The sequence below is a fragment of the Gemmatimonas sp. genome (genome assembly GCF_021298855.1).
GTDB lineage: Bacteria > Gemmatimonadota > Gemmatimonadetes > Gemmatimonadales > Gemmatimonadaceae > Gemmatimonas.
Window position 1 is genome coordinate 1 of record NZ_JAJTHI010000014.1, and the last position, 53,480, is coordinate 53,480.

The following is a 53,480-nucleotide window of genomic DNA, read 5'->3' on the forward strand; positions in this document are numbered from 1 at the left end:
CCCCCGACCCCGACACGCCTCCCGCGCCGCCGTACCGCCCGCGCCGAGACCCCGACCCGGACCCAAACGCGACCCGGGCCGCGCCACGACCCCGACCGCTCGTGAGACCCCGACCGCAGTGGCAGTACCCCGACTGCCGTGGCAGTACCAAAACCGCAGTGGCAGTACCCCGACCCCAACCACCCCCGACCGCCGTTCAATCCCGGAGGCCAACCCCGTTCGCGACCCGGGCGAAAAGCAGAAAGGCCCCGCGAGCAATCGCGAGGCCTTTCCGGTCAGCCGCAGAAGGCTGGTGTTACTTGAGGTCCTTGAAGCCGAGACGGCCGTTGCGCTCGTCTGCCGAGCGGCAGCCCGTCGGCGCGTTCTTGCCGTCGAGCAGCTGCCAGATCTCGACGCGGCGGTTGTCCGCCTGCGCCGCACGGTCGCCGCGGGCAATGCGGCCCCGGTTCGCCGGCGGCGGCTCGCTCTCGTCGGCTCCCGCCGTCGTCACGAGGCACTGCTCGCCGAAGCTCGACCACACGATGCGGTCCTTCAGCATCGCCGCATCCTTGCCGGCCAGACGCAGCAGCTGCTTCATCACCGCTTCGGCGCGCTTCTTCGCCAGCGCGCTGTTGTACGCTTCCGAGCCGTAGCGGTCCGTGTGCCCCTCGATCGAGATGCGCAGCGACGGGAGACGCTTCATGGCCTCGATCACGACCTTGAGCGTGTCGTTGCCCGCCTTGAGGACCGTCGCGCGATCAAAGTCGAACAGCGCGCGGTCGAGCGCCACGCTCACCGCCTTCGGCGCCACGCACTCCACCGACGCCGTCTCGCTCTTCGAGCTGCCGTAGGCGCTCTTCGACGCCGTGATCGTGGTGCTGCCACCGGCGTTGCACGTCACCGTGCCGTTGTTCACCGAGGCGATCGACGCGTTGGCCGAGCTCCAGGTGATCGCGCCGAGGTCCACGTTGTCGGCGTCGACCGCCTTGGCCGTGAAGCCGAGCGTCTTGCTGACATCCGTCGAACCGCTCTTCGGCGTCAGCGTGAGCGTCCACGCCGGCGGTGGCACCGTGACGGTGGCCGACGCCGAGCGCTGCAGCTTCTTCTGCGTGCCCGTGCAGGTGATCGTCGCCGTGCCGTACTTGACCGCCGTCACCTTGCCGGTGTTGTCCACCGTGGCCACCGACGCGTCGCTCGACGTGCAGGCAAGATCCTTCACGTTGCGCAGCTGGATCATCTTGCCCTTCGCATCCGCCGCGCTGAGCGCGAACTGACGGTCGGCGCCGCGGTTCACCGTGGCGCTGGCCGGGTCGATCTTGAGCGCCCAGTCGAACTTCTCGACCGTCGCGCAGCCGCCGCGCAGGGCGTAGGTCACGCCGGCCCGGATGCCGAGGTTGCGCGACGTGCCGGTGAGCTCCTGCTCATTCGGCGACGGGTTGCGGTCCATGATGCCGTCGATGCGCGCGCCCCACTTGCCGCTCGAGCACAACTTCAGGCCGGCGAGCGCCGAGAAACCGTCCTCGAACTCGTTGGCCGTGGAGCGGCCGTCGTAGATCGAGTTGACGTAACCGGCACCCAGCACCAGCGCCGCCTTCTTGGACGAGGTCAGAGGCAGCGTGAACGTGCCGAGAATACGGGCCGGACGATAGGTGATGTCCTCGAACGGGGTGCGGGTGGCCTTGGTCGAGCCGATTTGCACGTCGCCCTGCACCCCGAACCACTTGTAGACGGAAGCAGTGAACATGCCGCCGACCGCCGCGACGTTGTCCATCTTGATCTTGTCGTCGAGTCTCGTGAACTGACCGAATGCCCCGATCTCGATCCGTTCACCAAGGCCCTGAGCGTGGGCCGTCGGCACCGCCGCGACCGCCGCGAGCAGCGAAAGTCCGACCAGCTTGTTCTTCATGGCGTCCTCTGGGTTAAGCCTGAGTAGCGGGCCGTCGTGGCCCGTGCTCGCCCGACGGCACTTCACCGTGGGAGAGCACTCCAATAGTAAGTGATGTAGCACACCGGCGATACGTCACGCCAGCTTGACGTTCGGACTTCTTGACCGTCACAGATAAGCCTGTTTCCGTCTCGCGGAAATCCCCCGTGGCCATGACCGTTGGCCCCTCAGGTCGCGAGCAGCGCCGCCAGCCGCTCGCGAATGCGCGCCGCCGTGGGCACGACCGCGTCGAGCAGATCCGGATGGTACGGCACCGGGATGTCGCGCGGGGCCAGCCGTTCGACCGGCGCGTCCAGGTACCAGAAGGCCTCCTGGGCCAGCGTCCCCGCGATTTCCGCTCCGAACCCGGCCGTGAGGCTGTCCTCGTGCACGATCAGGCAGCGCCCGGTCTTCCGGACGCTCGCCAGCACCGCCTCGCGATCCCAGGGCGAAATGGTGCGCAAGTCGAGCAGCTCCACCGCCCCCGGCTGCGCCAGCTGCGCCACCGCGTCCACGCACCGGTGCACCATGGCTCCCCACGTCACCAGCGTGATCTGGTCGCCTTCCTGCACCACGCGCGCTCGGCCCAGCGGCAGCACGTAGTCGTCACCGGGATACCGTGCGCTGCCATCGCCCGTCATGAGCAGCGACCGGTGCTCGAAGAAGATGCTGGGGTTGGGGCTGCGCATCGCCGCGCGCAGCAGCCCCACGGCGTCGGCCGCGTTGGAGGGCATGATCACCTGCCACCCATACGCGTGTGCGAATCGCACTTCGTCGCTCAGCGAATGCCACGGGTCGCCCACGTCCTTGCCGAAGCCACCAGGCATGCGCACCACGATCGGGGCGGCAAATCGATTGGCCGTGCGCCAGCGCATCGTGCCGCAGTTGTTCAGCTGCTCCGCCGCCGGATCGGCGTACTTGCGGAACTGGATCTCGGCCACGGGCACCAGGCCGCCAATGGCCATGGCCACCGCGCGGCCAATGATCCCCTCTTCGCTCAGGCTCGTATCGAAGACGCGGGTGGCACCGAACTGCTTCTGCAGCCCCTCGGTCACGAGGTGCACGCCACCCTTGCGCCCCACGTCCTCACCAAACACGACCACCTTGGGGTTGGTGGCGAGCTCGTGCCGCAGCGTACGTCGGATGGCTTCGGCGAAACGCAGCAACTCGCCCCCCTCCTGCGGCACATCCGTGCCGCCCAGCGCGGCGCGTTCGGCGCGCGACAGACCACCCATGGCCTCGGTGGGCGCGTGCTCGTCGGCAAAGACATGCTGCGCCACCGTGCGGGGATCCGGGTTCCCGCGGGCACGCGCCGCCTCGAGCGCCACCTGCACGTCACGCGCGACGTCCCCCTCCAGCGCGGCCCACTCACCGGCGCTCATGACCGCCGGCACGAGATACTCGCGCAGCCGGGGGAGCGGATCGCGCGCCAGATCCGCCGCGATCTCCTCGTCCGTGCGATACCCCTTCTGGTTGTCCGGCCCCGAGTGGCTCGACAGCCGCGGCACCGTCAGGCGCACCAGCGCGGGGCCGCCGCCGCCGCGCACATGCGCCACTGCGTCGGCCAGCTTCTCCGACGCATCGTGCGGGTCGCAGCCATCGCCATTCAGCACGCGCAGGTTGGTGAACGACGCCAGATTGCGCGCGATGTCGCCCCCCGGGGTCTGCATGTCACCGCGCACACTGATGCCGAGATCGTTGTCCTCGATGTAGAACAGCATGGGCAACGACAGCGTCGTGGCCATGGTGAGCGCGGCCCAGAAGCCGTTGGTGGCCACCGATCCGTCGCCGCCCAGCGCCACGCTCAGGCAGTTCGCGTAGCTCGCGTCGGCCAGGGTATCGCGATGGTACACGATGTTCTGCGCCCACCCGGCCGCCGGCGTGTACTGCGACCCCACATCACCAGCCATGGGAAGCACCGTGCACCCGGAGGGATTGGGCAGGTTGCACACCACGCCAATGTCGCGGCCGTCGCTGAAGCCCCCCGCACGTCCGAGCGGACTCCCCAACGCATCTTCGATGCTGAGCCCCAGCGAGAGCAGGAGGGGGCGCGACCGGTAATAGGCGCCCGCGCCATCGTGCGCGCCGGTGAGCAGCGATCCCAGAATGCTCTGCGCCATGTCGTGGCCGCGCGCCGAGAACTGGTAGAGCACCAGATGCTCGCGCGGAACGGTCGCCCGCTGCTTGTTGGTCTGCTCCTCGACATCGTCGAGCGCGCGCGACACCAGCGTGTGATAGGCAATGCGGCGCCAGTCGAACCCGGCGCGGGGAGTCACGGCGGGCGGGGCGCTCTCACGGGGCACCGCTCGCACGGCAGTCTTGGCAGGCATAGAGCGGTAATCTGCCAGCGCGCGCCCCCGGATGGGAGTTTACCCGGTGACCGACCCCAGGTCGGGGACCACCGCGCCAAGGCCCATGAGCGTCAGACGGGCCACCGCGGTGATGGCCGGAATCCCCACGCCGATGGCGATGAGCAGCAGGTTCACGGCGAGCCAGAGCGCCGTGTAGCGCTGCACCAGCTCCCGGTCCCGACGCGTGAGCAGGAGCGCAACCGACGCCGCGTTCAGCACCAGCAGGGCGCCCAGCGCCCAGGCGAACACGGTCCAACCCAGACTGCCCAACCAGTGCGCCAGCGACGTGAGCATGTGCGGTTCTCCAGTGGAGGTGGGACCACCAGCCGATTGTTCGGTGGGAACCGCGATGGCTCGATAGGGGGCCGTCGGCGCTCCCCGGACCCCCATGCTACTTTTGTCCTATGACCTCCCCCGCTTCCACGCTCCTTGTTGCCCGGGCGAACGGCGTCCTCACGCTCACGCTCAACCGCCCCGACGTTCTCAACAGCTTTACCCGCAGCATGGCGGCCGCCCTGCAGGCGGCGCTCGCCGAGGCCGCCGCCGATGACGCGGTACGGGCCGTGGTCATTACCGGCGCGGGGCGCGGCTTCTGTGCCGGCCAGGACCTCGCCGAGGCGCTGCCGCGCGATGGCGGCCCGATCCCGGATATCGGGGAGATCGTCGCCGAATGCTACAACCCCATCATTCGCGCCATTCGCACGCTGGAGAAGCCGGTGTTGTGCGCGGTCAACGGCATCGCCGCGGGCGCCGGCGCCAACCTGGCCTTCGCCTGCGATCTCACGATTGCCGCCGACAGCGCGAGCTTCGTGGAGAGCTTCGCCAAGCTGGGGCTCATTCCCGACACCAGCGGCACCTTCTTCGTGCCGCGCCTGGTGGGGATGCAGCGCGCCACGGGCATGTTCTTCCTCGCCGAAAAGATGCCGGCGGCGAAGGCGAAGGACTGGGGGCTCATCTGGGACGTGGTCCCTGCGGCCGAGCTCATGGCCACGGTCACGCAGCTCGCCGAGCAGCTCGCCGCGCAGGCCACGCGCGGCTTCGGACTGACCAAGCGCGCACTCAATGCGAGCTTGGCCAACGGTCTGGACGCCCAGCTCGAGGTGGAAGCGCAGGCCATGCACGAGGCCGGCCGCACCGCCGACTACGCGGAAGGGGTGCGCGCGTTTCTCGAGAAGCGGGCCCCCGTCTATCAGGGGAAGTGATGGCGGCGGCAACGATTGGTGTCGTTGGCGCCGGCGCCATGGGGGCCGGCATTGCGCAGGTGGCGGCCGTGCACGGACACCCGGTGCTGCTCGCCGATGCCCTGCCGGCGGCGATGGCCCGCGCGCGCACGGGGCACCAGAAGGCCATGGCCCGCGAGGTGGACAAGGGGCGGCTCTCGCGTGAGGCGGCCGACGCCGTCCTCGCGCGCCTCACGTACGTGGAAGGCGTGAGCGCCGAGCTGCTGGCCGCGTTCGCGCCCTGTGACCTGGTGATCGAAGCCATCGTCGAGAAGCTGGACGCCAAGCAGGCGCTGCTGCGCACGCTCGAGGGGATCGTGGCCCCGGCCGCCGTCCTGGCCTCCAATACGTCGTCGCTGTCCATTGCCGCGCTGGCCGGCGCGTGTACGCACAAGACCCGCGTGGTTGGCGTGCACTTCTTCAATCCGGCGCCGGTGATGCCGCTGGTGGAGATCATCCCCGCCATCAGCACCGCACCCGACGTGACGGCTCGCGCCACGGCGTACGCCGCCGGCTGGAAGAAAGTCACGGTGCTGGCGTCGGATACCCCCGGCTTCATCGTGAACCGCGTGGCACGCCCCTTCTACGGCGAATCGCTGCGGCTGCTCGAGGAAGGCGTGGCCGACTGCGCCACCATCGACTGGGCCCTGCGCACGGTGGGCGGTTTCCGCATGGGTCCCTTCGAGCTCATGGACTTCATCGGGCACGACGTGAACTTCGCGGTCACACGCTCGGTGTTTGACGGCATGTTCCATGACCCGCGCTACCGCCCGAGCCTGCGCCAGCAGCGGCTGCTCGAAGCGGGATGGCTGGGTCGCAAGTCGGGGCGCGGCTTCTACGACTATGCCGAAGGCGCCATCACGCCGGCGCCCGTGGAAGACCCCGTGCTGGCGCAGGGAATCGCCGATCGGGTGCTCGCCATGCTCGTCAACGAAGCCGTGGAGGCCGTCCACCTCGGCATCTGTACCGTGGCCGACGTGGAACTCGCCATGACTACGGGCGTGAACTATCCGCGCGGCCTGCTGGCCTGGGGCGACGAGATCGGGGCCGCCACCGTGCTGGCCCGGTTGCAGGCGCTCCAGTACGAAACGGGTGACGATCGCTATCGCCCCAGCGTGCGGCTGCGCCGTGCCGTGCAGGCCGGCGTGCCGCTGGGCGATCCGCGGCGGTACCCGTGACAGCGCGTTCGGTTCACTACGCCACCCGCCCGCACGTGCCGGGTGCCCATTTCGGATGATCCCCATGAGCAGACAACAGGCCTACCTCATCGACGGCGTGCGCACGCCCATTGGCAACCTCGGTGGAGCGCTGGCCCCGGTGCGGGCCGATGATCTGGCGGCCCACGCCATCTCGGCGCTCCTCGATCGCGTGCGTGCGCACGCGCCGCAGTTCGACGTGGCGGGAATCGCCGATGTCATCCTGGGGTGCGCCAATCAGGCCGGTGACGACAACCGCAACGTGGCGCGCATGGCGGCACTGCTGGCCGGTGTGCCGGTCACGGTGCCCGGCGAGACGGTCAATCGCCTGTGCGCATCGGGGCTGTCGGCGGTGGCGGGCGCGGCACGTGCCATTCGCGCCGGCGAGGGCGATCTGTACGTCGCCGGCGGCGTGGAAAGCATGACCCGCGCGCCGTACGTGCTGAGCAAGGGCGCCACGCCATTCGCGCGCGACGTGCAGCTCTTCGACACCAGCCTCGGGTGGCGGTTCGTGAACGCGCGCATGAAGAGCCTGCACGGCACCGACAGCATGGGCGAGACGGCGGAGAACGTGGCCGCCCAGTATGCGGTGAGCCGCGCCGATCAGGACGCGTTTGCCGTACGCTCGCAGCAGAAGGCGGCCGCGGCCCGCACCGCGGGCCGCCTGGCCCTCGAGATCGCGCCGGTGAGCATTCCCCAGAAGAAGGGCGATGCGCTGCTCGTGTCGCACGACGAGTTCCTGCGCCCCGACACGACGCTGGAAACGCTCGGCAAGCTCAAGCCGGCCTTCCGGCACGACGGGCAGGGCAGCGTGACGGCCGGCAATGCCAGTGGGCTCAACGACGGGGCGGCGGCGCTGCTGCTGGCCGGTGAGGCGGCGCTGTCGCGCTTCGGCCTCGCGCCCCTCGCGCGCGTGGTGGCGAGTGCCGCGGCCGGCGTGGAGCCGCGCATCATGGGCATGGGCCCCGTACCCGCTACCCGGTTGGTGCTGGAGCGCGCCGGGCTCGCGCTCGACCAGATGGACGTGATCGAACTCAACGAAGCGTTCGCCGCGCAGGGGCTCGCCTGTCTGCGCGAACTCGGCGTGGCCGATGACGATCCCCGCGTGAACCCAAACGGCGGGGCCATTGCACTCGGGCATCCCCTGGGCATGAGCGGCGCGCGTCTCGCGCTCACGGCCGCGTACCAGCTGCGCGAAACCGGCGGCCGCTATGCGCTGTGCACCATGTGCATCGGCGTGGGGCAGGGGTTTGCCGTCGTGCTCGAACGCGTCTGAGAACCCCGGCATGATCTACGCGTTCGAGGACTTCATTCCCGTGGTGCACGAGAGCGCGTTCGTCCACCCGCAGGCTGCCGTGACCGGCAACGTCATCATCGGGCGCGACGTGTACCTGGGCCCCGGGGCCGCCATTCGTGGCGACTGGGGCGGCATCGTCATCGAGGACGGCTGCAATGTGCAGGAGAACTGCACCATTCACATGTTCCCCGGTGTCGTGGTGACCCTCGAAACCGGTGCGCACATCGGTCACGGCGCCATCGTGCACGGCGCCCGCATCGGGGCGAACAGCCTCATTGGCATGAACGCCGTGATCATGGACAACGCCGTTGTGGGACAGGGGTGCATTGTGGGCGCCCTCTGCTTCGTTCCCACCGACATGGTGATTCCCGACCGCAAGGTCGTGGTGGGGAACCCGGCGAAGATCGTGAAGGACGTGAGCGACGACATGCTCGCGTGGAAGAGTGACGGCACCGCGCTGTACCAGCAGTTGCCGAGTGCCATGCGCGCCAGCTGGCGCGCCGTAGATCCGCTGCGCGAGGTACCGGCCGACCGGCCGGTGCAGTCCGCGATGCTCAGGAACTGGAAGGACACGCAGCGTCAGGCGCCGGCGATGTCCGAGACCACCCGTACGGAGACTCGATGATGTTCATCCTGCAGAATTTTGCGCTCGGTGAGTGGGTGGAGGGGACCGGCCCCAAGACCGATCTCATTCACGCCGTGACCGGTGAGAAGATCGGTGAGGCGTCGAGCCATGGCCTCGACTTCAAGGCCATGCTGCAGTACGCGCGCCGGGTCGGCGGGCCGGCGCTGCGCGCCTACACCTTCCACCAGCGGGCGCTGATGCTGAAGCGCATCGCCATCGCGCTCATGGAACGCAAGGAAGAGTTCTATCCGCTCTCCTCCATGACGGGGGCCACGCGCACCGATTCGTGGGTGGACATCGAGGGCGGAATCGGCACCTTCTTTGCTTACGCCAGTCGCGGCCGCCGGGAGTTCACCAACGAGCGCTTCCACGTGGAAGGGCCCACCGAGCCGCTCTCCAAGCACGGCACGTTCGTGGGCCGGCACATTCTCGTGCCCATGGAAGGGGCGGCGGTGCACATCAACGCCTTCAACTTCCCCGTCTGGGGCATGCTGGAGAAGCTGGCCCCCGCGCTGCTGGCCGGGGTGCCGTGCCTCGTGAAGCCCAGCACCACCGGCAGTCATCTCACGCACGCGGTCTTCAAGGCCATCCTCGACACCGGCGAGTTGCCCAAGGGGGCGCTGCAACTCATTTGCGGTGAGGCGCGCACGCTGCTCGAGCACGTGGAGGAGCAGGATATCGTGGCCTTCACCGGCTCGGCGGCCACCGGACAGAAGCTCAAGAGCGCGCCCGGCATTCTGCAGCATTCGGTGCGCTTCAACATGGAAGCCGATTCGCTCAACTGTTCCATTCTCGGCCCCGACGCCGTACCCGGCACCGAGGAGTTCGACCTCTTCATCAAGGAGGTCACGCGCGAAATGACGTCGAAGGCCGGGCAGAAGTGCACCGCCATTCGTCGCACGATCGTCCCCGCCGGACTCGAGGAGGCGGTGATCGCCGCGCTGGCCAAGCGCCTTGGTAGCACGACCATTGGCGACCCCACCGCCGAGGGGGTGCGCATGGGGCCGCTCGCGTCGCGCGCACAGGTGAAGAGTGTGGCCTCGAGCGCCGAGGCCATTCGCGCGGCGGCGGAGCGCGTGTACGGGGGTGGCGATTTCGCCGTGGTCGGTGCCGACCGTGAGAAGGGGTCGTTCTTCGCACCGGAGCTGCTGTACTGCGCCGATCCGCTCAACCGGCTCGAGCCGCACGACATCGAAGCGTTCGGCCCCGTGAATACGGTCATGCCGTACCGCGACCTTGGCGAGGCGGTGCAGTTGGCGCGCATGGGACGCGGTTCGCTGGTGGGGTCGCTCATCACGCATGATCCGAAGGTGGCGCAGGAGGTCATCCTCGGTGCCGCCTGCTTCCATGGGCGCATGTTGGTGCTCGATCGCACCAGTGCCAAGGAGAGCACCGGGCACGGGTCACCGCTCCCCAATCTGGTGCACGGGGGCCCCGGCCGTGCCGGTGGCGGCGAGGAGATGGGTGGCGCGCGCGGCGTGACGCACTACCTGCAGCGCGTGGCGCTGCAGGGGAGTCCCAGCATGATCACCGCCATTACCCGCGAGTGGACGAAGGGCGCCGAAGAGAAGCAGGATGCGGTGCATCCCTTCCGGAAGACCTTCGATGAGCTCGAGGTCGGCGACACGCTCATCACGAAGACGCGCACGATCACGCTGGAGGATGTGGAAGCGTTTGCGAAGCTCAGCGGCGATACGTTCTACGCGCACATGAACGACGAGGACGCGCGCAGCAACGGCGTCTTCGAGGGGCGCGTGGCGCACGGCTATTTCATCGTGTCGGCCGCGGCCGGCCTGTTCGTGGACCCCGACCTGGGGCCGGTGCTCGCCAACTACGGCCTCGAGAAGCTGCGCTTCACGAAGCCCGTGTATCCTGGTGACACCATTCACGTGCGCCTCACGGTGAAGCAGAAGACCGCCAAGGACACCCCCGAGGGCACCATTCCGCAAGGTGTCGTGGAGTGGGATGTGGAGGTCATCAACCAGCACGGGGAGCCGGTGGCGGTCTACTCCATCCTCACGCTCGTGCGGCGCCGCGACGGCGCGACGATGTCGCCGCAGGCCGCCTGACGGCCGGCGCTCCGGTGGCTGCCGCTCCATCCACCACCGCCACACGGCGCATCGATCGGTCCCTCGTCGAGGGGCCGATTGGTCCGGCCGTGTGGAAAGTGGCGTGGCCCACCGTGCTGCAGAACGTGATCAGCGGGGTGCAGGGGATGATCGACCACGCGCTGGTGGGGCACTTCGTCGGCTTCGCCGGCAACGCCGCCATTGGCGTGGGCTTCCAGATCTTTCTGGTGGTCATGGTGTTCGTGTCGTCGCTGTTCAGCGGCATGGGCGTGCTGGTGGCCCGATTTGCCGGTGCCGGTGACGAGGCCGGGGTCAACCGCGCAGCGTCGCAGGCGTTTCTGCTGGCGCTCGTGCTGTCGCTGGGCGTGCTCGCCCCGCTGGGCTATCTGCTGGCGCCCACGCTGCTTGGCCTCGTGAAGGCGGCGCCCGACGTGCAACGCGAGGCGCTGCCGTACCTGCGCATCATGTTCGTCTTCGGTTTCGGCATGATGATGTTCTTCATGCTGGGCGGTGCGCTGCGCAGTGCCGGTGACGCCAAGACGCCACTGCGTCTCGGCGTGGCGCTCACGGTGGGCAACATCGTCTTCAACGTGCTGCTCATTCGGGGGTACGGCCCCTTCCCCGAAATGGGGACCGCCGGCGCCGCCGCCGGCATCATGATTTCGAGTGCCCTCGTCGCCGTCTACGCCGTGGCCAAGCTCTTCAGCGGCGCCTGGATCATCGACTTCCGTGGCATGTCCTGGAAGCCCGACTGGGAGATCATTCGCGCACTCTTCCGGTTCGGCCTGCCCACGGGAGTGCAGGGCATTGCCATGAACATTGCCGGGGTGCTGCTGCTGCGCTTCATCGGCAGCACGGCGCAGAGCGCCGAGGCGCAGGCCGCGTATGCCGTGGGCTATACGGAGCTCTTCTCACTGGTCACCTGGACGTCCGTGGGGCTCATGGGGGCGGCCGCCACCGTGGCCGGCCAGAATCTCGGAGCGGGCCATCCGGAGCGCAGTCGCGATGCCGTACGGGTGGCGGCGCGATTCGGGCTGGCCATGGCGATCGTCGTGGGGCTGCTCTTCGTCACCATCCCCGATCTCCTGCTCGGGCTCTTCGGCATGACGGAACCCGAGGTGCTGCGCATCGGGCGCGAACTGCTGCGCGTCCTGAGTGTGTCGGGGCTCTTCATCACGGTGGCGCTCACCTTTACGGGTGGCTTGCAGGGCACCGGGGATACGCGCAGCCCACTGTACATCACGCTCGTGTCGCAGTTCGCGCTGCCCATTGGCTTCCTGTCCGTCATGGAGGCCACGCGACCGTTGGAGACGTGGCACATCTGGCTGGCCATTCTCATGGGACATGCGACCCGCTGTCTGCTCAGCGTCTGGCGCTTCGAGCAGGGCAAGTGGCGCAGCATCGAACTCGGCGTGCGTTCCCGATAAGGCAACGGCCCACCGCGACCGGGCGGATGGCGATCGTGGACGTCCTGCCGACGTCTACTTTCGCCGCGGCTCGCGCCCCGAGGTCGTCCAGATCACGATCACGCCGCACCCCGAGTTCTGGCCGGCGAACTCCCCCGGGACGTCGCTGACGCCCGTGTACACCTCGAGCCCCACGATGTCGCGAATGGGGATGGTGGGGCCGAAGGCGTTGTCCACGCGCTCGTCCACCACGTATTCCGGCGCGCACCCCATGGGCGCGCGCACCATCTGGGCGCGGCACGTGCCGCCGGCACAGTTGAAGCGCAGCCCGCGCATGCCGCGCATCGCGTCCTGCAGCGTGTAGTACTGCCCCGCCTCGAGCTCGGCCCGCGTGCGATACTGTCCCCGCCCGGTGGCGCGGCGGCGTTCGAAGTCGGCGTAGCGACGCCCCGCCGACGCGTCAGCGGTCACCCCCACACCGGGCAGCGCCTGCACGCGGGCCGTATCGGCCACGCTGCGCGCCGCGCTGTCGGCGAGCACCGCCGCACGCGCCACTTCGGTGGGTTCGAGCTCCAGGTCGCGTTCCATGCGTTCGCGTGCGGCAAACGCCAACGACAGCGACCCCCGCGCATGCCCCGGCGCGCTCACCAGAAAGCGATGGATGCCGACGGCGAGCCCGCGCACCTCGAAACGCCCGAGCGAGTCGGTGCGCGTGGCCTGGCCGGTCGTGACTACCGTGACCGTCGCCGCCGTCAGGGGGCGGCCGGACACCGCATCGAGTACCCGCCCCGCGAACGTCGCGGTCGTTTGGGCCGCCAGCGGGGGACTCCCCACGCACAGCAGCAGCGCCAGTGCCACCGCCAGCGCCCCAGCGGTGCGAGGCATTCGTCGCTGCCCACGTTCGGTGTCAAAATGGATGAGTTCGCCGATCAACATGAGCATCGCTCAGGACCTTGGTTGTAAAACACGAGTGAAACACTCGGGACGAAACGCAGGAAAATGCGTTTCGACCCTTGGCAACATCGTGACACTCGCAGCAAAATGGGACAAGCGGTACTACCGGTCGTTGTGCCGCATTACCACGGGACAATCCGCCGTCCCAACGAAATAGGAGCGTACATGTTTCATCGTGTGCGACGGTATATCGCCGCCGCTTTCCTCATTCTCATACCCGGGACAACGGCAACGGCGCAACAGCCCGCCACCGTCTCGGGGCGCGTCACTGCCGCCGGCGCCCCACTGGGCGGGGCCCAAGTCGGCATCGTCGAACTCGGCGTCGGCAGCGTGACCGATGCGCAGGGGCGCTTCACCTTTACGGTGGACCCGGCGCGCGCTGGAGGGAAGCAGGTCACCGTGCTGGCGCGCACCATTGGCTATCGGCCGGTCAAGCATCTCGTCACGCTCACCGCGGGACGCATCGAGCAGAACTTCGACCTCGAAAAGGATGTGCTCAACCTCGAGGCCGTGGTCACGACGGGCGTCTCCGACGCCACGTCGCAGAAGAAGACCACCTTCGCCGTGGCCGCAGTGACCAACGCCCAGATCAAGGAGGCCCCCGCCTCCTCGCCGCTCGGCACGCTGAACGGCCGCGTGGCTGGCGCGAGCGTGACGGCAGTGAACGGCGAGCCCGGCTCGGCTCCCCGCATTCGCCTTCGTGGCCCCACGTCGCTCACCGGGTCGCAGGATCCGCTCATCATCGTGGACGGCACCATCAGCCGCATTTCCCTCGCCGACATCAATGCCCAGGACATTGAACGCATCGAGGTCATCAAGGGGGCGGCGGCCAGCTCGCTGTACGGCTCCGACGCGGCGAACGGCGTGGTGCAGATCTTCACCAAGCGCGGCGCGACGCTGGCCACCGGTCAGACCCAGATCACCGTGCGCAACGAGTTCGGGTCCAACGACCTCCGCAAGACGATCCCCAACAACTTCTCGCATCCCTACAAGGTCGATGCCCAGGGGAACTTCCAGCGCGACGCCAACGGCAACCGCATCCAGGAAGACGACCGCATCTCGGACAACTCCTACCCGGTCATCTACGATCAGCTGGGCGAGGTGTTCCGCAGTGGCCAGTTCATGACCAACTACATCTCGGTCGGCCAGCGCAACGCCAACTCGAACTTCAATGCGTCGTTCGAGAACTCGAGGGACCAGGGCATCGCCAACCTGCTCAGCGGATACAACCGCCAGAACTTCCGTCTCAACCTGGATATGGAGCTGCACCCCAAGCTCGACTTCCAGACGGGTGCGTTCTACGGACAGTCGAAGGCCGACCAGGCCGAGGATAGCTCGGGCGACGCCTTCTTCGGGCTGCGCTTCCTCGAGCCCAACATCGACCTGCTGGCCAAGAATCCCAACGGCACGCCGTATCTGGCCGCCATCCGCCAGTCGCCGGCCTCGGGTAACGTGAGCAATCCGCTCTACAACTGGTCAAACATCCAGAACAGCAACGACCGGGCCCGCTTCACCGGCCTGCTCAAGGTGCGCTATCGCCCCACCACGTGGCTCACCGCCGAGGCCAACACCAACTTCGACCGCGGTTCGCGCAACTTCCGCTCGTTCGTCCCGCTGGGCTACATCGGCTCCACGGGTACCGTGAGCAAGGGGTCCATCTCCAATCAGGAGATCGTCACCCGTGCCTACAACCTGGGCAGCACGCTCACGGCGGTGAAGAACTTCTCGTGGTTCACCAACACCACCAAGCTGGCGTGGGTCTACGAGGACCAGGAGAATACCCAGACGACGGTGCGCGCGACCGCGCTCACCGTGCCGCGCGTGACGGAATTCACGGCGGCCTCGCGCGACCCGGACAATCCGGTCATTCCCGGATCGTTCTCGCAGCCCATCCGCAACCAGAACTTCTTCGCCATCACCACCTTCGACATCAAGGACAAGTACATCATCGACGGGCTGATCCGTCGTGACCAGTCGTCCCTGTTCGGCGAAGACCAGCGCTCCCGCACCTTCAAGCGCCTCTCCGGCGCCTGGCGCGTGTCGGAGGATATCACCCTCCCGGGGGTGAACGAGTTCAAGCTGCGCGCCTCGTACGGCGAGGCCGGCCTGCGTCCGGTGTTCGACGCCCAGTACGAGCAGTTCGCCATTCAGGGCGGCAGCCCGGTGAAGATCACGCTCGGCAACCCCAACCTGCGCCCGGCCTTCTCGCGCGAAATCGAGGGGGGCTTCGACCTCACCTTCGCCAAGAACTTCCAGCTGCAGTACAGCTACTCCAGCAAGATCACCGACGACCAGATCCTGAACGTGCCCGTGTCGTCGGCCACTGGCTTCCGGAACCAATGGCTCAACGCCGGTTCCCTGGAAGGCAAGACGCACGAGGTGCTGCTGAGCGCCGTGCTCGCGTCCAAGAAGGATTTCCTGTGGAGCGTGAACATCGCCGGCGACCGCACGCGTCAGAAGGTGCGCAGCCTCGCGGTGCCGCCGTTCCTCGTGGGCCCCGTGGCGAACACCACGATCTTCCGGCTTGCGGCCGGCCAGCCGTTCGGCATCATCTACGGCAGTTCGTGGGTGCAGACGTCCGATCAGCTCGCCTCCATGATCGCCGCACGGCGCCTGAGTGGCACCGCGGCCGATTACGTGCAGAACGAGGAAGGCTACTTCGTGTCGCGCGCCGACTGGCGCACCATTCGCGAGCGCCCCATCAAGTTCCTCGACGCCGACGGCAATGCCCTGCGCCAGATCGGTGACGTGAACCCCGACTTCAACCTGAACTTCAACACCCAGCTCAACTGGAAGAAGTTCTCCGTCACCGCCGTGGTGAACTGGGTACAGGGCGGACAGATCTACAACTACACGCGTCAGTGGCCGTTCTTCGACCAGCGCGACCCGGCCTTCGACCAGCGCGGCAAGCCCGAGGTGGAGAAGAAGCCCACCACGTACTACGCCACGTTCTACAACAACTTCGATCCCAACACCTACTTCGTGGAGGACGGCACCTACGTGCGCCTGCGCGAGCTCGCCGTGAACTACGAGATCCCGCGCGCCTTCACCAGGCGCCTGGGCATGGGCACCGACCGGTCGGCCCGCTTCGGCATCGTGGGACGCAACCTGCTCACGAGCACCAAGTACAGCGGCTACGATCCCGACGTGTCCGGTGGTGGTGCCAATCCCTTCGCCTACCGCGTGGACTACTTCACATATCCCATCTTCAGGACGTTCACGTTCATGCTGGAGCTCGGTCTGTGAGCCCCCTCAATCCGAAGTTCGCCTTCTCGACCCGCCACGCGGTCGGCATCGCCCTGGGGGCGCTCCTGCTCACGGCGTGCAACTCGCTCGATGTCGAGAACCCCAACGCGCCGGACGCCAACCGGGCATTGGCCGATCCGGCGGCCATCGAGGCCGTCGCCGGCGGTACCCTGCGCTCCTGGTTCAATACGTGGGACGGCATGGAGGGCGGTGGGCCACTCGTCACCATGTCGCAGACCTACTCGGCGTCGTGGAACAACTTCAACATGAACTTCTACAGCTCGATCGACGCGGACGGCACGCGCAACACGCGCGCGTACCAGAACGATCTCGCGTCGGCCGGCCGTACCACCATGATCGCGTACTGGGAGGGATACTATTCCACCCTCTCGTCGGCGGTGGACGTCCTCACGGCCATCCGCAAGAACAACCTGGTCATCAGCAACGCCGGGAACACCCGACGAGCCGAGACCATCGCCCAGTTCATGCACGGGGCAGCGCTCATGGGGATCGCGCTCAACTACGACAAGGGCTACGTGATCGACGAAACGAGCGATCTGGCCACTCTCGCGTACAAGAGCCGCAAGGAAGTGCGTGACGCTGCCGTCGCGTCACTCGAACGGGCGGCCACACTCGCCGCGGCCAACCAGTTCACCACGCCCTCGGGCTGGACCAACGGGACAGCGTACACGAACGTGCAGATCGCCCAGCTGGCCCGCACCATGGCGGCCATGACGCTGGCCTACTATCCGCGAACGCCGGCCGAGAACGACCAGGTGGACTGGGCCAAGGTGTCGCAGCTGGCGTCGCAGGGGATCTCGTCGACCGGGAGCGGCTTCGACTTCATCTTCACCGGCGACGGCTGCAACTCGTGGTGTCACGAAATCCTCTACTGGTTCAATGCCTTCGACGGCGGGCGCGTGAGCACCCGTGTGGGGGCGCTGCTCGATCCGGCCACGCAGCGGCATCCGTACCCCAACGGCGGCAACCCACGGCCCAATTCGCCCGATCGGCGCCTGGGTGACGGCTCCTTCGGTCCTGACGACGACGATTTCGCCGGCTACTTCGGGACCAATCCCAAGACGGCACGTGCGGGAACCGACTTCGTGTACTCGCGCGAAGAGATCTTCCGTCCCGATCGCGGCATGTACCACCAGTCGAACATCGGTCACATCCGCTACGACCGCAGCGGCGAGCAGTCGCCGAACGCGATCTACGGCGGCTTCGGTGTAGCGCCGGTGATCTCGCGGCACCAGAACGATCTGCTCTGGGCCGAGGCGGAACTGCGCCGGTCGGGGGGCAACCTGGCCACCGCCGCATCGCTCATCAACAAGACGCGGGTGGACCGTGGCGGTCTCGCGCCTGCCACGGCCGGGGAAGGGGCGCCGTCACTCATCGCCAAGCTCATCTACGAACAGGAAGTGGAATTGCTTGGCCTGGGGCCCGTGTCGTACTACCAGCGGCGCCGGGTGCCCAACGGCCTGCTGCCGGGAACGCCGCGCGAAATGCCGGTGCCGGCAAAGGAGTTGGGTGTGAAGGGGGATCCCTTCTACACCTTCGGCGGCAGCAACCCGGCCAGCAGCAACACGCCGTAAGCCGGTTGCTGATGCTAGGTCGTGGCCAGGGAGCGCGGTGCTCTCTGGCCACGCGCCGTTTTCCGGCGGCCATGTTCGCCGCGACGTCGCACTCACCCACCGCGGGCCCCACACGTGGCAGTATGATTGAGGCATGTTGAGAGGCATGTTGAGAGGCACGATCAGGGGCGTGTTGGCCCGCCGGTTTCCGCTCCTCGTTCCGCCACTGTTGGCCGCCTGCGGCGCCAACGACCGGTCGGCCGGCCACGAGGGCGTCAGTGCGCTGCAGGTGAAAGAGGCCCCGTTGCCATTGGTGCTCTCACCCCCTGATGGCGCTGGTGCGCAGCGTGGCCGTGCTGCGGGTGCGCCGGCCGTACAGCTGGCCATCGTGCCCCGATCCACCAACGACACGGATGCCGACGCGCGGCTGTGCGCCGTAATGGCCGGTGCATCGCAGTGGTCGGTCGCGCTTCCGTTCCCGTGGCCCGTGGACAGCGTGGCCCCCCGCCTGCTGCGACGTGTCGTGCGACGTGGCGATGTCGAGGGCCTGCGGTTCGTGGTGCCCGGTGTTCGCGCCCAGTATGTCTTCGAAGGGTTCACACGCGACGGATCGCGGCGCGTGAGCCTGCGTTGGCCGGTCTCCAGTGACCCCGCGTCACCTGTGCCGGTTGGCGCACCCGACAGTGTGATCGAGGCCGCGTTGCGACCCCACCCGGCGCTGCTCGATTCCACGGTGGGCGCCCTGCGTTTCGCGCCGTCCGTCGAAAGTGGTTGGCCCACGAAGCCCACGGATACGGCGCCGCTGGTATCCCAGGCGGTCACCGATGATCCGCCACTCCCCGTGCACCGCATGGAACTGCGTCACGCCTGCCCGCAGGCGACGTACCTGCTTCCCATGCTGGCGCGGGCCGATCACACCGTGCGCGTTCCCGTCGATTCGGGCGACCGCCTTACGGCACACGCCACCGTGCCGAACGGAACGCTGCGCCTGCAGTTCGATGAGGCACCGCCCGCCGGCGTGCCAGTGCCGGCTCAGAGCACGGCGCGCACCGACATCGAGGCGACGTCCACCGGGGTCCTCACCCTGCGCGTGCAACTGCAGGTACTCCCCAAGGTGCAGGCGGCGCGTCAGACCGTATATCTCAGCGTGCAACGCTCACGTCCTGCGTCGCGTCCGTGACCTCCTCGCCACGTCCTGTCATGCGTCCTTTCCCCGTTGGCTTCGGAAGCGCCCGCCGAATGCAAGCCTCCCCTCGTCATGCGTGGTGGTGCACCTGCACTCTGGTGGCGCTGTCCACCGGGCTGCTGGCGTCGCTGCCACATACGGCCATCGCGCAAACTGTGCCCACACCCATGGCGGGCCAGAGCATCGAGCCCTGGTTGGCCCCCCCCTCACCGCTCACGCTGGCCTCTGCGAAGCGTACCGACCGGCTCGCGTTCATGGTGTACGAGCGGGGGCAGCGCAACGTGTACACGGCCGCGGCGCCCGACTTCACGCCGCGCGCGCTCACGCGTTTCCTCGACGACGACGGCATCGATCTCACCGATGTGAAGATCTCCGACGACGGGCGCGTGGTGGTGTTCGTGCGTGGCACGGCGCCCAACCGCTGGGGGTGGGTCGCCAACCCCAACCACGATCCGGCTGGTGGTGATCGGGCCATCTGGGCCGTCCTGACCGCCGGTGGCCCGGCATGGCGGGTAGCCACGGGCGCGTCCCCCGAGCTCTCACCGGACGGACGCTGGGTGCTGTTCACACGCGACGGACAGATTCATCGCGCCCGGGTGTCGCGCGCGCGGCCGCTGGCGCCCTCGGACACGGGTGGCGCGCCACTCATTCGCCTGTGGGGGCGCAACGGGTCGCCGCGCTGGTCGCCCGACGGCAAGCGCATTGCCTTCGTGAGTGAACGCGAACACCACAGCTTCGTAACGGTATACGATGTCGCCTCGCGCACCGTGCAGTATGTGGCGCCGGGGGTGGACTGCGATGGCGCGCCGGTCTGGTCACCCGACGGGCGGTACCTCGCCTTCTCGCGCACACCGGGTACCCCCTTCGGCCTGCAGCGTCGCACGCCACCGGGCAATGCCAATCCCGCCGTGGGGTGCGGCACCGGCTTCGGCGCGCCGGCGTCCACGCCGGTCACCGAGGGGCAGGCGAATCTCGTGCGAGCACCCGGGTTCTTCACGTCCATGCTGCCGGGGGGATATCGTCTCGCGCTCATGGTCGCCGACGTGGGCGGGGCCAGGAACATCACGTCTCCCCTCGTGATGGCGCAGATTCCCGCGCGCGAAGTCTGGCACAACGCGGTGGGCGATTCGGTGTTCACGTCGCTGGCCAACATGACCTGGGCCGGCAACGCCATTGCCTTTCCGGTGAACGTGCCCAAAGACGAGTGGGAGCGCTGGTACGCGGTGCCCGCCACGGGGGGCACGCCGGTACGCCTCACCACCACCGACGGGCTCATTGAAGACGCCACGAGCGTGGCCTGGTCGCGTGACGGCGGGCGCACCATGTACTACACCACCAATGCGGGGGACATCGAGCGCCGCCACATCTGGGCCGTTCCCAGCGATGGGGCATCGCCGCCGGTGCGCATCAGCAGCGGCGACGGCGTGGAAACCCACCCGCAACCGCTGGCGAGCGGCAGGCAGGTGGCGGTGCTGTACTTCGGCGCGCGTACGCCGGCCTCGGTGGCGCTGGTCCCCGCGAGTGGCGGGGCACCGCGCATCATCTACCCCACGCTGCCGCGCGACTTCCCCACCAGCGCCCACGTGACGCCGGAGATCGTGAAGACCCGCGCCGAGGATGGCCTCGAAATCAGCAACCAGCTCTTCCTGCCGCGCGACCTCAAGCCGGGGGAAAAGCGGCCGGCCATCGTGTTCGTGCACGGTGGTCCGCGCCGGCAGATGCTGCCGGCGTACCATTACATGCAGTTCTATCACTGGTCCTACGCGGCCAACCAGTGGCTGGCCGATCAGGGGTACGTGGTGCTGTCCATCAACTACCGGCGCGGCGTGGGCTACGGCAAGAGCTTCCGCGATGCCCCCAACGCGCGTGACCGTGGCAACAGCGAGTACCTCGACGTGGTGGCGGGCGCCAAGTACCTGCAGCAGCGGCCCGATGTGGACGCGGCGCGCGTGGGCATCTGGGGGCTGTCGTACGGCGGGCTGCTGGCCGCGCAGGCGCTGGCGCGCCACAGCGACATCTTCGTGGCCGGTGTGGACATGGCCGGCGTGCACCACTACGACTACGCGCTCGACAGCACCAGCTCCGGCTTCCGCTCGGCGGCCATCGGCGCCATCGACACGTGGAAGAGTCCGGTGTTCCTCGTGCACGGCGACGATGACCGCAACGTGGACTTCGCGCAAACCGTGGGGCTGGTGCAGCTCCTCCGTGCGCGCAACGTGTACCACGAACTCATGGTCGTGCCCGACGATCTGCACGAAAGCATGCTGCACGCCAACTGGATCGACACCTTCGACCGCATGGGCGTGTTCCTCAAGCGGTTCGTGTGGAATCGCGAGACGCCACCGGCGCTGCGCTGACGGCGGGGAGCAGCTCGTCGGAGACGCGGAGATACGGAGCAGGGCACATCCGCTTTGCAGCGCGCTGCCACTCCGTGCCTCCGTACCTCCGTGCCTCCCACGATCAGTTCCTCTCGCCTAGCGCACCGCCCCCGCCGCGCCCGCCCGTCGCGGGTCGGCGCCGGCGGTCACGGTGCCGCGCCCCAGGCGAATGGCGGCGCCGTAGCCCTCGCGCAGCTCGCCGCGCGCCGACACGAAGGTGAGGTCGTAGCCCAGAGTGCGCAGGCGGTTCACCACCTGCGGCGCGAAGCCGTCTTCGAGTTGCAGGTTGAACGGCGGCGACGCGGCCGCCCCGCTGCCTGGAGGGGCGCCGCCTCCGCCGGGCAGGAAGCGTGGCAGCTCGAGGGCCGCCTGCGGACCAAGCCCGAAGTCCAGCGCGCCAATGAGTGACTGGTACACGGCGCTGGTGATCCACGCGTTGCCGGCCGCGCCCACGGCAAACACGGGGCGCGAACCCTCGAAGGCAATGGTTGGTGCGAGCGTGCTGCCGTGACGCGCGAAGGGCAGGCGTGATCCGTACTGGGTGGGGTCGGTGCCGTAACTCGTGAGCTTGTCATTGCTCAGGAAGCCCAGCCCCGGGGTCACGTAGAAGTTGCCGCCCCACGTCCCCAGCGTCTGCGTCACCGCCACGGCGTTCCCGTCGGCATCGGCCACCGTGTACGCAGTAGTGCCCGCGGCATGGCACACGGTCATTTCGCGCGCGTGCTCGTCGCCGCAGGGGCTGGCGTCATCGTGGGCGGCGGCGTCGGCGTACGCCGCATCGCCGGCGCCTTTCTCCCCTGCCGGCGGCGGCGCGGTCGGCCGATTGCGCAGGCACTCGAGGGTATCGCCGCGCACCAGGCGCGGGGTGAGCGCCCGATCGGCGTTGTAACACTGCCACCGCACCTTGGCCGTGTCCTTGTCCACGATGCTGGCCACGTCCACCGGCCACATGGCCGGATCGGCAATGCGATTGCGTGATGACGGCGTGAGGAACCACGCGGAAAGCATCGCGTGCAGCGTGGCGGCATCGTCGGTGTACACCCGCGGCGACGGGAACTGCTCCAGCAGGTTGAGTCGCGCCACGAGGTCGGCCCCGCCGCTCACCGGCGGCGCCCCCGAGCACAACCGATAGCGACGGTACGTGCCGCACACCGGTTCGCGCTCGTTGGCGAAGTAGCGCGCCAGATCGCTCACCTTCATGGCGTTCCCCTTCGCGCGCAGATCCCCGGCGTACCTGGTGGCCACCTCGCCCTTGTAAAAGCCGTCTGCCCCCTTGGCGGCAATCTGTTCCAGCACCCACGCCAGATCGGGGTTGCGAATGGTGTCGCCGCGCTGCAGCGGCTCACCGTTGCGGAAGAACAGCGCTCGGCTGCCCTCGTACTTGGCGAAGTGTTCGCGCTCGGTGGCCAGCGTGGTGGCCAGACCGTCACTCACCGCATAGCCGGTGCGGGCCGCGCGAATGGCCGGCTCCAGCAGCGCCGCCCACGGTACCTTGCGGCTGCCGTAGCGTTGCCACGCGAGATGCATCCCCGCCACCGTGCCCGGCACATTCACCAGCACCGGCCCGTCGCTCGGATACCGCCCGTTCACCAGCAACGACGTATTCGACAGCCCCCCCTCTTCGGGCACGCGACTCATGAACTCGATGAGGGTGGGCTGCTTGCCCTTGAGCGCAATCACCATTTCGCCGTAGCCCCCAATGCCGCTGGCGTCGGGCTCCACCACGCCCAGCGCAAAGCTCACGGCCACGGCGGCGTCGATCACGTTGCCGCCGCGTCGGAACATCTCCAGCCCCGCCTCGGTCGCCACCGGGTGCGCGCTGGAGACGGCAGCGCGGCCGGAGGCGTCGGCGCGCAACGGGGGCCGCGCCGCCAGCAGCGCGTGAATGGCTGCGTCACGTGCGCTGTCGGTGGGCGCGGCGATGGCCTGCGGCCGGAAGCGGGCGCGAGCCTGCTGCCATGCGGCGCGCGAGGCGGCGGGCGCTTCCGCACCGAAGTAGAGCCGCGCACTGCGCTCCCACACCCGATCGAACGCCGCCGCGTTGGCGGCCGCACGATCGATGGCCACCGGTCCTGCCACCGCGATCTGTCCAACGTCCGGCGCCAACGGTGCCGGCAGCCGGATCATGCGCGGGGCGGCAAGCCCCTGCTGCTGCACGGTCCGCTCGTGCGCACTGCGATCCACCCCGCGATCGGGGTCGCCATTGTAGCCAACGGTCACGTCACGCACTTCGGCGATCGTCACCAGGATGCCGTCCGGTGACCAGTCGAGCTCCCCGTGACGACGTGACAGCAGGTTGGTGTAGCTGGTGCCGCTGGCGGGCACGATCACCACGCCGGTGCGGGTGGAGACTGCCACGCGCTGCCCGTCGGGCGACAGCGCCATGTCTTCAATACCGGCGTCGCTGAACACCACGCGGTCGTTCACGATCACGCTGCGGGTGGTCTCGGTGAACACGATGTACGCCGCCACCGAGCCGTCGGCGCTCAGGCGCGGCCGCTTCTCCGTCTGCTCCCGCTTGCTGAGCCGGCGCTCGGTGGTACTGCCGGCGTCGATCGTCCAGATGCGCGACTCGTTACCGAGGCCGCGCTGAAAGAGCAGGCGCCCGCCGGCCGCCACCGGCGACACGTCATGCGCCGTGCTGGTCGTGACACGCCGCGTGGCGCCCGTCAGCTGTCGCCCATCGGGGGCAACGGTGCGGGCGAGAATGTCGTACTGGCCCAGCGAATCACTGGCCCAGTACAGCGTATCGTGCTGCCACGTGGGGTCACGATGATAGGCGCTGCCGCCGGTGAGGCGTGTGGCCGGCTCGCCCGCCCGCTGCGCGTACAGTTGACCGTCACGCTGGAACACCAGCACCCCGGCGAGCGATGCCGCTGGACGACGGGCTTCCACGACCAGCGAATCGGCGGTTGGGGGCTGCTGGCGCGCCGGAGGAACGCCCTGCGCCTCCGCCAACGAGGCCGCAGCGGCGCACAGCGTCAGCATGAACGGGGCAGCGGCCTGCACTCCACCGGGGAAGCGCCGCATCACGACGCCCCGCGCGTGAAGGGACGTGCGGGGAGCGCCGTACGCACGATTCGCACCGACTCGATCACGTCGCCTTCCTGGATGCGGTCCATCACATCGAGCCCCTGCAGAATGGCCGCGAACACGGTGTAGTCGAAATCGAGGCGCACGTTGTCGATGAGGTTGAAGTAGATCTGCCCGTCGCCCGTATCGCGCCCGCGCGTGGAGATACCCAGCGTGCCGCGCCGGTTGCTGGCGCCCACCTCGTCACGCATGAAGTACGACGTGGCCGGATCGTATTCGTCGGCCCCGGGGCTGCCCCCCTGCACCACGAAGTTGGGCACTACCCGGTGCAGCGTGCGCCCCGCAAAGTCGCCCCGTGCGGCCAGGCGCACGAAAGACACGACCGCCATGGGGGCACTGTCGGGCAGCAGGGCGAGGGTCATGCGCCCCTTGCCCCGAATGGTGAGCTCCACGGTCGCGCCGTGCAGCGCGCGCAGCTCCGCCTCGCCCACGAACGGCGGTGGCACGTACGGATCGGCGGTTGCACTCCAACCGGGCAGTGCCTCCGCCGCCAGACGCTGGATCTCCGGATCAGCATCGCGCACCCACTGCCCGAGCCACAGGCCACTCACCGGCGGGTGCACGTCGCGGAAGCGCACGAGGTAGCGCAACAGCGCCACACGCGGATCGCGCCAGGTCACCGGCTGCGCACGGCTGATGCGTTCGAAGGCGCGCGCTGCGGCATCGGCGTGCCGCGTGTCCAGGGTCCCGCCGTCGGCCGCCTTACTCAGGAAGCTGGCGCCGGCCAGCACGAGACCGGCATGATCGCGGCCAAGTGCACGGACCGCGTCGTCCGCCGTCACGATCGCTTCGAGTTGCACGTTGGGGTTCGGGTCGCGGGCGAGGAGCCGCAGCGTGGCACTGTCACGCGCCACCATCGCCGCGCGCGCCGCCCACGCCCGCGCCTGCCACACCGGGTCGCGCGACAGGCGGGCGAGGTGGCCCCGCGCGCTGTCGGCGTTCACCCGCACCAGCGCCGCCACGGCGTGGGCGCGCGTACGCCAGTCGCGCTGTGGCTGCAGCAGCGGGCGCAGCAGCGCCAGCGCATCGTCGGCGCGGCTCAGGCGATCGATGGCCATGAGGCGCACATGCTCGTTGGTATCACGCAACGCGGTGGTCAGCTGCGCCGTGGTGAGCGGCACCGAAGGGCGCAGCATTTCCATGCGCACCAGTGGCGACGGATCACGCAGGGCGTCGGCAGTGGGTTGGACGAGCACGGCGACGCGGCGCACCTGCGGGTCCGGGTCGGCGCGCAGCGCCGCCAGCCAGGCGGCCGACGGGGTCGAGCCGGCGGGGCTGGCCAGCAGGGCCGCGTGGCGGGCCAGCGCGATGAGGAGTGACAGCGCACCGTCTGCCTCACCGCGTGGCTCCTGCAGCCGCTCCAGCATGCTCGTGACCGAGTCGGCGGGAGCCAGGGCGCGGCGATGCCGGCGATAGAACACCTCGAGTCCGCGGGCAGCACCACGACGTACGACGATCGCGTCGTCGCGCAGTCCGGCGGCAATACGGGCCTCCCATTCAGCCGTCGCCGGCACTGACCGCCCCATCGTGGCGTAGGCGGCGGCGCGCACGGTGGCATCCGGTTCCTGGCGTGAGGCCGACAGCACACTCCAGCCAACCCCCGGCACCCGCATCTGCGCGCTCGCCAGCAGCACCTCGCGACGTACCGACGCGGCCGGCGACTGCAGCAGCGGCATGAGCTCCCCCATCAGTGCCTCGCGCTCCATGCGCCCCACGGCACGCACCGCCAATCGCTGGACGATGGTATCCCCCCGCTGCAGCGCGGCGCGCAACGTGGACAGGTCGGCCCCGCGTGTGTGTTCGGCGCGCAGTACCTCGTACGCGGTGGGGGAAGGCGGCGCCGCCGTGGCACCCTGAAGCAGCAGGAAGGCGAATGACCACATGGGAGTATCCGGGAAGAAAGAAATGCCTGCGCCAATATGCCCGGCGCGCCGACCGCGCGGTACTTTCCGGAACTGCCCCGATCCCTCCGGAGACTCCCATGTCATTCCCCCGACTTTCACGCATTGCGCTCGGTGCGTGCCTGCTCCCCGCATTCGCCGCGACCGCCTCGTCGCAGGGCGCGTCGCGGGTCAATCGCTTCGGCAATCCCGAGAAGCTCAAGCCAGCGCCCACCACGGCACAGATCACGCCGCGCGATCTGCAGATTCGCCTCTACCAGTTTGCCGACGATTCCATGATGGGGCGTCAGGTGGGGCGGGTGGGCAATCGCAAGGGCACCGACTTCATCGCCGCCGAACTCAAGCGACTCGGCCTCGTACCGGGCGGCGTGAACGGGACGTACTTCCAGAATCTGCCGTTCCATCTGCGCAAGTTCACGGAACACTCGCGCGTGACGGTCGACGGCAATCCGATGGCGTGGAACACCCATGTGGTGGCGGTGCCGGGGCTGCGGGCACCGCGCCCGGTGAACGATGCCGAGGTCGTGTTCGGTGGCACGCAGGGCGATACGACGTTGCAGATCCCCGCCAGCGCGGCGGTGGGCAAGTTCGTCGTGCTGCTGCCGCAGCCCGGCGGGCGTGGCGGGCAGGGGCAGGGGTTCGCGGTGCGACCGGGGTTCACGCCGCCCCCCTCCCGCTTCGCCGACGCGGCGGCGGTGGCCATCGTCGATCTCGACAACCTCTCCCCCGCGCAGCGCGTGGCCATCAACGAGCCCACCGTCGCGCAGCAGGTTGCCCCGCCGCGTGGAGCCGCGCCGGCCGGTGCCGGCGCCGTCTCACCGGCGGATTCGCTCGCGCTGCTCCGGCGCGAGCTCTCGGCGGCGCAACCGCAGGGCACCTTCCGGCTCACCCGCGAGGGAGCGGCGCAACTGTTCAAGGGGCAGCCCGTCGAAGCGCTCGCCCCCGGTGCGCGCGGGGGCGTGGTCACGGCGTCACTCGACTTCGTGGAGTTGCCCACCGACTGGGCGCGCAATGTCATCGGGATCATCCCCGGCAGCGATCCTGTACTCAAGGCGCAGTATGTCGCCATTGGCGCCCACAACGATCACGTGGGCTTCACCACACCGGTCGACAAGGACTCCCTCAAGGCGTTCAACGATGCGCGCAATCGTCTGCTGCTCGCCAATGACATGAAGCCGCTGGGCCCCGAGCAGATGGCGCAGATCCGCGTGAACATGGACAGCATCCGCCGGGTGCATCCCACCCCTCGACTCGACTCCATCAACAACGGGGCCGACGACGACGGCTCGGGCTCCATGGGCGTGCTCGAGATTGCCGAAGCGGTCATGGCCATGGCCGTGAAGCCCAAGCGCTCCCTGATCTTCGTGTGGCACACCGGTGAGGAAGCCGGGCTGCTGGGCGCGGCGCACTTCACGCGCCACCCCACCGTGCCCATCGATTCCATCGTGGCCCAGCTCAACATCGACATGATCGGCCGTGGGCGCGCCGAGGACCTGCCGGGTGGCAGCGACGACTATGTGGCCGTTATCGGCTCGATGTTCGACTCGAAGGATCTGGGCGAGACCGTGGCGCGCGTGAACACCAGGCAGCCCCGGCCGCTCGCCCTCGATTACAAGATGGACGAGCCCATCGCCTGGGCCGGGTACAACAACATCTACGCGCGCAGCGATCACTTCCGCTACGCGCAGCAGGGCGTGCCCATCGCCTTCTTCTTCACGGGGCTGCATGGGGACTACCACCAGCGCACCGACGAGCCGGAGTGGATCGACTACCCGCACTACGCGCGCATCACGAACTACATTCGCGACATCGCCGTGGACGTGGCCAACGGTCCGCGCCCGCGCCTGAACGGCACGAAGCCCGCCAAGCCCAAGGTCATCGTGCCGTAGGGACACAACAGCACGGAAGCAGGGGGCAGAAGACAGGGGGCAGGAAGCAGAACCGTCTGCTCCCTGCCCCCTGCTTACTGCCCCCTGCCACCTGCCACCTGCTCGCTTCGGCTCGCTACATCGCCTTCGGCGCCTTCGGCTGGTTGGCGTTCTTCACGTACTTGTCCAGCCACGCCACCCAGCGGGCCCACTGGTCGAGCACCGTCTCGCGCGCGATCGGGCCGTGGTCCTCGTACGGGTACATGTACAGCGACGTCGTCTTGCCGAGGCCCATGAGCGCGTGATACATGCGCACCGAGTTGATGGGGTCGGTGCCCACGTTCTGGTCCTCGGTGCTGTGGTACATGAGCAGCGCGCCGTTCAGCTGGTCGGCGTACAGGAAGGGTGACATCTCCAGGTACGTCTGCCGTCCCTGCCACAGGTCGCGCCGCTCGCTCTGGAAGCCGTTCGGGGTGAGCGTGCGGTTGTACGCGCCATCGCCGGCAATGCCGGCCTTGAAGAACGGCGTGTGCACCATGGCATTCACGGTGCTGAACGCCCCGTAGCTGTGTCCGCCGAGGCCAAGGCGATGGCGGTCGATGATGGCGAGGGTGTCGAGCGCGTCGATGATGGCCGATAGATTATTGCGCAGATCCACGACGTAGTTGTCGTTCGGCAGTTGCCCTTCGCTGGCGAAGATGGGGGCGTCGGGTTCCACCACGGCGTACCCCTGTGTGACCAGGAAGGCGAGCGAGCGCGGCCCGTAGGTGGGAAAGCGGCGCTCGCGCGCGGCGTTCTGCGACGCGGCGCGGTCGTAGCCGGCCTGATTCTCGTACTCGTACGGATAGAACCAGAACATCGCCGGCAGGCGCGTGCCCTCCTTGTAGCCGGCCGGCAGCGTGACCTTCACGTTGAACTGGAAGCCATCGGCACGGCGGGCGATCACCGTCTTCTTCACCGCCGCCGACAGCTCCGGCATAAGATCCACGTTGCTCGTGAGCGGCTTCGCGTCCTTGCTGGCCAGCGTCAGCACGTACGACTGCGGTACCATGCTGGCGCTCTCGCGCTGAATCACGGCCTTGGAGAAGTCGTCATCGAGTGGCGCCGAGATGGTCTCCACGAGGCTCGCCTCGCTTTCGTACAGGCGCGCGATGCTGCCCGTCTTGATCTCGATCTTCTCCACCCACGTGTTCTGCACCGTGGCGCTGTCGGCGGCCGAGCCGATGCGGAAGACGAACTTGCCATCGGTGGACACCACCACCACCGGTGCCCCCTTCCTGCCGGGGCGGGTGACGAGACCGTCGGCGTTGCGGCCGCCGAAGCCGCCACGCACCTGCGTGGTGTCGGCGCCGCGCCGCGGCGTGACCACCGTGTACTTGGTGTTGTTCTCGGTGAGGAACACCGCCTGCTCGAACGTGCCCCCCGTGCCCTGTTCGGTCACGAAGAGAATGGTGCCGGCGTCATTGAAGCGCGTGGCCGTGATGCGGTTGGCGGTTTCGTAGAGCACCGCGGCGCTCGTCGAGTCGAACGGGGCCTTCCAATGCATGAGGCGGTCGTTGCGGCGCCCTGTCGCCGCGCTGTCGCCGCGGGCGGCCGGGGCACCGGCGGGCGCGTTGCCGGCGGCGCCGTTGCGACGCGCCGCCACGGGCGCCACCTGCAGGTAGAGCAGCCCCGGCGCATTGGGGTGCCACTTGAGGTCGCGCTTGCTGGTGTCCACGGCCGTGCGGCCACGCGTCGCGGCATCACCAGGCTCCTCGCCGGTCCGCATGGCGCGCTTCGCCACTTCGCGCACCACCGCGCCGGTGGCATCGAGGACCACGTCACGCGTGCCGAACTCGTTCACCTGCAGCACGTACGAGAAGGGCTTCTCCACGTACGTGACCTTGAAGTACTGCGCATCGGGGGAGGCGTCGATCCCGCGGATGTAGCCGGGCGCGCCGATCTTTCGCACCGCGCGGGTCTTCGTGTTCACCACGGCCAGCTGGCCGTTCATGTGATAGGCCAGCAGCTCCTTTTCGTACGGCGTCATGACGAGGTCGGCGTACGTGCGCGTCTTGAGCTTGGCGCCCTCGTTCACGCGGACCATGGGCCCGCTCGCGAGGACCGGCTCCTTGGGTTCGGGGCCGCGGCCGTCGGGCACGAGCACCGTGATCAGCGACTGGCCGTCGGCCGTCCATTCGGGCGCCGTGACCGCCGTCGCGAGCACCGTGCGCGGCGACGCGGCGCGCGCCTTGCCGGTGGCAGCATCAGCCACCCACAGCTGCGTCGCGTCGTCGTACAGGGCGAAGAAGGCAATCTCCTTGCCATCGGGCGACCACGTGGGTGCGGCCACGCGCGCGCCCGCGGGAGCGTTCACCGTGACCTTGCGGCCGGTGCTCCACTCGGTGACCTCGAAGCCCACGCTGCTGCGCATGGTGAGCGCCCGTTCGCGGTTGGCGAGGTGGTCCACCTGGAATCCGCCCAGGTTGTGGTGCGCCTTCCCCACGTACTTGAGCTGCGGTAGGCCGTCACTGAGCGGCCGCATGAAATACTGACGGGCGCCGGGACTCGGGTTCGTGAAGCTCACGTTCCGGTCGCGAGGCGTCGTGACGAGCCTGGTGATCGCCTCGGGGGGCGTCACGTAGCCTTCGTCGGCGATCAGCTCGCCCTTGGCACCCGTGGCGCTTGCGGCGGGGCCGGCACTGTTGGTGGCGCCGCCGGTGTTCTGCGCGGCCAGCGGCCGGACGGCCGCAAACGGGAGCGCCAGCAGGCCCGAGAGGGCGAGCAGGCGCAGGGACTCGATGGAGGGCTTCGGCACGGCGTACGGCCTCGAAACGGAGGGGGACGGGGTGGGGCTGCCCACATAGCTTACAGCACTGTCCCGCGCTTGTCGCCAATTCCTGCAGGAGCATGTCGCATGACCCAACCGGCCGGCACCCCGGAACCCGGCGCCTCCCCCGCCATCGGCGCCACCACCGAGAGTAACGGGGCACTTCCCGTGGAGACACCGCCCGCCTCCCCGGCGCTCAGGGAGCGGCTGGAGGTGGCGCGCACCCTGCTGCTCAAGGTGCACCGTGCCCTGCTGGAAGCCGAACGGGTACGCTACGAGAAGGCACGCGGACGGATCGCCAACAACAGCGCCTTCCTCCAGTTGGTCATCAACGACCCGTGGTTCGACTGGCTGCGCCCCATGGCCCAGATGGTCCTGCTCATCGACGAGCGGGCCTCCGACCGGAAATCGCCACTGGGCGAAGAGGAGGGGCAGGCACTGCTCGACCGCGCCCGGGGACTGCTGCGGGCCGATCCGGAGGGGGACGCCTTCCAGCGACTCTACGCCGAAGCGCTGCAGCACTCCCCCAGCCTGGCCGTGCTGGCAAGGCAGGTTTCCACGCTGCTGGCCGGGTAGCCGCCCGCCGCCAACAGCCATAATTCGCGCCCCGAACCCGGCACCCGAAGCTGATGAGGTACGGCCAGCGGGTTTGAGTGGCGGGTATTGGGTGCACCCGTTCCGGGGGCTCCGATTTCGGGGACGGGACGGACCGGTGGTCTGGACCTTGGCCGGTCCGTGCCCCATGCTACAGGTATGCACCGCGCAGGGCACTCCCTGGCTGCGGGCGTGCTCGCGCTGCTGGCGACCGCGACCGTGGCAACCTCCTGCGTGCGCCCGCCGGCACCGTCCCCGCCTGGTCCGGCCCCGCACGTCGCGCCGCAGGGCGCCCCGTACGTCGCGCAGTTCGATTCGCTCTGGTCGCGCTTCGAGGCCGTGTATCCCTCGTTCGCGTACAAGCAGATCGACTGGCGCGCGCAGCGGGCGCGTTTCCGGCCACGTGCCGAACGCGCGCGCTCCCAGGATGAATTGGTCGCGGTGCTGCTGGCCATGCTCGCACCGCTGCGCGACCTGCACATCTGGCTCGTGGATCCGCGCGGGCAGGTGGTGCCGTCGTACAAGCCGTCACGCGTGGTGAACTTCGACCAGCGACGCTGGACGCAGGCGCTGCGCGACGCCAACTACCTCGTGCGCGCCCCGGCGGTGGGTGATGGCATGGTGGGAGGCTATGCCTACTTTCATATCGGCACCTGGAAGGCGCCGCTCGACGATGACCTGCTGGAGAGCATGCTGCAGCGTGCGCGTGATGCGCAGGGACTCATCATCGACGTGCGCACCAATGCGGGCGGCAGCGATGCGCTGGCGCTCGCCTTTGCCGGCCGATTCACGCGCAAAGCGTTTGCCGCGTCGTACGTGAGCATCAACACCGACCCCCGTGTCACCGGGGTGGAGATGCCCCTCGCGCGCACCATTGCCCCCAAGGGCGGATGGCAATTCACGCGGCCCGTCGTGGTGATCAGCGGCCGCGGGGGATTCAGCGCCACCGAGAGCTTCGTGGCGGCCATGCGCACGCTGCCGCAGGTCACGGTCATTGGCGACACGACTGGCGGTGCCTCGGGCAACCCGGCCACGTACGCGCTGGGGAACGGCTGGCAGCACACCGTGCCGCGCTGGCTCGAGTACGGCCCGGACCGGCAACCCATCGAGTGGCGCGGCGTGGCCCCGCATCTCGTCATTGCCTGGAACCCGTCCCACTACGACAGCACGCGCGACCCGCTCATCGATGCGGCCGTGGGACTCCTCGGCGAGCGCACCGGAGTCTACCGCATTGCCCCGGCCCTTGGCGAACCGGCCACCGCGCGACAGCTGGAGGGGAACATCGACCGGCCGTCCGACGCGCGCGATCGCGTCCCGCCGCGCGACACGTTCGCGCCGCCACGCTGAGCGGCGCGGCCGTCCATGATTCACGAGGGGCGTCTGGAAGCGGCGATGACCAACGTGCCCGTATGGGATGACGGCGCGTGGGTGCCGCTGCCATCCCTCCAGGGCAACGTGAGCGCCGACGCGTGCGTCATCGGCCTCGGGGGGTCGGGGCTGACGCTCATCGGTGAACTGCTGCGCCGCGACGAGCGCGTCATTGGCCTCGACGCCACCGATGTGGGCGCTGGCGCCGCCGGCCGCAACGGTGGCTTCCTGCTGGCGGGCACCTACGACTTCTACCACGACGCCGTGGCCCGGCACGGCCACGAGCGGGCACGCGCCATCTACGGCGCCACGCTCACGGAAATGCAGCGGCTGGCCGCAGGGGCGCCTGGCACGGTGCGCTTCGTCGGGTCCAAGCGCATCGCCGCCACCTCGGCGGAGATCGAGGACTGCCGCGTGCAGTACGACGCGCTGCGAGCCGACGGTTGGCCCTGCGAGTGGTACGAGGGGGCCGATGGGACGGGGCTCTTTCTCCCGACCGACGGCGCCTTCGATCCCCTCATGCGCTGTCGCGTGCTGGCCCGAGCCGCGCGCAATGACGGGGCCACGCTCTTCGCCCGCACGCCGGTCACCGCCATCCACGGGACCGCCGTGATCACGCCGCACGGGACCGTGCATGCGGGGCGTGTGTTCGTGGCGGTGGATGGCCGACTCGAGCAGCTGGTACCGGAAGTGCGCGACCGCGTGCGCACGGCGCGCCTGCAGATGCTGGCCACGGCCCCTACCGCCGAGATCACCGTGCCGTGCCCCATGTACTACCGCGACGGGTTCGAGTACTGGCAGCAGTTGCCCGATGGGCGGATCGCGCTCGGTGGGTTTCGGGATAAAGGTGGCCCTGGTGAATGGACCACTGATGCGACGCCATCAGCGGTCGTGCAGGCGCATCTCGAGCGCTTCCTGCGCGACACACTCGCGGTGCGGGCGCCCATCACGCATCGCTGGGCGGCGTCGGCCGGCTACACCTCCACCGGGCTCCCCGCCATTGAGCAGGTGCGCTCCAACGTCTGGGCGTTGGGAGGGTATTCCGGTACGGGAAATGTCATCGGTGCCCTCGCCGCCCGGGCGGTCGCCGCCGCCGCGATCGATGGGGACCTCACCCAGGTACGCCGGCTCCTTGGGGAGGCGTGGTCGCCGGAGGTGCCCGTGCCTGACGTCCGTCCCGTCGTGGCGCCATGATCGCTCCCCGTTCCCACGGGTGAGTCGCGCGAGGAATGGGCGGCGGCGCGTTTCGGTCCCACGCGGCGTGAAACCAGCGCACGGACGGACACGTAACGACCCGAAACCGTGTGCTACCCCCCCACCTAGCCAGGTACATCCGCGAATGACACTGCGCATCGACGCCATCGCCAAGACCTACCCCAACGGGGTCCGGGCGCTCCACAACATCTCGCTGACCATCCCCCCCGGCATGTTCGGGCTGCTGGGCCCGAATGGCGCCGGCAAGTCGTCACTCATGCGCACCATCGCCACGCTGCAGCCCCCCGACTCGGGGAGCATCCGGTTCCGGGATGTCGACGTGTTGCGTGAACCGGAGCGACTGCGGGCCCAGCTGGGTTACCTGCCGCAGGAGTTCGGGCTCTATCCCAACATGCCGGCCGAGGCCATCCTCGACCACTTCGCCACCCTCAAGGGGGTCGTGAACCCCGGAGAGCGCAAGGATCTGGTCGCGATGCTCCTGCAACAGGTCAATCTGTACGACGTCCGCAAGAAGAGCGTCGGCGGGTACTCGGGCGGCATGAAGCAACGGCTGGGCATCGCCATCGCCCTCGCCGGCAGCCCCAAGCTGCTCATTGTGGACGAGCCCACGGCGGGGCTCGATCCCACGGAGCGCAATCGCTTTCTCAACCTGCTGGCCGACATCGGGGAGGATGTCGTGGTCATTCTCTCCACCCACATCGTGGAGGATGTGCGCGAGCTCTGCTCGCAGATGGCCATCATCAACAAGGGACAGGTGGTGGTGCAGGGGGAGCCGGAACGGATCATCGACGAGGTGCGCGGACGCATCTGGCGCCGCACGGTTCCGCGAGCGCAGACGGAGGCCTACCGGCAGCAGTATCAGGTCATTTCCACGCGCCTTGCCGCCGGCAACACCGTCCTGCACGTGTACGCCGAGACCAATCCCGGTGACGGCTTCGTGGCCGTGGAGCCCGATCTCGAGGACGTGTACTTCCACCGGCTGGCCGAAGCCGCCGGTGGCCGCGTGCCGGTGGAGGCCTGATGTTCGGCCCCCTCTTCGCGTTCGAGCTCCGAAGTCACTTCCGGCGCCCGGTCACGTGGCTGTACGTGGCCATCGTCTTCCTGCTGGCCTTCTTCGCTCTCAGCACCGACGCCATCACCGTCGGCTCGGCGCTGGGCAAGGTCAAGAAGAACAGTCCCTATCAGCTGGCCCAGCTGTACGCCATCCTGCTGGCCATTGGGCAGATCATCACCAGTGCGCTGGTGGGCACCACGGTCCTGCGCGACTACGACACCGGCGTCCATGAGCTGCTGTTCACGACCCGGATCTCGCGCGGGGCCTATCTGGGCGCCAAGTACCTCGCCGCGTTCCTGGCCATGCTGCTGGTCTTCGCGGCATTGCCGCTGGGGGCCCTGGTGGGGTCGGTCATGCCGTGGACCGATGCCGAGACGCTGCAGGCCGTGCGGCTCTGGAACTACATCCAGCCGTTCCTGCTGTTGGGCGTCCCCGGGGTCTTCTTCCTGAGCAGTCTGCTCTTTGCCGTGGGATCGCTGACCCGCAGCAACTTTGCCGTGTACGTGGCGGGGATCCTGCTGCTGGTGGGGTACTCCATTGCCGATGACCTCGTTCGCCAGCTTGACCGCGACATGCTGGCGAACCTCATCGATCCCTTCGGCGTCCGCTCGATCGACCTGGTGACCCGCTACTGGACCCCGGCCGAGCGGAATGCGCAGACGCTGCCGGTGGCCGGGTTCATTGGCGCCAACCGGGCGCTCTGGTCGGCGGTCGGGGCGGTGATGCTGGCGCTGGCGTTCCGGTTCGTGAAGCTCGAAAAGGAGGCGGCGGTGTCGTCGCGCCGCCGTACCCGGCGAGGCGACCAGTCTTCGACGCCGGCCACGGGCCCCGTACCGGCGACGGTCTCGGCGGCGGCCCCGCCAGTCGCCGGTCGTTCCTACGCGCCGCCGACGATCGCCGCCGGCTGGCGCAGCGTGACGGCGTTTCACGCGCACTCGCTCCTGCGGTCGATCCCGTTCCTGGCAATCACCGCCATCGGCTTCATCAACGTCATGATGAATGCGTGGTATGCCGATCAGAACGGACAGAGTCGCAGCTGGCCCATGAGTTGGCTCATGGCCGAATCGTCGGTCGTGAGCGGCACGCTGTTCATGATCGTGCTGCTCACCTTCTTCGCCGGCGAGCTGGTGTGGCGCGAACGGCAGGTGCGGCTCGATCAGGTACTCGACGCCTCGCCGGTGCGCGACTGGAGCGTGCTGCTGGGCAAGTACTCGGCCATGATGCTGCTCCTGCTGGCCTTCACCACCGTGTCGATGCTGGGCAGCATGGCGGTCCAGATCCTCAAGGGGTACCCGGTCATCGACTTGAAGGTCTATGCGTTGTACGTGTACCTCACCGACTTCCCCGGCTGGTTCACGATGACGGCGTTGGCCTTCCTCGTGCAGTCACTTGTGCCCCGGAAGGCGCTCGGCCACGTCATCATGATCCTGATCTGGGCCGGCAACATCGTCACGATCAACCTCGGCTACAACTACCGCCTGCTCCAGTTGGGGACGTCGCCGGCGATGACCTGGTCGGATCTCAACGGGGTGGGGCCATACCTGCGCGCCTATCCGGCGGTGCAGGGCTTCAACCTCGCACTGGCCGTGCTGCTGCTGGGGCTCACTATGCTGGTCTGGCAGCGCGGCGCCGAGGTGATGCGGTTCGTCCGGCGCTCCCGGGGGCGGTGGCAGGGGACCACGCGCTGGCTGACGGCCAGTGGCGCCGCCGGGGCCACGGCGGCGGCGGGGGTGTTCTACTACCACGCCAGCATCGAGAACGTCTACACCACCCGCAAGGAAGGCGAGCGTCAGCAAGTGGCGTACGAGCGCACGTGGCGCCGGTACGAAACGCTCCCGGTACCGCGCGTGGTGGGGATTGCGCTCGATGTCGATCTGGAGCCCACGGCCGGGAAGGCGCGTGTCGGGAGCCGCTTCACGCTCGTCAACCGGCTGTCGACGCCCATCGACACGATCCTGGTGAATGTGGCGTCCGATGCGCCGGGGCTTGCAGTGTCGCTCGACTCACTCACCTTCGACCGGCCGTTCACGATCCTGAAGGCCGACACGACCTGGGGGGTGCGCCTGGTGCGGCTGGCGACGCCGCTCGTGGCGGGCGATTCCCTGCGGGTCCGGTCGGTGCAGCGCTTCCGCGTGCGGGGCTACCCCAGCGGTGAACCGGATGTCTCGCTGGTCCACAACGGCACCTTCTTCAACCGCGACAAGTTCCCGACGTTTTTTTACGCCCAGAACAGCGAATTGCAGAGCGATGAGCTCCGCCGCAAGTACGGGCTGCCGCTCCAGCGGCGCGGCAAGCCGCGGACCGACAGCGTGGCGCTCTACCGCCAGTCGTTCCTGAGCGATGCGGACCTGGCCACGTTCGAGGCGGTGGTGAGTACCGATCCCGACCAGATCGCCATGGCCCCGGGCTATTTGCTGCGCGAGTGGACGCGCGACGGTCGACGCTACTTCCAGTATCGCATGGATGCGCCGATCGACAATTTCTTCTCGGTGCTGTCGGCCCGGTGGACGGTGACCAAAGACCAGTGGCAGAACGTCGCCATCGAGGTCTATCACCATCCGGGGCATCGCTTCAACATCGAGCGCATGATCGAGGCGTCGAAGGCGTCACTCGCCTTCTACTCGCAGGAGTTCGGGCCCTACCAGCACCGCCAGCTGCGCATCCTCGAGTTCCCGCGCTACGCGGGGTTCGCGCAGTCGTTCCCGAACACGGTGCCGTACTCGGAAGCCATCGGCTTCGTGGCCCGCGTCGACACCACCGACGTGGAGGACACCGACCTGCCGTACTTCGTCACGGCCCACGAGATCGCGCACCAGTGGTTCCCGTACCAGCGCATGGCCGCTGACGTGGAAGGGTCGCAGATGCTCTCCGAGTCGCTGTCGGAGTACGCGGCGCTGGTCATTACGGACCGCGCCCACGGGCGGGCGTTCACGCAGAAGTTCCTGCGGAGCGAGCTTGAGACGTATCTCCGCGGACGAGCATCCGAATCCAAGGGGGAGCGCCCGCTCACGCGGGTCGACCTGCAGAGCTACATCTGGTACCAGAAGGGATCGCTGGCGCTCTACGCGCTGCGCGATCTGATCGGTGAGCGGGCGCTGCATGGGGCAATCCGGGCCTACCTCGACGAGGGGCGGTTCAAGGGCCCTCCCTACGCCACCACCTTCGACTTGATGCGCCACCTTCGCGCGGCCACCCCGGACTCGCTCCAGTCGGCGGTCGACGACTACTTCGACACGATCACCCTTTGGGACGTGAAGACCGACAGTGTGGTGACCACACCGCTGCCGGGCGGCCAGTTCAAGGTCACGGTCATCGGGACCGCCGCCAAGTTCCGCGCCGATTCGCTGGGTACCGAAACGCCCGTGCAGCTCAACGACTACATCGACGTGGGCCTGTTCGATGCGCCCCGGCCGGGTGCCCGCCTGGGAGAGGCGATCGCCATTCGCAAGGTGAAGGTCACCAGCGGTTCCGTCCGCGCCGAGTTCACCGTGCCCCGCAAGCCGGTGCGCGCCGGCATCGATCCCTACAACCTCCTCATCGATCGCGTGCCCGGCGACAACAGCCGCGACGCCAAGTAGCGAAACGCGTGTCAGCCGGGGGGCGGCCGCCCCCCGGAGGCAGCCCCCCACGCACACCCTCTCCGAGAACCCGAATGCATCACGATCCGGAATCCCCGCTCGACGACCGTCGCCGTTTCCTCGCTCGCGCCGGGGCCATGGTCGGCGCCTCAACGCTCGGCGCCTCAACCCTGCGCGCCGCACCACCGGACACGCCGAGCGCAGCACCGCGCGCCACCGCCGGCGACCCACTGGTACACGCCGCCGATGCGTGGATGAACGCGTTGCCCAGCGGGCATCGAATGGTGTGGGACGCGTTCACTACACCAGGTGCCGTGAACGCCGGTCGCTTCTGCGGCAACTGGTTTGCCAGCAACGGCAGCGGCTACGATCTCAAGCCATCGCAGCTCGGCGCCATTATCGTGTTGCGCTCGCTGGCGACCGTGTTTGCATTTGCCGATGCCATGTGGATGAAGTACCCGCTGCTCGGCCAGCAGCTGCGCACCATGGACCCAACAACCAGCAAGCCTTACTCCATCAATCCCTTCCTGCACCCCGAGCGCGGGGACAGCCCGGCGCAGGGGGTCTCCTGGACGCCGCTGGTCGCGCAGGGCGTGCATTTTGCGGTCTGCGCCGGGACGACCGCTGGGCTGGTGCAGGCCATCGCCGCCTCCCAGTCGCTGCCACCCGACGATGTCCTCGCCGATCTCGTGGCCAACCAAATTGGGAATGCACACCAGATGGCGACTGGCATTGTTGCCGTTGGTCGCGCGCAGGAGAAGGGATTCACCTACGGCGGCGGGGGCTAGCCTCCTCGGCGGCTCCTGTGGCACCGCAAGATGGCGTGAACGGGCAGCAGAATGACGAATTCGGGCATAGGCGCAATACCGTCCGTGCGATCACTATGCCCGTATGCCTATCTCACCTTTCTTTCGATCCCAGCGCCTCGTAACAGGCATGGCTCTTGGGACCAGCATTCTCGCCTGCGACAGGGACGGCGCTGTCGGCCCCACTCCCGATGAATCGGGACGGTTCGTGGCTTCGGCCTGCCCGAAGCCACTGCCGCCGGGGCTCACCGAAGGGACGACCGTGCGCTGCGGAACACTCACGGTTCCCGAGAATCACGCCGTACCCAACGGCAAGACGATCCAACTGTCCGTCCTCATCCTCAAGGGAACGACCACCGTCACCAAGGATCCGATTGTCCACCTGCAAGGAGGGCCAGGTGGCAACTACGGCAACTACGCCTCGGTCCTCGGCGGGGAGTTCGGCCTCGGGACCTCGCGGGCAACTGGCCGCGAGGTCGTCTTCTTCGATCAGCGCGGCACCGGCGAATCGAAGCCGTCGCTCACGTGCAAGGACAACGAAGACATTCCGGCGTGCCTGAGACGGCTTCAGGCGGCGGGTAGTGATCTCGCGGCGTACAATTCCGAGGAGAGTGCGCGAGACGTAGAGACGCTGCGCAAGGCGCTCGGCTACGAGAAGCTCAACTTGTACGGCCAGTCATACGGGACGGTCCTGGCGCAGACCGTGATGCGGCTGTTCCCCAGCTCCGTGCGGACCGCGATGCTGGAAGGTGTTTCGTCAATTCCGTTCGACGCCCAACTCCCCAGCTCACCGAAGGCCCTCGAGTCAGCGCTCGGGCGCGTCTTCGAGGAATGTGCCGCCGACGCTGCCTGTAGGGCGGCGTACCCGTCGCCCGCCAGGGATCTCGATGACATCGTGCGCGCAGCGGCGACGGCGGGCGAGGACCCGTCGGGTATCGTGCGTGTGCTCACCGCGCTGACCCAGTTCGCTCAAGGCGCGTCCTACGTCCCGTACGCGCTGCGCGCCCTCGCCACGGGTGACCAACAGAAGCTCGCGGCGCTCGTGCCAGTGCTCGAGCAGGCCGAGGATTATGAAACGGCGGTTCAGCAGACCCTCGCGCTGGGCGCCTTGATCGCGGTGAATTGCTACGACTACGGGCCACTCGCCACGACCGCGCGGTGGAATGCCGTCAACGGCGGCGCGCGCCCCGCATTCCGCACCGCCATTCCCGAACAGCCGCTCCCGTGCGCGCTGCTGCCGACGTCGAGGGTCTCCGAGGCCCACCGGAGCCCGTTCGCCAGCAGCATTCCGACGCTGTTGATCAGCGGCTCGCACGACAGCAACACACCCAAGGAGACCGCCGACGCGCTCGCGCCGTCGCTCAGCAAGGCCTACAAGGTGGTGGTCCCGGGTTGGGGGCACGTCCTGTTGGCCTTCGGCGAGACGTGCAGCACGAACATCTTCCGCGAGTTCATCAGGGACCCGGCGCGGGTGCCAAACACATCGTGTCTCGCGGCGACCAAGTTCCCGACGACCATCCCCTGAGCACTCCGTGCGCGAGGGGACTCTGCGGCCCGTGCATCCCCGGGGGGCACGGGCCGCCGGGGAGCGGCCGCAACGCCGACTCAAGTGCGTTGCCCCACGCGCCGAAACTCCCCCGCTGAACGGGCCGCTGTGCGTCACTCGGATGGTTCGGCTTGCCGCATGCGGAGGCCCCGTTGCTAGATTCTCGTATCGGGCCTTACGGGGGACATGGTGGGGGCATGCAGCGGTAACAACGTTGGGCGGTATGGCGCTCCGGCATGGTGGAGCATCCGGGCGAGCGTGGTGGAAGGCGCGTGGCGGTGAACAGTGGTGGCAACTCGGTCGTGTCGCTCGCCAAGTTCGCGTCGGTGTTGCGTGCGGCCGAGGAGGTGGGGCTGGACGTGAGCCTTGAGCGGACCACGCTCGGTATCGCTGCCGATGATGACGCCGACCGTGTTGGCTTCCTGCCGGTCGAGGCGTACTTCGCCATGTGGGAAGGATTGATGCGCCGGCACCACGATCCTGCTCTGCCGACGCGGATCGCCCAAGTGCCGGTGGAAACGTACGGCCTCATTGGCTTCATGGCGATCACGAGCCAGACGCTGGGCGAATCGCTGGAACGTGCCATTCGCTTCCAGCGGCTGTGGGGAAGTCTGGACCAATGGTCACTTCCGGAGTACCTCGAGGATCGGGTCGTACTCGGCTGGAGATCGAGCGGTCCCGATGTGCGACTCGGAGTTCGCGCGGCCGCCGAGTACGCGGCGGCCAGCATGTGGGCGGGGCTGCAGGCCGTTGTCGGTTCGATGCTGCCCGCTCGAAACGTCGAGTTCTCGCACCCGAGGCCTCGTGACGTGACGGCGCACGCGGCGCTCTTCGGGGTTGCGCCCACCTTCGGCGCGGCGCGGACGGCGATCGAGTTCGACCGTACCGTACTCTCCGTGTCGCTCCCCAAGGCCATCCCCCGGCTGTCGTCCCTGCTCGAACAGCAGTGTGTCACGCGGCTCACCCACCCGCCTTCCCCATCGCCGACTCTCATCCGCGCCAAAACCGTGCTTCGGCAGGCAATGCTGCACGGCGTCAAGCCGTCCGCGTCACTCCTGGCCAAGCAGCTCAACATGAGTCACCGCACCTTGCTGCGTCGGTTGGCGGACGAGGGACAGACGTATCGCAGTACGCTTGATGAAGCCCGGCAGGATCTCCTCCGCAGCGATCGCGGCGACACTCGCATGACGACGACGCAGCAGGCGGCGTTGCTCGGCTTCTCCAGCGTGAGCGCCTACCATCGGGCTCGCCGGCGGTGGGGGGGCTAGGGGAACGTCATCGGAGTGCCGTGAGGCGATAGGGGGGCCTCGCCCGGCCCCACGGCGAGGGAGGGCGTCATGGCCCCCGGTCCCTACGGAAGACCGGGGGGGAGCGCGAGCCGTCCGCTGTGCTGCCGGTGTTCACGGCGGGGTGCCCATCTGGGAGGCGCCAGCGCCGTATCGGGGGGCTCAACTCCTGGCCCGCGGCGGACGATACTCCCCTCAATGCAGGATATTGCCACCTATGCTCTCGTCGATCCCGACCCGTTTCCGGATGCCTCGAGCGACCTTGCCGTGCGTACGCGTCTGGCGCGCATCATGGCAGGGGGGGATTTCCCCCTGCTGTCCCGGAAGGTGGCCGAGGCGTTGGGGACGGTCGACCACGCCGAATGGTCGCTCCAGCAGCTCACCGAGGTCGTTCTGCGCGAGTACGGTCTGGCGATGAATGTTCTGCGGGCGGCCAATACCGCCCAGCACCGTCGGGGTGGACTGCCGACGGAGAGCGCCACCCAGGCCATCATGATTCTGGGGGTCCAGGCCGTCCGTCAGATGGCTGGCAGCATGGTGCTGTTCGCGCATTTCCGCCGTCGCTCCCCTGAGCTTCGCCGGCTCATGGAGGACGCCCTGCTGAGCGCGCATCATGCGCGTGCCATTGCGACGCAGGTGGGCTTTGAGGATCCCGAGCTGGCCCAGTTGTGCGGCATGTTCCGGAATCTTGGTGAGGTGCTCGCCGCCTGTTACTTCCTCGACGAGTACCAACGGATCCGGGCGCTGGTGCGCGATGACGGGCGCAGTGAAGCCGAGGCGCTGCGGATGGTGCTCGGGTGCAGTTATGCCCATCTCGGGAGCGCCGTGGCCGCGGAATGGGCCCTGCCGGCGGTGATCGGCCAGTCGATGCGCGTGATCAACGGGGAGGTGCGCGCACGTCCCGCGCTCATTGCCGACTTCAGCGGCGCCCTCACGCAACTGCTGTATCGCCCGGCGGAGGGCGCCCGTGCCGGCGCCGGGCTCGACGCCTTGCTCGACCTGCACCAGCCCACGCTGGGCATCACGCGCCCGCAAGTGGCCAGGGTCGTGGCCGAGGCCTTGACCGAAACGCACGCCGTCTTCCACGAAGACCTGGATTTGGGCGACCCCGAGCGCGCACGGGATCTGCGTGCGCTCCGGGAGGCTGCGCATGGCGTGTTCGGCAGCGCCGTGATGCTGCCGGAGGCCGACGAGCCACTCCGCCGCCCGCCCCCCGATCTCTCGTCACGCAGTCGGCTCCTGCGTGACTTGCAGCAGACGGTCATCGCCCAGTCGGGGGCGACCATTGGCACCGTCATCTTGCAGGCGCTTGAAGTGCTCGTACGCAGCGGCCCCTTCGACCGGGCTGTGGTGAGCTTCTTCTCGTCCGACTTCTCGCGCCTCGAGGCGCGCTCCGGGTTGGGAATGGGCGTCGAGGCGCTCCTGCCGCGCCTGGTTTACTCCGCCGGCGCGCTCAACGAACCGTTGGTGGCCCTCACCCACCATCGGCAGCCTCTCTACCTGCCCGCCGACCGGGCCCTGACTCCCGCGGAGCGGCGGTGGGCGCAGGACGTCGGTGTTGCCCAATTCGGTATCCTTCCCCTGGTAGTGTTCGGCAAGGTGATTGGCAGTATCTTTTTCGGGCGGGCCGAATCGGGGCCCGTGCCCGACCGCTCGACCCTCCGGTTTGCGCAGGCCGTGGTAGACCTTGTGGTGGAGGCCATCGCGCGCCGTCGACTCTCGTCTTGAAGCACCAAGGACGTGGCATGAGTGAATTGATTCAGGTGCCGGTGCCGTCGCCGACGGCCACCTTGGAGGAGCGGGGCGCCGTGCTGCGGGTGACCTGCCCGCAGGATGGCGCGCTGGAATTGCGCGTCGATGAAGGGTTCGTGTTTGCGCGGTACCTGAACCGCGAGCCGCAGCGCTGGACCAGCGTGAGTCCCGCATCGGTCATCGCGGTGTTCGCGCAGAACTCGCCGGTGGGAGCGTTCCTGCGCCGACAGGGGGCCTCCCTGTTGCAGCAACTCCTTGTCGATCTCGCGTCGGCCCCCAGCAACCCCGCCGAGTCGGCGGAATGACTGCGCCGGTCGGCGACCCGATGCCGCACGACGGCCTCTCGCCGGAGGCCGAGGCCTTCATGCGCACGGTTGGCGCGGCCTCGAACCTGCCAATGTTCGTGCAGAATGTGCGCGCCATTGGCCAGATGGCCAGCAACCTCGAGTCACGGATGGCCCTGCTCGAAAAGGCGATCATGCAGGATGTGGCACTCGCCGCCAAGGTCCTCAAGATCGCCAATGCCATGACCGGTACGCCGGGGGGCGATGCGTCCAACCGGCAGCAGATCACCTCCGTGAAGCAGGCGATCATGCTGCTCGGGTACGATCGGGTCCACTACCTGTCGTCGGCGACCAGCGTGTTCGGACAACTCGAACAGGATGCGCCCGCGGTCCGTGATCTGCTGGTGGAGTCCGTGATCACCGCCAATCATGGACTGCAACTCTCGCTCGCAGCGGGGTGGGCCAAACCCGAGCTGGCCTACCTGTGTGGCCTGTTCCGACGGTTGGGTGAAGTGCTCGTAGCCTGCTACCGGCCCCAGCAGTACCTCACGTGGCTCGAACGGTCGCAGCGGGAGAAGTCGCCCCGCGAAGGGGATGAAGCGGCCGTGTTCTCCTTCACCTTCGAGGAGGTGGGCGTGGCGCTGGCGCGGCGTTGGGGCATGCCCCCTGATGTCGCGCGTACCATGCGCCCCTACCGCGGCCTCTCGGACGGCGACCACACGCTGCACCTGATCACGCAATGCAGTGCCGAGGTGACGCGCGCGCAGTTCGGCGCGGGTTCGTCGGACAATGAGGAGGCACTGGCCGCCTTGCGTGCCGACTGGGCGCATCGACTTTCATTGTCCATTCAGGAGATTGCCGACCTGCAGGAGGCGGTGATGCAGGAGGCGGGACCTACGCTGCGCGCCATGCGCGTGGATGTGGACTCCTGGGTCCGCGAGCGGCGTGATGTCCAGGCCGCGGCGAGAATCCGGCGGGAGCAGCACGCCGCGGGCGCTGGCGACTCCAATGGCGAGGCGGCAACGCTCGCGCGACTGGGCGAAGAACTGCAGTCACGGGACGACGACACCGTGACCGAGGCGAGGTTGCGGGCGGCGGTCCGTGCGCTGGTGGAGCGCCGGCGGGATGCCACGGTGGCCAACGACGTGGGACTGGTGACGCAGGCCACCCTGCGGGCCGCGCACGAGACCGGGTTCGAGCGAGGCGTACTGGGGATCAGCACCGAGGACTTCAAGTTCGTGCGGGGTCGTGTCGGCTTCGGGAACGGCAGCCCGGAGCTCGTGCGCAATTTCGTGGTCCGGCCCTCTGCCGCCGTCGGTCCCGTCGGCGCAGCCCTGCAGTCGCGCACCGACCTGTTCGTGCAGCTCATGGGGGCGGACGCCAAGCTCTACGGCCGTGATCGGCTGATCCGCGAATTCAATCCCAGCCAGTTCGTCCTGCTGCCGCTGGTGCTGGAGGACCGGCTCCTGGGCTGCCTCTACTTCGACAGCGTCCACGAGTCGATCGAGGCCACGGATACGGCGCGGCGGCTCATGCAGCACCTGCGGGATCAACTGGTGGCGGCGTTTGCGCGGCACCGCGCGGCGGCCAGCGGGCCGACGGAAGGGGCCGGGGACTGAGCGCCGGCGTCCGCCGGCCGCGCGCGCGCGCCGAGTGCGGCTTCGGGCGCGGGGAAACTGGCGGACATCGCCACCCCTGGCGGCGGACGCGCAGTACATTGTCGGAGTTGCCGCTCCGGTCACTCCGCCTCTCCCGCCCTGTGCCTTCGTCCCCCCTCCTGCGCCCGGCCACGCCGGCCGATGTCCCCGTCATCCGTGAGCTGATCGAGGGGCTCGCCGAGTATGAGCAGCTGCGGCATGCGTGCCAGGCGACCGACGCCCTGCTGCAGGCATCGCTCTTCGGCGAGCGACCGTACGCCGAGGTGGTGCTGGCCGAGTGGGAAGGGCAGGTGGCGGGGTTCGCGCTGTTCTTCCACAACTTCTCCACGTTTCTGGCGAAGCCGGGGATCTATCTGGAAGATCTCTTCGTGCGTCCCGCGCTCCGGGGGCACGGCATTGGCACGGCGCTGCTCGTGCATTTGGCGCACGTGGCGGTGCAGCGCGGTTGCGGACGACTCGAATGGTCCGTGCTGGACTGGAACGTGGATGCCATTCGGTTTTACGAGAAGCTGGGCGCACGCGCCCAGGATGCATGGACCGTTTACCGTGTCACGGGCGAGGCCCTGACGCATCTTGCCTCTGGAGTGAGCTGACATGACGCACCCTGCTCCGCTGTCGCGCCGCGAAGTCCTGCGGCTTCTCTCGGCTGGTGTTGCCGGCAGCGCACTGCTGCCGCATCTCGCGCAGGCCGCGTCCGCGGCGGCGCCCACTGCCACCGTACTGCCCCGCATCGAGCGGATGGGGCTGCAGCTGTACACCGTGCGGGCCGCGCTGGCCAAGGACATCGAAGGCACGATTGCCGCCATTGCGAAGATCGGCATTACGGAGCTCGAGTTCTTCAATCCGTTCGGCAAGGACGTGGCGTGGTGGAACGCGCTGCTCACGAAGCACAACCTCACGGCACCCTCCAGCCACGAAGCGCTCCCCAAGACCGACAACGACTGGGGTCCCATCTTCGACCGCGCCCACGGCATGGGACACAAGCTGGTGGTGGTGCCGTACGTGGGCGATGAGTACCGCGGCAGCAAGGCCAACTGGCAGCGGCTCGCCGAGCGACTGGATACGGGCGCCCAGAAGGCCAAGGCGGCGGGGCTGCAGTTCGCGTATCACAACCACGACTTCGAGTTTGCGCCGGTCGACGGCACGACCGGCTACGAGATCATCACCACGCAAACCGATGGCAACGCGGTGAAGCTGGAGCTCGATCTGTACTGGACCGTGAAGGCGGCCCAGGACCCGCTGGCCCTCGTGAAGCGCTGGCCCAATCGTATCGTGGCCGTGCACGTGAAGGACGCGGGTCCCGCCCCCGAGCGCAAGATGACGGAAGTGGGCGCGGGCACCATCGACTTCAAGACCATTCTCGCCACGGGGCGCACGCAGGGGTTGCAGCACTGGTTCATCGAGCATGACAACCCCACCGATCCCATTGCGTCCATCACCGCCAGCGCCGCGGCGCTGAAGACGCTCTGATTCGCCAAGAGTTCGCTCTGACCCCCTCCCTGGAGTGATCCGCGTGTCCGCTCGCCGTTCGAAGGTGGCTCCGCAGTACGATGTAATCGTGGTGGGCTCGGGTGCCGGTGGCGGCATGGCCGCCTACCAGCTGTCGGTACAGGGACTCAAGGTGCTGTTGCTCGAGGCCGGTCGCGATTACGACCCGGTTACCGAGACGCCCATGTTCCAGACGCCCAAGGATGCGCCGCTGCGTGGCGCCGGTGGCGCGGACAAACCGTTCGGCTTCTACGATGCCACGGTGGACGGTGGCTGGCGGGTGCCGGGGGAGCCGTTCACCACGGCGCCCGGCTCGCAGTTCCAGTGGTGGCGGGCGCGCATGCTGGGCGGCCGCACCAACCACTGGGGGCGCATTTCGCTCCGCATGGGCCCGTACGACTTCAAGCCCAAGTCGCGCGACGGACTCGGCGAAGACTGGCCCATGACGTACGAGACGATGGCGCCGTACTACGACAAGACCGAACTGCTCATTGGCGTGTACGGTGGGGAGGAGGATCTGGAAAACACGCCGCGGTCGTCGCCCGGCGTGCTGCAGCCGCCGCCGGCCGCGCGCACGTATGAACTGCTCACCAAGCAGGCGTGTGATCATCTCAAGATCCCGGTCATTCCCGCGCACCGCGCGGTGCTCACCAGGCGTCAGGACTCGGCGCGATTGCCGCAGAAGCTGCATCCCGGGAATCGTCTCGCGCAGCGCGTGCTCAAACAGAGCATGGACCAGCGCATGGCCTGCTTCTACGCCACCGACTGCGGGCGCGGGTGCAGCATCAAGGCCAACTTCCAGAGCACCACGGTGCTCATTCCGCCCGCCATGGCCACCGGGAACGTCACGCTCATCACTGACGCCATGGTGCGTGAGGTGACGGTGGACAAGCAGGGACGCGCGAGCGGCGTGCACTACATCGACAAGCTCACGCGGGTGGATCATCACGTGACGGCCAAGGTGGTGGTGCTGGCGGCCAGCGCGTGCGAGACATCGCGCATCATGCTCAACAGCAAGAGCGCGCTCTTTCCCAATGGCATCGCCAACGGCAGCGGCGTGGTGGGCAAGTACCTCATGGATACGGTCGGTGCCGGCCTGTCGGCGCAGATCCCGCGGCTCGAGGGGCTGCCGCCCATCAACGAAGACGGGACGGCCGGCATCCACATGTACATGCCCTGGTGGTTGTATGGCGACCAGGCGTCGGGCAAGATGAGCTTCGCGCGCGGCTATCACATCGAGTTCGGCGGCGGACGCAGCATGCCCGGCCCCGGGATCTTCGGCGGCCTCGAATCGTTCACCGGCGGCGCGTACGGCAAGAAGTTCAAGGAAGAGGCGCGCCGGTACTACGGCTCGTTCATGTGGTTCGATGGTCGCGGTGAGATGATCCCCAACGAAGACTCCTACTGCGAAATCGATCCGGTCGCGGTGGACCAATGGGGCATCCCGGTGCTGCGCTTCCACTGGAAGTGGTCGCAGCACGAAATCGATCAGGCCGCGCACATGCACAAGACGTTCGCCGAGATCATTGCCCAGATGGGTGGCACGGTGCAGGGCACGGTGCAGACCGACGGCAACAAGGCCATTGCCGCCGGCGGGTCCATCATCCACGAGGTGGGGACGGTGCGCATGGGGACCGATCCGAAGAAGTCGGTACTCAACGAGTTCGGTCAGGCGTGGGAAGTGAAGAATCTGTTCGTCACCGATGGCGCCACCTTCGTGTCGAACGCCGACAAGAACCCCACCCTTTCCATCCTCGCGCTGGCGTGGCGCAGCTGCGATTATCTGGTGGATGAACTGAAGAAGGGGAACATCTGATGAGCGACGAGAGCACGAACCCGGCAGGCGGCGTGGGTCGCCGCGATGCGCTCAAGGTCATGGCGGCAGCCGCAGTCGTCCCCATGTTGCCCGACGCAGCCGTGGCGGAGCCGGCGCCGGTCTCACGCGAGCCGTTGCCGTTGCTCGACGAGCAGCAGCGGCCGGTCAAGCGCAAAGGTCCGCGCGGAACGCCCAGTGACCCCGTGCTGCAGGTGGCCAAGGCCGACTGGCCCATGAAGTTGTCGCTCCGTGAGCTCACGACACTGAGCGCGCTGTGCGACATGATCATCCCGGCCGACGCCAAGAGCCCATCCGCCTCGGCGGTGGGGGCACCAGGGTACATCAACGAGTGGGCCAGTCGTCCTGGCGGCGAGGCCTCGCTCGTGCGGGTGCGTGGCGGGCTGGCATGGCTGGATCGCGAGAGTCAGGCGCGCTTCGGTGCGCGTTTTCACCTCGCCACCAACGCGCAGCGCACCGCCATCTGCGACGACATTTGCTACCTGCCCAAGGCGAAGCCCGAGCATCAGTTCGCCGCACAGTTCTTCGATACGATCCGTGATCAGACGGCCACGGCATTCTACACCACACCGGCCGGCTGGAAGGATCTGGGCTATATCGGCAACGTGGCCCTCCCCACGTTCGCGGGGCCGAACGCGGCAGTCCGCAAGCAGATCGGTGTCGAGTAGATCCCGTCCTCCCCTCCCGCCGGAGTTTTCGCATGGATGACGTGCGTGTAGTGCGCAGTCCGTACCCCGACGTCGATATCCCCGACCTGCCGCTCGTGCCGTTCGTGATGCACCGGGCGGCCGCGCATCCGGACAAGCCGGCCATCATCTGCGCGGCGACCGGTCGTCAACTGACCTACGGCGAGCTGGATCGTGCCATCCGGCAGGTCGCGGCGGGGCTGCATGCCAAAGGCATTCGCCAGGGCGACGTGGTGGGACTCGTGAGTCCCAACCTCCCGGACTTTGCGGTGGTCTTCTATGCCGTGACCGTTCTCGGCGCGATCTGCTCCACGGTGAATCCCATCGCCACTGCCGAAGAGATTGGCGCGCAGTTCGCCGACAGCGAAGCCGTGATGCTGGTGACGATCGCCGACTTGTACGAGAAGTGCTCGGCGGCCGCGCGACTCGCCAGTACGGTGCGCGAGATCGTCGTGCTGGGCACCACCCCACCCGGTGCCACGGCATACGCCGCGCTCTTCGCGCACGGGGACACGCCGCCGGCCGTCGCCATCGACCCCGCCAATGATGTGTGCGCCCTGCCGTATTCGAGCGGCACGTCGGGGGTCCCCAAGGGGGTCATGCTGACCCATCGCAACCTTGTCGCCAACCTGCTGCAGTGCGAAGCCGCCGGCGTGGGCATCCGTCCCACCGACACGGTGATCGGTGTGCTGCCCTTCTTCCACATCTACGGCATGGTGGTGGTGCTGGGGGGCACGCTGCGGCAGGGTGCGACCATCGTGAGCCTGCCCCGTTTCGATCTGGAGCAGTTCCTGGGCACGATTCAGCAGTATCGCGTGAGCTACATGAACCTCGTGCCGCCCATCATTCTCGCCCTGGCCAAGCATCCGCTGGTCTCGTCATACGATGTGGGGAGCGTCCGCACCATCATGAGCGGCGCCGCCCCCCTCGGTGCCGATCTCGCCGATAGCTGTGCCGCACGGGTGGGGTGCCTTGTGCGCCAGGGATACGGCCTCACCGAAACGAGCCCGGTGACGCACTTCCATCCCTTCACCGGCGAGCGTGTGGATGGCGGGTCGGTGGGCCCCGGGGTGCCCAACACCGAATGCCGTCTCGTGGACAGCGACACGGGCCTGGATGTCGCGCCGGGTGAGCGGGGGGAACTCTGGATTCGCGGACCGCAGGTCATGAAGGGGTACTTCAACAAGCCGGAGGCCACCGCGGCGTGCCTCACCGCCGATGGATGGTTCAAGACCGGCGATGTGGCCGTGGTGGAGGAGGGATGGTTCCGCATCGTCGATCGCGTGAAGGAGCTGATCAAGTACAAGGGGTTGCAGGTGGCGCCGGCGGAGCTGGAGGCACTGCTGTTGTCCAACCCGCATGTGGCCGACGCGGCCGTGATTCCCGTGCCGGATGAGGACGCCGGCGAAATCCCCAAGGCGTTCGTGGTGAAGCGAGGGGAGATCGACGCCGAGCAGGTCATGGCGTGGGTGGCCGAGCGGGTGTCGCCCTACAAGAAGGTGCGGCAGGTGGAGTTCGTGGAGGCGATTCCCAAGTCACCCTCCGGCAAGATCCTGCGCCGGGTACTGGTCGAGCGGGAACGGGCGCGCGCTGGGTGATGCCGGCGGGCGGCGCGTGCCCTGTGCGCTTCGGGGCGCCCGGTGGTAGGTTCGACCGTGGCTCGTGTTCCACCCTCCTCGAACTCCCCCGAACACCCGATCGCAATGTCTGGTCATCGCCTCGGTATCGGATTCATCGGATCCGGCTTCAACGCGCGTTTTCACATGCAGAGCTTCCGCCATGTGCGCGACGCCGACGTGCTCGGCGTGTGGAGCCCCAATGCCAGGAACGCGGCATCGGCCGCGACGTATGCGCGCGAGCTGGATGTCGGCGAGGCCAAGGCGTACAAGACCATCGCCGACATGGTTGCCGATCCGCACATCGACGCGATCTGGTTGAACGGTCCCAATCACGCGCGCATCGAGAACGTCGAGGAGATCGTGCACGCGGTCACCAGCGGCAAGGGAACGCTCAAGGGCATCGCCTGTGAGAAGCCGCTCGGGCGCACGGTGGCGGAGGCCAAGCACATCCTCAAGCTGGTGGAGAAGGCCGGTATCATGCACGGCTACCTCGAGAACCAGTTCTTTTCACCGCAGGTGAGTGCCGGCCACGACATTCTGTGGAAGCGGGGCGCGACTGCCACCGGGCGCCCGTACCTGGCGCGAGCGGCCGAAGAGCACAGCGGTCCGCACGGCCCGTGGTTCTGGAACGGCGTGCAGCAGGGCGGTGGCGTGCTGAACGACATGATGTGCCACTCGGCGCTCGTCGTGCGCCAGCTGCTCTCCGAGCCGGGCAAGCCGCTGGGCGATCTCAAGGTCAAGCGCATCACGGGGCACATCGCGTCACTCAAGTGGACGCGCAAGGAATACGCGGCGCAGCTCAAGCGCGACATGAAGGTGGACTATCTCAAGGCGCCATCGGAGGACTTCGCGAGCGTCCACATCGAGTTCGAGACGCCGGAAGGCCGGATCGCCATTGGCGAGGCCACCACGTCGTGGAGTTTCGTGGGCCCCGGCCTGCGTCTGAGCGCCGAGTTGCTCGGCCCCGAGTACTCGATGAAGTGGAACAGTCTCGACAGCGGGCTCAACCTGTTTTTCTCACGCGCCGTGAAGGGAAAGACGGGCGAAGACATCGTGGAAAAGCAGATGGCGGAGCAGGGGCAGATGCCGGTGGTGGTGAACGAAGCGATTGCCTACGGCTACGAAGCCGAGAACAAGCATTTCGTGCGGGCCTTTCTGGGCAAGGAGAAGCCGCTGCTCACCTGGCACGACGGACTGGACGTGGTACGCATCCTCATGCATGCGTACAAGAGCGCGGAATTGGGCAAGACGCTCGAGTACAAGGAGCACGGCGTGGACAAGTTCGTGCCGCAGGTGGGGCAGGGGACGTGGAGGCCGTAGCAGGCGCTGGGGCGGCCTGAGACGGGTCAGCTGCAGGTGGTTCAACCGCGGACGGCTTTACTGCAGACGGTTCAACCGCAGACGTTTCAATCGCAGACGGCAGACGGCAGGAACCACAGTGCGCAGACGGCAGGGATGCGGAAGGGGCGGGCGCGACCGCTGTGCGGCGCGCCCGATTTCCGTTGGTGGTGCGCGCGGCTATGGCTTCCCGCGCTGGCGCAGATGGTGCGCGCGGAGGGCGTGCAGCATGCGGCGGATCTGGCTTACCTCGTCGAGCGTGGCGTTCACCTGCGGCAACCCCGGCACCAGTCGGCGC

General features: G+C 68.1%; 35 protein-coding genes. 28 read left to right on the plus strand and 7 right to left on the minus strand.

The genetic code is table 11. The annotated features are described in order from the left end of the window. Positions 1-295: 295 nt before the first annotated feature. The 3 genes from LW840_RS06015 to LW840_RS06025 all read right to left on the minus strand — a co-directional run bounded on the left by LW840_RS06015 (position 296) and on the right by LW840_RS06025 (position 4,548). Positions 296-1,885: an Ig-like domain-containing protein gene (locus LW840_RS06015; protein ID WP_291266794.1), complete on the minus strand. Its 1,590-nt coding sequence runs from the start codon at positions 1,883-1,885 to the stop codon at positions 296-298. 206 nt (positions 1,886-2,091) lie between these two features. Next, positions 2,092-4,233: a transketolase C-terminal domain-containing protein gene (locus LW840_RS06020; RefSeq protein WP_291276607.1), complete on the minus strand. Its 2,142-nt coding sequence runs from the start codon at positions 4,231-4,233 to the stop codon at positions 2,092-2,094. Between the two features lie 39 nt (positions 4,234-4,272). Next, positions 4,273-4,548: a hypothetical protein gene (locus LW840_RS06025; protein ID WP_291276608.1), complete on the minus strand. Its 276-nt coding sequence runs from the start codon at positions 4,546-4,548 to the stop codon at positions 4,273-4,275. Positions 4,549-4,658: 110 nt separating this feature from the next. Between LW840_RS06025 and paaG the strand changes: the two genes are divergently transcribed. From paaG to LW840_RS06055, 6 genes are all read left to right on the plus strand, one after another. Then, positions 4,659-5,456, plus strand: a complete 798-nt coding sequence (gene paaG, locus LW840_RS06030) for a 2-(1,2-epoxy-1,2-dihydrophenyl)acetyl-CoA isomerase PaaG (protein WP_291261493.1) — start codon at positions 4,659-4,661, stop codon at positions 5,454-5,456. Then, entirely contained in the window at positions 5,456-6,652 is a 1,197-nt protein-coding gene (locus tag LW840_RS06035) for a 3-hydroxyacyl-CoA dehydrogenase NAD-binding domain-containing protein (RefSeq protein WP_291276609.1), read from the plus strand. The genes paaG and LW840_RS06035 overlap by 1 nt, the downstream gene beginning before the upstream one ends. A gap of 64 nt (positions 6,653-6,716) precedes the next feature. Then, positions 6,717-7,946, plus strand: a complete 1,230-nt coding sequence (gene pcaF, locus LW840_RS06040; RefSeq protein ID WP_291276610.1) for a 3-oxoadipyl-CoA thiolase — start codon at positions 6,717-6,719, stop codon at positions 7,944-7,946. Between the two features lie 10 nt (positions 7,947-7,956). Further along, entirely contained in the window at positions 7,957-8,592 is a 636-nt protein-coding gene (locus LW840_RS06045; RefSeq protein ID WP_291276611.1) for a transferase hexapeptide repeat family protein, read from the plus strand. Beyond that, positions 8,592-10,661 (plus strand): phenylacetic acid degradation bifunctional protein PaaZ, encoded by a 2,070-nt coding sequence (paaZ, locus tag LW840_RS06050; protein ID WP_343213662.1) that lies wholly within the window; start codon positions 8,592-8,594, stop codon positions 10,659-10,661. The genes LW840_RS06045 and paaZ overlap by 1 nt, the downstream gene beginning before the upstream one ends. Before the next feature lie 14 nt (positions 10,662-10,675). Next, entirely contained in the window at positions 10,676-12,088 is a 1,413-nt protein-coding gene (locus LW840_RS06055; protein ID WP_291261488.1) for an MATE family efflux transporter, read from the plus strand. A 54-nt stretch (positions 12,089-12,142) separates the two neighbouring features. Here the strand turns inward: LW840_RS06055 and LW840_RS06060 are convergent, their stop codons facing one another. Further along, on the minus strand, positions 12,143-12,952 hold the full coding sequence (locus LW840_RS06060) for a carboxypeptidase regulatory-like domain-containing protein (protein WP_291261487.1): 810 nt from the start codon (positions 12,950-12,952) through the stop codon (positions 12,143-12,145). A 246-nt stretch (positions 12,953-13,198) separates the two neighbouring features. On the opposite strand from LW840_RS06060, the gene LW840_RS06065 reads away from it, so the two are divergent. The 4 genes from LW840_RS06065 to LW840_RS06080 all read left to right on the plus strand — a co-directional run bounded on the left by LW840_RS06065 (position 13,199) and on the right by LW840_RS06080 (position 21,384). After that, positions 13,199-16,267: a SusC/RagA family TonB-linked outer membrane protein gene (locus LW840_RS06065; protein ID WP_291276612.1), complete on the plus strand. Its 3,069-nt coding sequence runs from the start codon at positions 13,199-13,201 to the stop codon at positions 16,265-16,267. Beyond that, entirely contained in the window at positions 16,264-17,862 is a 1,599-nt protein-coding gene (locus LW840_RS06070) for a hypothetical protein (RefSeq protein WP_291261485.1), read from the plus strand. The genes LW840_RS06065 and LW840_RS06070 overlap by 4 nt, the downstream gene beginning before the upstream one ends. A 145-nt stretch (positions 17,863-18,007) precedes the next feature. Next, positions 18,008-19,021 (plus strand): hypothetical protein, encoded by a 1,014-nt coding sequence (locus LW840_RS06075; RefSeq protein ID WP_291276613.1) that lies wholly within the window; start codon positions 18,008-18,010, stop codon positions 19,019-19,021. A 104-nt stretch (positions 19,022-19,125) separates the two neighbouring features. Then, positions 19,126-21,384: a prolyl oligopeptidase family serine peptidase gene (locus LW840_RS06080; RefSeq protein WP_291276614.1), complete on the plus strand. Its 2,259-nt coding sequence runs from the start codon at positions 19,126-19,128 to the stop codon at positions 21,382-21,384. A gap of 117 nt (positions 21,385-21,501) precedes the next feature. Here LW840_RS06080 and LW840_RS06085 read toward each other — a convergent pair whose 3' ends face one another. Together LW840_RS06085 and LW840_RS06090 are read right to left on the minus strand one after the other, a co-directional pair. Continuing rightward, positions 21,502-24,435 (minus strand): gamma-glutamyltransferase, encoded by a 2,934-nt coding sequence (locus tag LW840_RS06085; protein WP_291276625.1) that lies wholly within the window; start codon positions 24,433-24,435, stop codon positions 21,502-21,504. Then, positions 24,435-26,381 (minus strand): peptidylprolyl isomerase, encoded by a 1,947-nt coding sequence (locus tag LW840_RS06090; protein ID WP_291276615.1) that lies wholly within the window; start codon positions 26,379-26,381, stop codon positions 24,435-24,437. The genes LW840_RS06085 and LW840_RS06090 overlap by 1 nt, the downstream gene beginning before the upstream one ends. Before the next feature lie 98 nt (positions 26,382-26,479). On the opposite strand from LW840_RS06090, the gene LW840_RS06095 reads away from it, so the two are divergent. Further along, complete coding sequence (locus tag LW840_RS06095; protein ID WP_291276616.1) at positions 26,480-28,288, plus strand: M28 family peptidase; 1,809 nt, start codon at positions 26,480-26,482, stop codon at positions 28,286-28,288. Positions 28,289-28,403: 115 nt separating this feature from the next. On the opposite strand, the gene LW840_RS06100 is transcribed toward LW840_RS06095, so the two are convergent. Further along, complete coding sequence (locus LW840_RS06100; protein WP_291276617.1) at positions 28,404-31,064, minus strand: prolyl oligopeptidase family serine peptidase; 2,661 nt, start codon at positions 31,062-31,064, stop codon at positions 28,404-28,406. A gap of 99 nt (positions 31,065-31,163) precedes the next feature. Between LW840_RS06100 and LW840_RS06105 the strand changes: the two genes are divergently transcribed. The 17 genes from LW840_RS06105 (at position 31,164) to LW840_RS06185 (ending at position 53,164) form a co-directional block, all read left to right on the plus strand. Then, a complete protein-coding gene (locus LW840_RS06105; protein ID WP_291261478.1) occupies positions 31,164-31,652 on the plus strand; it encodes a hypothetical protein in 489 nt (162 codons plus the stop codon). A gap of 177 nt (positions 31,653-31,829) precedes the next feature. Further along, complete coding sequence (locus tag LW840_RS06110) at positions 31,830-33,017, plus strand: S41 family peptidase (protein WP_291276618.1); 1,188 nt, start codon at positions 31,830-31,832, stop codon at positions 33,015-33,017. A 45-nt stretch (positions 33,018-33,062) separates the two neighbouring features. Beyond that, positions 33,063-34,232 carry an FAD-binding oxidoreductase gene (locus LW840_RS06115; RefSeq protein ID WP_291276619.1) on the plus strand — a complete coding sequence of 390 codons (1,170 nt, stop codon included), beginning with the start codon at positions 33,063-33,065 and terminating at the stop codon, positions 34,230-34,232. Positions 34,233-34,377: 145 nt separating this feature from the next. Further along, positions 34,378-35,274: an ABC transporter ATP-binding protein gene (locus LW840_RS06120; RefSeq protein ID WP_291267721.1), complete on the plus strand. Its 897-nt coding sequence runs from the start codon at positions 34,378-34,380 to the stop codon at positions 35,272-35,274. Beyond that, a complete protein-coding gene (locus tag LW840_RS06125) occupies positions 35,274-38,885 on the plus strand; it encodes an ABC transporter permease (RefSeq protein WP_291276620.1) in 3,612 nt (1,203 codons plus the stop codon). Before LW840_RS06120 ends, LW840_RS06125 begins: the two co-directional genes overlap by 1 nt. Positions 38,886-38,959: 74 nt before the next feature. Next, on the plus strand, positions 38,960-39,673 hold the full coding sequence (locus LW840_RS06130) for a hypothetical protein (protein ID WP_291276621.1): 714 nt from the start codon (positions 38,960-38,962) through the stop codon (positions 39,671-39,673). 148 nt (positions 39,674-39,821) lie between these two features. After that, positions 39,822-41,216, plus strand: a complete 1,395-nt coding sequence (locus LW840_RS06135; RefSeq protein ID WP_291269168.1) for an alpha/beta fold hydrolase — start codon at positions 39,822-39,824, stop codon at positions 41,214-41,216. Between the two features lie 257 nt (positions 41,217-41,473). After that, positions 41,474-42,505: an AraC family transcriptional regulator gene (locus LW840_RS06140; protein ID WP_291276622.1), complete on the plus strand. Its 1,032-nt coding sequence runs from the start codon at positions 41,474-41,476 to the stop codon at positions 42,503-42,505. 216 nt (positions 42,506-42,721) lie between these two features. Continuing rightward, positions 42,722-44,251 carry an HDOD domain-containing protein gene (locus tag LW840_RS06145; protein ID WP_291276623.1) on the plus strand — a complete coding sequence of 510 codons (1,530 nt, stop codon included), beginning with the start codon at positions 42,722-42,724 and terminating at the stop codon, positions 44,249-44,251. A gap of 17 nt (positions 44,252-44,268) precedes the next feature. Beyond that, on the plus strand, positions 44,269-44,580 hold the full coding sequence (locus LW840_RS06150) for a hypothetical protein (protein WP_291267715.1): 312 nt from the start codon (positions 44,269-44,271) through the stop codon (positions 44,578-44,580). After that, positions 44,577-46,178 carry an HDOD domain-containing protein gene (locus tag LW840_RS06155; protein ID WP_291267714.1) on the plus strand — a complete coding sequence of 534 codons (1,602 nt, stop codon included), beginning with the start codon at positions 44,577-44,579 and terminating at the stop codon, positions 46,176-46,178. Before LW840_RS06150 ends, LW840_RS06155 begins: the two co-directional genes overlap by 4 nt. A gap of 140 nt (positions 46,179-46,318) precedes the next feature. Next, positions 46,319-46,810, plus strand: coding sequence for a GNAT family N-acetyltransferase (locus LW840_RS06160; protein ID WP_291261467.1), 492 nt, complete (start codon positions 46,319-46,321; stop codon positions 46,808-46,810). A gap of 1 nt (position 46,811) precedes the next feature. Next, positions 46,812-47,687: a sugar phosphate isomerase/epimerase gene (locus tag LW840_RS06165; protein ID WP_291267713.1), complete on the plus strand. Its 876-nt coding sequence runs from the start codon at positions 46,812-46,814 to the stop codon at positions 47,685-47,687. A 34-nt stretch (positions 47,688-47,721) separates the two neighbouring features. Beyond that, positions 47,722-49,521 (plus strand): GMC family oxidoreductase, encoded by a 1,800-nt coding sequence (locus LW840_RS06170; RefSeq protein ID WP_343213663.1) that lies wholly within the window; start codon positions 47,722-47,724, stop codon positions 49,519-49,521. Then, on the plus strand, positions 49,521-50,207 hold the full coding sequence (locus tag LW840_RS06175) for a gluconate 2-dehydrogenase subunit 3 family protein (protein ID WP_291261464.1): 687 nt from the start codon (positions 49,521-49,523) through the stop codon (positions 50,205-50,207). Before LW840_RS06170 ends, LW840_RS06175 begins: the two co-directional genes overlap by 1 nt. A gap of 32 nt (positions 50,208-50,239) precedes the next feature. Further along, positions 50,240-51,823, plus strand: a complete 1,584-nt coding sequence (locus LW840_RS06180; RefSeq protein ID WP_291268408.1) for a 4-coumarate--CoA ligase family protein — start codon at positions 50,240-50,242, stop codon at positions 51,821-51,823. Positions 51,824-51,928: 105 nt separating this feature from the next. After that, on the plus strand, positions 51,929-53,164 hold the full coding sequence (locus tag LW840_RS06185) for a Gfo/Idh/MocA family oxidoreductase (RefSeq protein WP_291276624.1): 1,236 nt from the start codon (positions 51,929-51,931) through the stop codon (positions 53,162-53,164). Positions 53,165-53,480: the final 316 nt, after the last annotated feature.

What these genes read in the sequence shown, in the direction of transcription:
- LW840_RS06015 (WP_291266794.1), bottom strand. Translation starts at nt 1,885, where the DNA reads ATGAAGAACAAGCTGGTCGGACTTTCGCTGCTCGCGGCGGTCGCGGCG.
- LW840_RS06020 (WP_291276607.1), bottom strand. Translation starts at nt 4,233, where the DNA reads ATGCCTGCCAAGACTGCCGTGCGAGCGGTGCCCCGTGAGAGCGCCCCG.
- LW840_RS06025 (WP_291276608.1), bottom strand. Translation starts at nt 4,548, where the DNA reads ATGCTCACGTCGCTGGCGCACTGGTTGGGCAGTCTGGGTTGGACCGTG.
- paaG (WP_291261493.1), top strand. Translation starts at nt 4,659, where the DNA reads ATGACCTCCCCCGCTTCCACGCTCCTTGTTGCCCGGGCGAACGGCGTC.
- LW840_RS06035 (WP_291276609.1), top strand. Translation starts at nt 5,456, where the DNA reads ATGGCGGCGGCAACGATTGGTGTCGTTGGCGCCGGCGCCATGGGGGCC.
- pcaF (WP_291276610.1), top strand. Translation starts at nt 6,717, where the DNA reads ATGAGCAGACAACAGGCCTACCTCATCGACGGCGTGCGCACGCCCATT.
- LW840_RS06045 (WP_291276611.1), top strand. Translation starts at nt 7,957, where the DNA reads ATGATCTACGCGTTCGAGGACTTCATTCCCGTGGTGCACGAGAGCGCG.
- paaZ (WP_343213662.1), top strand. Translation starts at nt 8,592, where the DNA reads ATGTTCATCCTGCAGAATTTTGCGCTCGGTGAGTGGGTGGAGGGGACC.
- LW840_RS06060 (WP_291261487.1), bottom strand. Translation starts at nt 12,952, where the DNA reads ATGCCTCGCACCGCTGGGGCGCTGGCGGTGGCACTGGCGCTGCTGCTG.
- LW840_RS06075 (WP_291276613.1), top strand. Translation starts at nt 18,008, where the DNA reads ATGTTGAGAGGCACGATCAGGGGCGTGTTGGCCCGCCGGTTTCCGCTC.
- LW840_RS06085 (WP_291276625.1), bottom strand. Translation starts at nt 24,435, where the DNA reads ATGCGGCGCTTCCCCGGTGGAGTGCAGGCCGCTGCCCCGTTCATGCTG.
- LW840_RS06090 (WP_291276615.1), bottom strand. Translation starts at nt 26,381, where the DNA reads ATGTGGTCATTCGCCTTCCTGCTGCTTCAGGGTGCCACGGCGGCGCCG.
- LW840_RS06095 (WP_291276616.1), top strand. Translation starts at nt 26,480, where the DNA reads ATGTCATTCCCCCGACTTTCACGCATTGCGCTCGGTGCGTGCCTGCTC.
- LW840_RS06105 (WP_291261478.1), top strand. Translation starts at nt 31,164, where the DNA reads ATGACCCAACCGGCCGGCACCCCGGAACCCGGCGCCTCCCCCGCCATC.
- LW840_RS06110 (WP_291276618.1), top strand. Translation starts at nt 31,830, where the DNA reads ATGCACCGCGCAGGGCACTCCCTGGCTGCGGGCGTGCTCGCGCTGCTG.
- LW840_RS06115 (WP_291276619.1), top strand. Translation starts at nt 33,063, where the DNA reads ATGACCAACGTGCCCGTATGGGATGACGGCGCGTGGGTGCCGCTGCCA.
- LW840_RS06120 (WP_291267721.1), top strand. Translation starts at nt 34,378, where the DNA reads ATGACACTGCGCATCGACGCCATCGCCAAGACCTACCCCAACGGGGTC.
- LW840_RS06125 (WP_291276620.1), top strand. Translation starts at nt 35,274, where the DNA reads ATGTTCGGCCCCCTCTTCGCGTTCGAGCTCCGAAGTCACTTCCGGCGC.
- LW840_RS06130 (WP_291276621.1), top strand. Translation starts at nt 38,960, where the DNA reads ATGCATCACGATCCGGAATCCCCGCTCGACGACCGTCGCCGTTTCCTC.
- LW840_RS06135 (WP_291269168.1), top strand. Translation starts at nt 39,822, where the DNA reads ATGGCTCTTGGGACCAGCATTCTCGCCTGCGACAGGGACGGCGCTGTC.
- LW840_RS06140 (WP_291276622.1), top strand. Translation starts at nt 41,474, where the DNA reads ATGGTGGAGCATCCGGGCGAGCGTGGTGGAAGGCGCGTGGCGGTGAAC.
- LW840_RS06145 (WP_291276623.1), top strand. Translation starts at nt 42,722, where the DNA reads ATGCAGGATATTGCCACCTATGCTCTCGTCGATCCCGACCCGTTTCCG.
- LW840_RS06150 (WP_291267715.1), top strand. Translation starts at nt 44,269, where the DNA reads ATGAGTGAATTGATTCAGGTGCCGGTGCCGTCGCCGACGGCCACCTTG.
- LW840_RS06155 (WP_291267714.1), top strand. Translation starts at nt 44,577, where the DNA reads ATGACTGCGCCGGTCGGCGACCCGATGCCGCACGACGGCCTCTCGCCG.
- LW840_RS06165 (WP_291267713.1), top strand. Translation starts at nt 46,812, where the DNA reads ATGACGCACCCTGCTCCGCTGTCGCGCCGCGAAGTCCTGCGGCTTCTC.
- LW840_RS06175 (WP_291261464.1), top strand. Translation starts at nt 49,521, where the DNA reads ATGAGCGACGAGAGCACGAACCCGGCAGGCGGCGTGGGTCGCCGCGAT.
- LW840_RS06180 (WP_291268408.1), top strand. Translation starts at nt 50,240, where the DNA reads ATGGATGACGTGCGTGTAGTGCGCAGTCCGTACCCCGACGTCGATATC.
- LW840_RS06185 (WP_291276624.1), top strand. Translation starts at nt 51,929, where the DNA reads ATGTCTGGTCATCGCCTCGGTATCGGATTCATCGGATCCGGCTTCAAC.